53 protein-coding genes and 1 pseudogene (1 of these 54 only partly in view) are annotated in these 56,304 nt (G+C 73.7%); 32 read left to right on the top strand and 22 right to left on the bottom strand.

Annotated elements, in window-relative coordinates; all coding sequences use genetic code 11:
• Window positions 1-1,178 carry the 5' portion of a helix-turn-helix domain-containing protein gene (locus JWP64_RS17195; protein ID WP_297498037.1) on the bottom strand. Its footprint begins 589 nt before the window's first position, so the window shows 1,178 of its 1,767 coding nt (coding positions 1-1,178); its start codon is at window positions 1,176-1,178; the stop codon falls past the left edge of the window.
• A gap of 156 nt (window positions 1,179-1,334) precedes the next feature.
• On the opposite strand from JWP64_RS17195, the gene JWP64_RS17190 reads away from it, so the two are divergent.
• The 8 genes from JWP64_RS17190 to JWP64_RS17155 all read left to right on the top strand — a co-directional run bounded on the left by JWP64_RS17190 (window position 1,335) and on the right by JWP64_RS17155 (window position 11,866).
• Complete coding sequence (locus JWP64_RS17190; RefSeq protein WP_297498034.1) at window positions 1,335-2,246, top strand: alpha/beta hydrolase; 912 nt, start codon at window positions 1,335-1,337, stop codon at window positions 2,244-2,246.
• A gap of 26 nt (window positions 2,247-2,272) precedes the next feature.
• Window positions 2,273-3,886, top strand: coding sequence for an NAD(P)/FAD-dependent oxidoreductase (locus tag JWP64_RS17185; RefSeq protein WP_297498032.1), 1,614 nt, complete (start codon window positions 2,273-2,275; stop codon window positions 3,884-3,886).
• A 140-nt stretch (window positions 3,887-4,026) separates the two neighbouring features.
• Window positions 4,027-4,719 carry a TetR/AcrR family transcriptional regulator gene (locus JWP64_RS17180; protein WP_297498029.1) on the top strand — a complete coding sequence of 231 codons (693 nt, stop codon included), beginning with the start codon at window positions 4,027-4,029 and terminating at the stop codon, window positions 4,717-4,719.
• Complete coding sequence (locus JWP64_RS17175) at window positions 4,713-6,461, top strand: ABC transporter ATP-binding protein (protein ID WP_297498025.1); 1,749 nt, start codon at window positions 4,713-4,715, stop codon at window positions 6,459-6,461. Before JWP64_RS17180 ends, JWP64_RS17175 begins: the two co-directional genes overlap by 7 nt.
• A 56-nt stretch (window positions 6,462-6,517) precedes the next feature.
• Complete coding sequence (locus JWP64_RS17170; protein WP_297498149.1) at window positions 6,518-8,455, top strand: ABC transporter ATP-binding protein; 1,938 nt, start codon at window positions 6,518-6,520, stop codon at window positions 8,453-8,455.
• A gap of 5 nt (window positions 8,456-8,460) precedes the next feature.
• Window positions 8,461-9,156 (top strand): HAD-IA family hydrolase, encoded by a 696-nt coding sequence (locus JWP64_RS17165; RefSeq protein WP_297498022.1) that lies wholly within the window; start codon window positions 8,461-8,463, stop codon window positions 9,154-9,156.
• Window positions 9,157-9,247: 91 nt separating this feature from the next.
• Window positions 9,248-10,654: a GABA permease gene (gene gabP, locus JWP64_RS17160; RefSeq protein WP_297498019.1), complete on the top strand. Its 1,407-nt coding sequence runs from the start codon at window positions 9,248-9,250 to the stop codon at window positions 10,652-10,654.
• 99 nt (window positions 10,655-10,753) lie between these two features.
• A complete protein-coding gene (locus JWP64_RS17155; RefSeq protein WP_297498016.1) occupies window positions 10,754-11,866 on the top strand; it encodes an NDMA-dependent alcohol dehydrogenase in 1,113 nt (370 codons plus the stop codon).
• Between the two features lie 82 nt (window positions 11,867-11,948).
• Here JWP64_RS17155 and JWP64_RS17150 read toward each other — a convergent pair whose 3' ends face one another.
• Window positions 11,949-13,142: a cytochrome P450 gene (locus JWP64_RS17150; protein WP_297498014.1), complete on the bottom strand. Its 1,194-nt coding sequence runs from the start codon at window positions 13,140-13,142 to the stop codon at window positions 11,949-11,951.
• A 106-nt stretch (window positions 13,143-13,248) separates the two neighbouring features.
• Window positions 13,249-13,728 carry an SRPBCC family protein gene (locus tag JWP64_RS17145; RefSeq protein ID WP_297498011.1) on the bottom strand — a complete coding sequence of 160 codons (480 nt, stop codon included), beginning with the start codon at window positions 13,726-13,728 and terminating at the stop codon, window positions 13,249-13,251.
• A gap of 196 nt (window positions 13,729-13,924) precedes the next feature.
• Between JWP64_RS17145 and JWP64_RS17140 the strand changes: the two genes are divergently transcribed.
• From JWP64_RS17140 to JWP64_RS17115, 6 genes are all read left to right on the top strand, one after another.
• Window positions 13,925-14,929 carry a histidine kinase gene (locus tag JWP64_RS17140; protein WP_297498146.1) on the top strand — a complete coding sequence of 335 codons (1,005 nt, stop codon included), beginning with the start codon at window positions 13,925-13,927 and terminating at the stop codon, window positions 14,927-14,929.
• 70 nt (window positions 14,930-14,999) lie between these two features.
• Window positions 15,000-15,788, top strand: a complete 789-nt coding sequence (locus tag JWP64_RS17135) for a LytTR family DNA-binding domain-containing protein (protein ID WP_297498009.1) — start codon at window positions 15,000-15,002, stop codon at window positions 15,786-15,788.
• Complete coding sequence (locus JWP64_RS17130) at window positions 15,785-16,129, top strand: hypothetical protein (RefSeq protein WP_297498007.1); 345 nt, start codon at window positions 15,785-15,787, stop codon at window positions 16,127-16,129. Before JWP64_RS17135 ends, JWP64_RS17130 begins: the two co-directional genes overlap by 4 nt.
• A complete protein-coding gene (locus JWP64_RS17125) occupies window positions 16,126-17,790 on the top strand; it encodes a cation acetate symporter (protein ID WP_297498005.1) in 1,665 nt (554 codons plus the stop codon). Before JWP64_RS17130 ends, JWP64_RS17125 begins: the two co-directional genes overlap by 4 nt.
• A 156-nt stretch (window positions 17,791-17,946) precedes the next feature.
• Window positions 17,947-18,312, top strand: coding sequence for a DUF485 domain-containing protein (locus JWP64_RS17120; RefSeq protein WP_297498002.1), 366 nt, complete (start codon window positions 17,947-17,949; stop codon window positions 18,310-18,312).
• Complete coding sequence (locus JWP64_RS17115) at window positions 18,309-19,955, top strand: cation acetate symporter (protein ID WP_297498000.1); 1,647 nt, start codon at window positions 18,309-18,311, stop codon at window positions 19,953-19,955. Before JWP64_RS17120 ends, JWP64_RS17115 begins: the two co-directional genes overlap by 4 nt.
• Before the next feature lie 109 nt (window positions 19,956-20,064).
• Here the strand turns inward: JWP64_RS17115 and JWP64_RS17110 are convergent, their stop codons facing one another.
• From JWP64_RS17110 to JWP64_RS17090, 5 genes are all read right to left on the bottom strand, one after another.
• Window positions 20,065-20,895 carry a SigB/SigF/SigG family RNA polymerase sigma factor gene (locus JWP64_RS17110; protein ID WP_297497996.1) on the bottom strand — a complete coding sequence of 277 codons (831 nt, stop codon included), beginning with the start codon at window positions 20,893-20,895 and terminating at the stop codon, window positions 20,065-20,067.
• A gap of 126 nt (window positions 20,896-21,021) precedes the next feature.
• Window positions 21,022-22,230, bottom strand: a complete 1,209-nt coding sequence (locus JWP64_RS17105; RefSeq protein WP_297497993.1) for an NAD(P)/FAD-dependent oxidoreductase — start codon at window positions 22,228-22,230, stop codon at window positions 21,022-21,024.
• Window positions 22,231-22,307: 77 nt separating this feature from the next.
• Window positions 22,308-23,261, bottom strand: coding sequence for an LLM class F420-dependent oxidoreductase (locus JWP64_RS17100; protein ID WP_297497990.1), 954 nt, complete (start codon window positions 23,259-23,261; stop codon window positions 22,308-22,310).
• A 37-nt stretch (window positions 23,262-23,298) separates the two neighbouring features.
• Complete coding sequence (locus JWP64_RS17095; RefSeq protein ID WP_297497987.1) at window positions 23,299-23,772, bottom strand: hypothetical protein; 474 nt, start codon at window positions 23,770-23,772, stop codon at window positions 23,299-23,301.
• A 48-nt stretch (window positions 23,773-23,820) separates the two neighbouring features.
• Window positions 23,821-24,801: a methylenetetrahydrofolate reductase gene (locus JWP64_RS17090; protein WP_297497984.1), complete on the bottom strand. Its 981-nt coding sequence runs from the start codon at window positions 24,799-24,801 to the stop codon at window positions 23,821-23,823.
• A gap of 205 nt (window positions 24,802-25,006) precedes the next feature.
• On the opposite strand from JWP64_RS17090, the gene JWP64_RS17085 reads away from it, so the two are divergent.
• On the top strand, window positions 25,007-26,737 hold the full coding sequence (locus JWP64_RS17085; protein ID WP_297497981.1) for a thiamine pyrophosphate-dependent enzyme: 1,731 nt from the start codon (window positions 25,007-25,009) through the stop codon (window positions 26,735-26,737).
• Window positions 26,737-27,396, top strand: a complete 660-nt coding sequence (locus tag JWP64_RS17080) for an HAD family hydrolase (RefSeq protein ID WP_297497978.1) — start codon at window positions 26,737-26,739, stop codon at window positions 27,394-27,396. The genes JWP64_RS17085 and JWP64_RS17080 overlap by 1 nt, the downstream gene beginning before the upstream one ends.
• A 9-nt stretch (window positions 27,397-27,405) precedes the next feature.
• Here JWP64_RS17080 and JWP64_RS17075 read toward each other — a convergent pair whose 3' ends face one another.
• Window positions 27,406-28,302 carry a WcbI family polysaccharide biosynthesis putative acetyltransferase gene (locus tag JWP64_RS17075; RefSeq protein WP_297497975.1) on the bottom strand — a complete coding sequence of 299 codons (897 nt, stop codon included), beginning with the start codon at window positions 28,300-28,302 and terminating at the stop codon, window positions 27,406-27,408.
• Between the two features lie 501 nt (window positions 28,303-28,803).
• On the opposite strand from JWP64_RS17075, the gene JWP64_RS17070 reads away from it, so the two are divergent.
• The gene (locus tag JWP64_RS17070) at window positions 28,804-29,787 is read left to right on the top strand and encodes a Ku protein (RefSeq protein ID WP_297497973.1); all 984 of its coding nucleotides are present in this window, start codon (window positions 28,804-28,806) and stop codon (window positions 29,785-29,787) included.
• 1 nt (window position 29,788) lies between these two features.
• Here JWP64_RS17070 and JWP64_RS17065 read toward each other — a convergent pair whose 3' ends face one another.
• Together JWP64_RS17065 and JWP64_RS17060 are read right to left on the bottom strand one after the other, a co-directional pair.
• Window positions 29,789-30,751 carry an SDR family NAD(P)-dependent oxidoreductase gene (locus JWP64_RS17065; RefSeq protein WP_297497969.1) on the bottom strand — a complete coding sequence of 321 codons (963 nt, stop codon included), beginning with the start codon at window positions 30,749-30,751 and terminating at the stop codon, window positions 29,789-29,791.
• Window positions 30,752-31,106: 355 nt separating this feature from the next.
• On the bottom strand, window positions 31,107-32,069 hold the full coding sequence (locus JWP64_RS17060; protein ID WP_297497966.1) for a DUF2071 domain-containing protein: 963 nt from the start codon (window positions 32,067-32,069) through the stop codon (window positions 31,107-31,109).
• 78 nt (window positions 32,070-32,147) lie between these two features.
• Here JWP64_RS17060 and JWP64_RS17055 point away from each other — a divergent pair, with 78 nt between their 5' ends.
• Window positions 32,148-32,351, top strand: coding sequence for a hypothetical protein (locus JWP64_RS17055; RefSeq protein ID WP_297497964.1), 204 nt, complete (start codon window positions 32,148-32,150; stop codon window positions 32,349-32,351).
• Between the two features lie 57 nt (window positions 32,352-32,408).
• Here JWP64_RS17055 and JWP64_RS17050 read toward each other — a convergent pair whose 3' ends face one another.
• The 3 genes from JWP64_RS17050 to JWP64_RS17040 form a co-directional block, all read right to left on the bottom strand.
• The gene (locus JWP64_RS17050; RefSeq protein ID WP_297497961.1) at window positions 32,409-33,083 is read right to left on the bottom strand and encodes a cytochrome P450; all 675 of its coding nucleotides are present in this window, start codon (window positions 33,081-33,083) and stop codon (window positions 32,409-32,411) included.
• Between the two features lie 478 nt (window positions 33,084-33,561).
• Window positions 33,562-33,747, bottom strand: a complete 186-nt coding sequence (locus JWP64_RS17045; RefSeq protein ID WP_297497958.1) for a hypothetical protein — start codon at window positions 33,745-33,747, stop codon at window positions 33,562-33,564.
• Between the two features lie 39 nt (window positions 33,748-33,786).
• Entirely contained in the window at window positions 33,787-34,971 is a 1,185-nt protein-coding gene (locus JWP64_RS17040; RefSeq protein ID WP_297497955.1) for a zinc-dependent alcohol dehydrogenase, read from the bottom strand.
• A gap of 321 nt (window positions 34,972-35,292) precedes the next feature.
• Here JWP64_RS17040 and JWP64_RS17035 point away from each other — a divergent pair, with 321 nt between their 5' ends.
• Both JWP64_RS17035 and JWP64_RS17030 read left to right on the top strand, forming a co-directional pair.
• A complete protein-coding gene (locus JWP64_RS17035; protein ID WP_297497952.1) occupies window positions 35,293-36,942 on the top strand; it encodes a catalase in 1,650 nt (549 codons plus the stop codon).
• A gap of 353 nt (window positions 36,943-37,295) precedes the next feature.
• Window positions 37,296-37,826, top strand: coding sequence for a ferritin-like domain-containing protein (locus JWP64_RS17030; RefSeq protein WP_297497949.1), 531 nt, complete (start codon window positions 37,296-37,298; stop codon window positions 37,824-37,826).
• 37 nt (window positions 37,827-37,863) lie between these two features.
• On the opposite strand, the gene JWP64_RS17025 is transcribed toward JWP64_RS17030, so the two are convergent.
• Window positions 37,864-38,154, bottom strand: a complete 291-nt coding sequence (locus JWP64_RS17025; RefSeq protein ID WP_366890108.1) for an ankyrin repeat domain-containing protein — start codon at window positions 38,152-38,154, stop codon at window positions 37,864-37,866.
• A gap of 302 nt (window positions 38,155-38,456) precedes the next feature.
• Between JWP64_RS17025 and JWP64_RS17020 the strand changes: the two genes are divergently transcribed.
• Window positions 38,457-38,666 (top strand): hypothetical protein, encoded by a 210-nt coding sequence (locus JWP64_RS17020; RefSeq protein ID WP_297497947.1) that lies wholly within the window; start codon window positions 38,457-38,459, stop codon window positions 38,664-38,666.
• A gap of 21 nt (window positions 38,667-38,687) precedes the next feature.
• Here JWP64_RS17020 and JWP64_RS17015 read toward each other — a convergent pair whose 3' ends face one another.
• On the bottom strand, window positions 38,688-39,254 hold the full coding sequence (locus JWP64_RS17015) for a hypothetical protein (protein ID WP_297497944.1): 567 nt from the start codon (window positions 39,252-39,254) through the stop codon (window positions 38,688-38,690).
• Between the two features lie 147 nt (window positions 39,255-39,401).
• Between JWP64_RS17015 and JWP64_RS17010 the strand changes: the two genes are divergently transcribed.
• Complete coding sequence (locus JWP64_RS17010) at window positions 39,402-40,985, top strand: phospholipase D family protein (RefSeq protein ID WP_297497941.1); 1,584 nt, start codon at window positions 39,402-39,404, stop codon at window positions 40,983-40,985.
• 94 nt (window positions 40,986-41,079) lie between these two features.
• Window positions 41,080-41,418, top strand: a complete 339-nt coding sequence (locus JWP64_RS17005) for a DUF3618 domain-containing protein (protein WP_297497938.1) — start codon at window positions 41,080-41,082, stop codon at window positions 41,416-41,418.
• Window positions 41,419-41,422: 4 nt separating this feature from the next.
• Here JWP64_RS17005 and JWP64_RS17000 read toward each other — a convergent pair whose 3' ends face one another.
• Entirely contained in the window at window positions 41,423-42,244 is an 822-nt protein-coding gene (locus tag JWP64_RS17000; protein WP_297497936.1) for a carotenoid biosynthesis protein, read from the bottom strand.
• Between the two features lie 157 nt (window positions 42,245-42,401).
• Here JWP64_RS17000 and JWP64_RS16995 point away from each other — a divergent pair, with 157 nt between their 5' ends.
• Together JWP64_RS16995 and crtI are read left to right on the top strand one after the other, a co-directional pair.
• Window positions 42,402-43,523: a glycosyltransferase family A protein gene (locus JWP64_RS16995; RefSeq protein WP_297497934.1), complete on the top strand. Its 1,122-nt coding sequence runs from the start codon at window positions 42,402-42,404 to the stop codon at window positions 43,521-43,523.
• A 30-nt stretch (window positions 43,524-43,553) separates the two neighbouring features.
• Complete coding sequence (crtI, locus tag JWP64_RS16990; RefSeq protein ID WP_297497931.1) at window positions 43,554-45,134, top strand: NAD(P)/FAD-dependent oxidoreductase; 1,581 nt, start codon at window positions 43,554-43,556, stop codon at window positions 45,132-45,134.
• 121 nt (window positions 45,135-45,255) lie between these two features.
• On the opposite strand, the pseudogene JWP64_RS31565 reads toward crtI, so the two are convergent.
• Together JWP64_RS31565 and JWP64_RS16980 are read right to left on the bottom strand one after the other, a co-directional pair.
• Window positions 45,256-45,627 (bottom strand): annotated as a pseudogene (locus JWP64_RS31565) (CDP-alcohol phosphatidyltransferase family protein); the annotation flags it as partial.
• A gap of 135 nt (window positions 45,628-45,762) precedes the next feature.
• Window positions 45,763-46,170 (bottom strand): hypothetical protein, encoded by a 408-nt coding sequence (locus tag JWP64_RS16980; RefSeq protein ID WP_297497929.1) that lies wholly within the window; start codon window positions 46,168-46,170, stop codon window positions 45,763-45,765.
• Window positions 46,171-46,334: 164 nt separating this feature from the next.
• On the opposite strand from JWP64_RS16980, the gene JWP64_RS16975 reads away from it, so the two are divergent.
• The 3 genes from JWP64_RS16975 to JWP64_RS16965 all read left to right on the top strand — a co-directional run bounded on the left by JWP64_RS16975 (window position 46,335) and on the right by JWP64_RS16965 (window position 48,282).
• Window positions 46,335-46,781, top strand: a complete 447-nt coding sequence (locus JWP64_RS16975; RefSeq protein WP_297497926.1) for an STAS domain-containing protein — start codon at window positions 46,335-46,337, stop codon at window positions 46,779-46,781.
• A 61-nt stretch (window positions 46,782-46,842) separates the two neighbouring features.
• A complete protein-coding gene (locus tag JWP64_RS16970) occupies window positions 46,843-47,412 on the top strand; it encodes a hypothetical protein (RefSeq protein ID WP_297497923.1) in 570 nt (189 codons plus the stop codon).
• Window positions 47,413-47,427: 15 nt separating this feature from the next.
• Window positions 47,428-48,282: a YhjD/YihY/BrkB family envelope integrity protein gene (locus tag JWP64_RS16965; RefSeq protein ID WP_297497920.1), complete on the top strand. Its 855-nt coding sequence runs from the start codon at window positions 47,428-47,430 to the stop codon at window positions 48,280-48,282.
• Here JWP64_RS16965 and JWP64_RS16960 read toward each other — a convergent pair.
• Window positions 48,227-49,810 carry an FAD-dependent oxidoreductase gene (locus JWP64_RS16960; RefSeq protein WP_297497917.1) on the bottom strand — a complete coding sequence of 528 codons (1,584 nt, stop codon included), beginning with the start codon at window positions 49,808-49,810 and terminating at the stop codon, window positions 48,227-48,229. The two genes, JWP64_RS16965 and JWP64_RS16960, sit on opposite strands and share 56 nt — an antisense overlap.
• 65 nt (window positions 49,811-49,875) lie before the next feature.
• A complete protein-coding gene (locus JWP64_RS16955) occupies window positions 49,876-51,132 on the bottom strand; it encodes a cation:proton antiporter (protein WP_297497913.1) in 1,257 nt (418 codons plus the stop codon).
• 123 nt (window positions 51,133-51,255) lie between these two features.
• Here JWP64_RS16955 and JWP64_RS16950 point away from each other — a divergent pair, with 123 nt between their 5' ends.
• From JWP64_RS16950 to ligD, 4 genes are all read left to right on the top strand, one after another.
• Window positions 51,256-52,221 (top strand): TIGR03885 family FMN-dependent LLM class oxidoreductase, encoded by a 966-nt coding sequence (locus JWP64_RS16950; protein WP_297497910.1) that lies wholly within the window; start codon window positions 51,256-51,258, stop codon window positions 52,219-52,221.
• Window positions 52,218-52,538 carry a hypothetical protein gene (locus JWP64_RS16945; RefSeq protein WP_297497907.1) on the top strand — a complete coding sequence of 107 codons (321 nt, stop codon included), beginning with the start codon at window positions 52,218-52,220 and terminating at the stop codon, window positions 52,536-52,538. Before JWP64_RS16950 ends, JWP64_RS16945 begins: the two co-directional genes overlap by 4 nt.
• Window positions 52,490-53,311, top strand: a complete 822-nt coding sequence (locus JWP64_RS16940) for a hypothetical protein (RefSeq protein ID WP_297497904.1) — start codon at window positions 52,490-52,492, stop codon at window positions 53,309-53,311. Before JWP64_RS16945 ends, JWP64_RS16940 begins: the two co-directional genes overlap by 49 nt.
• A 113-nt stretch (window positions 53,312-53,424) precedes the next feature.
• Window positions 53,425-55,446 (top strand): DNA ligase D, encoded by a 2,022-nt coding sequence (gene ligD / locus JWP64_RS16935; RefSeq protein WP_297497900.1) that lies wholly within the window; start codon window positions 53,425-53,427, stop codon window positions 55,444-55,446.
• Here the strand turns inward: ligD and JWP64_RS16930 are convergent.
• The gene (locus JWP64_RS16930; protein WP_297497897.1) at window positions 55,432-56,136 is read right to left on the bottom strand and encodes an alpha/beta fold hydrolase; all 705 of its coding nucleotides are present in this window, start codon (window positions 56,134-56,136) and stop codon (window positions 55,432-55,434) included. The two genes, ligD and JWP64_RS16930, sit on opposite strands and share 15 nt — an antisense overlap.
• Window positions 56,137-56,304 lie beyond the last annotated feature (168 nt).

Genomic DNA, 56,304 nt, shown 5'->3' with positions numbered 1-56,304 from the left:
GGCAGGCCCAGCCGCCGCCCGGCCCGGTCCAGCCAGCCCGGATCGGCGAGTGCGGCGTCCATGACCGTCGTCGCGTCGGGGTCTCCGACGTGCCGGGCGGCGTGCATCTTGCCGGTGCCCGGCTCGCCGGTGACCAGGACGTCGAGGCCGGACCGGTCTGCGACGGCGAGGTCCTGACAGGCTCGTTGCCACACGGCGCTCCGCCCGGGCAGCAGATCGTGCGACGACGACGTGGGCCGCGCCGGACGCCGGTGCGGCGATCCCGCGGACTGCCGGCGCATCTCGATCAGCACCCCCGCGGCCGAGGCCCCGTTCTCCCCGACCGTCCGGCCCCGCGCGTGGACCACGACGTCGCGGCCCAGCCGGACCTCGCCGGCGCAGTCCCCGCGGCCGGTCATCACCGTCGACGCCCAGTCCCAGAGCAGTGCGTGGTCCTCCGGGTCCAGCAGCTTCGCCGCCGAGGTGTTGGTGATGATGAAGTCCTGGTTCAGCGACACCACCGCGGCCGACGACCGCCGCGAGACCTGCAGGAACTCCTCCAGCAGCATCCGCTCGCGCAGCGACGACTCGGCGTACATCCGGGACTCGATCTCCCGGGACGCGGCGAGCATCAGCGGCTTCATCAGCGCGCTCGTGTCGTCGTAGCGGCAGCAGACGTCCAACACCCCGACCACCCGCCGGTTCACCGGGTGCCGCAGCGGCGCGCCCACGCAGGTGAAGTCCTGCAGGTTGTCCCGGTAGTGCTCGGCCCCGGCGATCATCACCGGCCCGGCGGACTCGAGGACGCTGCCGATCCCGTTCGTCCCGATGTGCTCCTCGCCGAAGCAGGACCCGGGGACGGCGAGCACCTTGTCCAGGTGCCGCGCGACCGTCCGGCCGTCCGTGCGCCGATCCAGGATGCGGGCGTCCGCGTCCGCGAGGATGACGGCGGTGCCGCCGCTGAGGTGGTCCGCGAGCCAGTCCAGAACGGGGTTCGCCGCGGCGGTGAGCAGCTTGTTCGCGCCCCCGAGCACCGGTTCGTAGGGCACGTCCGCGCCGCTCGGCGCCACGCCCAGCATGCGGGAGCGCCGCCAGGACGAGACGATCTCGGGCCGCAGCGCCGGGTCGGTGCGGCCCTCCTCGGACAGGAAGGTCTCGCGTGCGTTCCGCAGCGCGCCCTCGCGTTCGCCGACCACCATCAGGCACCACCCCCGCGTCCTTGCGAGCCCTGAGAACCGAGTGAAACACCGTGACCGGCGTCTCACTGCCCCAGAACGCTACACACCTCACGTCCGTTCGTGTGGTGTTGCGTTGTCGGACAGTTTTCGCAGGTCCCCACACCCATCCTTCCGCTCATGGCGAGCACCGGGTCCGACGAGCTGCGGACGATCTATCAGAGCTGGGCCGACCGGATGGCGGCCGCGCCCGACATGGACGTGGCCACCCTCCGAGATCTCTTCGAGGAGTGGCACCGGCCGACGGCCGAGCCGACCGGGGTGACGTACGAGGAGGTCGACGCCGGCGGCGTCCCCGCCCTCTGGTGCATCCCCCTGGAGGCGGCGGCCGACCGGGTGCTGCTGTTCACCCACGGCGGCGGCTTCGTCGTCGGGTCGATCGCGACGCACCGCAAGCTGGCCGGGCACCTGGCGAAGGCCGTCGGCGCCCGAGCCCTGGTCCTCGACTACCGGCTGGCCCCGGAGCACCCCTTCCCGGCCCAGCTGGAGGACGCCGTCACGGCCTACCGCTGGCTGCTGGGCCAGGGCATCGAGCCCGGCCACATCGTGACGACCGGCGACTCCGCCGGCGGGAACCTCGCGATCAGCACCGTCCTCAAGCTCCGCGACGACGGCGACCCGCTCCCGGCCGCGATCCTGCCGATGTCCCCGTGGCTGGACATGGAGCACCTCGGCAAGACCCTGGAGAGCAACGCCGACACCGACGCCCTGGTCGGCCGGTCGATCCTCGAGGGCATGTCGGGCATGTTCCTGGGCGAGAGCGGCGACCCGACCCATCCGCACGCCAACCCGCTCTACGCGGACCCGGCCGGGCTGCCGCCGATGTACAGCTGCGCGGGCGGCCACGAGACCCTGCAGGACAACGCCGAGCGCTTCCACGAGAAGGCCCGCGCCGCCGGGGTGGATGCGACGCTCGAGATCGTCCCCGAGATGCAGCACGTCTACACGTTCTCCGCGGGCCGCGCGCCCGAGGCCGACGCGACGATCGCCGCGATGGCGACCTGGGTCCGCCCGCGTCTCGGCCTTTCCTGACCCCGTCACGTCCAGAGAGGACACCGATGTCCACAGCTGTGCAGACCGACCTCGACGTCGTCGTGATCGGCGCCGGGTTCGCCGGCCTGGCCATGCTCCACCGCGTCCGCGAGTCCGGGTTCGAGGCGCGCGTCTACGAGGCCGGTGACGGCGTCGGCGGCACCTGGTACTGGAACCGCTACCCCGGCGCCCGCACGGACAGCGAGTGCTACTACTACTGCCTCTCCTTCAGCAAGGAGCTGGTCGAGGAGTGGAGCTGGTCCGAGCGCTACCCCGGGCAACCGGAGATGCTGCGCTACCTGGACTTCGTCGCGGACAAGTTCGACCTCCGCAAGGACATCCGCTTCGGCACCCGGGTCACCTCCGCGACGTTCGACGAGTCCTCGAACACCTGGGAGGTCGCCACCGACACCGGCGAGCTCGTCCGCTCGAGGTACGTGATCACCGGCCTGGGCCTGCTCACCGCCCCGCACATCCCGGACTTCCCGGGGCTGAGCTCGTTCGCCGGCGACACCTACCTGACGTGCCGGTGGCCGGCCGAGGGCGTCGACCTGGCGGGCAAGCGGGTCGGGATCATCGGGACCGGCGCCACCGGCGTCCAGGCCATCCCGATCATCGCGGAGCAGGCCGCGCAGCTCACGGTCTTCCAGCGCACCCCGAACTACGTGGTCCCGGCGCAGAACCGGCCGATGGAGCCGGACGAGATCGCGGACCTCAAGGCCCGGCACTACGAGATCCTGGCCAAGGCCCGCAACCACTCCTTCGCCATGCCCTTCGACCCCGGCCACGGCCCGACGGCGGAGTTCAGCGCGGAGGAGCGGCAGCGGATCTACGAGGAGGGCTGGGCCTCGGGCGGCTTCCGGTTCCTCTTCGAGACCTTCGACGACATCATCCTCGACGAGGCGGCCAACGAGTCCGCCGCGGAGTTCATCCGCTCCAAGATCCGGGGGATCGTGCACGACCCGGAGACCGCCGAGCTGCTCTCGCCGCGGGGCTACCCGTACGCGGGCAAGCGCCCCCCGGCCGGGCACGACTACTACGAGGCCTACAACCGCGACACGGTGTCGCTCGTCGACATCAGCAAGGCGCCGATCCAGGAAATCACCCCGACCGGGCTGCGCACCGCGGACGCCACCTACGAGTTCGACGTGCTCATCCTGGCCACCGGCTTCGACGCGGTCACCGGGGCGCTGACCAGCATCGACATCCGCGGCCGGGACGGGCTCGCGCTCAAGGAGAAGTGGGCGGACGGCCCGTCGACCTACCTCGGGCTCACGGTCCACGACTTCCCGAACCTGTTCACGATCAGCGGCCCGGGCAGCCCGTTCGCCAACATCCCGGTCTGCATCGAGAAGAACGTCGAGTGGATCGGCAACGCCCTCGACCACGCCCGCGAGAACGAGGTCGAGGCCGTCGAGGCGACCGCGGACGCCGAGGCGGACTGGGGCCGGCAGGTGCAGGACGTCGTCAGCGGGACCTTGCTGACCCAGGGGGCGAAGGTCCACTCCTGGTTCACCGGTGCGAACATCCCGGGGAAGAAGGCTGTGGTGAACGTGTGGTTCGGCGGGGCGAACAACTACTTCGCCGCCTGCGACACGGTCGCCGAGCGGGGGTACGAGGGCCTCACGCTCACGCGCTGACCGGAGAAGCCGCACAGGGGCCGTTCCACCGTGGACACGACACGGGAGCGGCCCCTGCGCCGTCCGGTACGTCCGGTGTGGATTCAGTCTGCGCGAAAATCGTTTGATAGTGAGCCCGCGCTCATCTAGCGTCCGGTCGCGTGACGGCGGGAACGAACAGGCGGCGCGCGAGCCGGATGGCGCCGGACGTGCGGCGCGCCGCGATCGTCACCGCCACGCTGCCCCTCGTCCTCGAGCACGGCGCCGGGATCAGCACACGGCAGATCGCCGAGGCCGCAGACGTCGCCGAGGGCACCCTCTTCCGGGTCTTCCCGGACAAGGACGCGCTGATGAACGCGGTGCTGAAGCGGGGGCTGGACCCCGAGAGCACCCTTCGTGCGATCGACGGGATCGATCGCTCCCTGCCGCTTCGGGACCGGCTCGAGGCCGCGGTGGAGATCCTCGCGGCCCGGCTGCGCGGCGTGATGGGGCTGCTGCACGCGATGGGCATCCACGGCCCACCCCCGCAGGACGAGCCGGGCCCCGGGTGCGAGCGCCCGTCGCCGGCCGCGCTCAACGACCGGTTCCGCGCCGCCGTCGTCGACCTCGTCGGGCCGGACCGGGAGCAGCTGCGCGTCCCCGCCGACGAGCTCGCCCACGCGACCCGGCTGCTCGTCTTCTCCTCGTCCCACCCGATGGTCAACGACGGGCGGGCGTTCTCCGCCCGGTCGATCGTGACGATCCTGCTCGACGGCCTGCTGGCCCGCCCCGAGACCTCGCCGAGCGCCCCCGAACCACGCCCCGAACCCTGTCACCGCCCCGACGACACCGCGACCGAGGTCCACCCATGTTGATCCGCCTGCTGCGGGAGTACCTGCAGCCCTACAGCCGGCCGTTGCTGATGGTCGTCGCCCTGCAGCTGGTGGGGACGATGGCCGCGCTCTACCTGCCCAGCCTCAACGCCGACATCATCGACCAGGGCATCGCGAAGGGGGACACCGGTTACATCCTGAGCACCGGGGGCTGGATGCTGCTGGTGACGCTCGTGCAGATCCTCTGCTCGATCGTCGCGGTCTACTTCGGCTCGCGGACGGGTATGGGCTTCGGCCGGGACGTCCGGGCCGCGGTGTTCCACCGGGTCGGCGAGTTCTCCGCGCGCGAGGTCAACCGGTTCGGCGCGCCGTCGCTGATCACCCGCACCACGAACGACGTGCAGCAGGTCCAGATGCTCGTGCTGATGTCCTGCACGATGCTCGTCGCCGCGCCGATCATGTGCGTCGGCGGCGTGATCATGGCGCTGCAGGAGGACCTCGGGCTGTCCTGGCTGGTGGCAGTGAGCGTGCCGGTGCTGGCGATCGCGATCGGCCTGGTGATCGCGCGGATGGTCCCGAAGTTCCGGCTCATGCAGGTCCGGATCGACGCGGTCAACCGGATCCTGCGCGAGCAGATCACGGGGATCCGGGTGGTCCGCGCCTTCGTCCGGGAGCCCGTCGAGACCGCGCGCTTCGACGTCGCGAACACCGAGGTCACCGAGGTCGCCACGGCCGCCGGGCGGCTGCAGGCGCTGATCTTCCCGATCGTCATGCTGGTGCTCAACGCGTCCAGCGTGGCCGTGCTCTGGTTCGGCGCGGCCCGCATCGAGGCGGGCCAGATGCAGATCGGGGCCCTCACCGCCTTCCTGGCCTACCTGCTGCAGATCCTGATGGCGGTCATGATGGCGACCTTCATGGCGATCATGATCCCGCGCGCCGCGGTCTGCGCGGAGCGGATCACCGAGGTCCTGGACACCGGGTCGTCCGTGTCGCCGCCGTCGAGCCCCGTCATGCCGGGCAGCCGGGAGGGCCGGCTCGTCTTCGACCACACGACCTTCCGGTACCCCGGTGCGGCCGCACCCGTCCTGCGGGACGTCAGCCTCACGGCGCTGCCGGGGCGGACCACGGCGATCATCGGCAGCACCGGGGCGGGCAAGACCACGCTGGTCTCGATGGTGCCCCGGCTGTTCGACGCCACCGGCGGCTCCGTCTCCGTCGACGGCGTCGACGTCCGCGAGCTCGACCCCGAGGAGCTCTGGCGGCGGATCGGCCTCGTCCCGCAGCGGCCGTACCTGTTCTCGGGGACCGTCGCCAGCAACCTCCGCTACGGCAACCCGGACGCGACCGACGACGAGCTGTGGGCCGCGCTGCGCATCGCCCAGGGCGAGGAGTTCGTCCGGGCGATGGCTCGCGACGACAACAACGGCGGCCTGGACTCGCCGATCTCCCAGGGCGGCACGAACGTCTCCGGCGGCCAGCGGCAGCGCCTGGCGATCGCTCGGGCCCTGGTCCGCGACCCCGAGATCTACCTGTTCGACGACTCGTTCTCCGCGCTCGACCTGACCACGGACGCCCGGCTGCGGGCGGCGCTGCGGCCGGTCACCGCGGACGCGACCGTGGTGATCGTCGCGCAGCGGGTGTCGACCATCCGGGACGCGGACCAGATCGTCGTGCTCGACGACGGGGCGGTCGTCGGCATCGGGCGGCACGAGCAGCTGCTCGAGACCTGCCCGACCTACGTCGAGATCGTCGAGTCCCAGCTCAGCGCGGAGGCCGTGGCGTGAGTACCACCACCGGAAAGCCCCGGCAGGACGCGGACACCGTCCAGGCCGCCCGCGGCATGGCGAACGCCCGCCGTGGCGGGGGACCGCCGTGGGCCGGTGCCGGGCAGCCGGCGGAGAAGGCGTCGACCTTCGGTCCCTCGGCGAAGCGGCTCGCCGGCCTGCTCGCGCCGGAGCGGCTCGGCGTGCTCGCCGTGATCGTCCTCGGCGTCGTCAGCGTGGCGCTCAACGTGGTCGGCCCGAAGATCCTCGGCCAGGCCACGGACCTGATCTTCGCCGGCATCATCGGCCGGCAGCTCCCGGCCGGGCTCACCGCGGAGCAGGCCGCCGCCGGGGCGCGGGCGTCGGGCAACGAGACGGTCGCCAACGTGATCGAGGCGCAGCACGTGGTCCCGGGCGTGGGGATCGACTTCCGCGCCCTCGGCCTGGTGCTGCTCGGCGTCATGGCGATCTACCTCGGCGCCGCGGTGTTCGGCTACCTTCAGGGCTACCTGCTCAACGGCATCGTGCAGCGGACGATCTTCACGATGCGCCGGGACGTCGAGGACAAGATCAACCGGCTGCCGCTGCGCTACTTCGACGGCCAGCAGCGCGGCGAGGTGCTCAGCCGCGTCACCAACGACATCGACAACGTCTCGCAGAGCCTGCAGCAGACCATGAGTCAGCTGCTCACGTCCGTGCTCACGGTCTTCGGCGTGCTGGCGATGATGTTCGTGGTCTCGCCGCTGCTGTCGCTGATCGCGCTGATCACGATCCCGGTGTCGCTGTGGCTGACCCAGGCCATCGCGAAGCGCTCGCAGAAGCAGTTCGTGGCGCAGTGGCGCAACACCGGCGCGCTGAACGGGCACATCGAGGAGGCGTTCACCGGGCACGAGCTGGTGCGGGTGTTCGGCCGGCGCTCGGAGGTGGAGCAGAGCTTCACGGAGAAGAACGAGAAGCTGTTCGACGCGAGCTTCCGCGCCCAGTTCATCTCCGGGATCATCATGCCGTCGATGATGTTCATCGGGAACCTGAACTACGTGCTGGTCGCGGTGATCGGCGGGCTGCGCGTGGCGTCGGGCTCGATGAGCCTCGGCGACGTCCAGGCGTTCATCCAGTACTCGCGCCAGTTCACCCAGCCGCTGACCCAGGCTGCGTCGATGGCGAACCTGCTGCAGTCCGGCGTCGCGTCCGCGGAGCGGGTGTTCGAGCTGCTGGACGCCGACGAGCAGCGCCCGGACCCGGCTGCGCCGCAGGTGCGGACCGAGCGCCGCGGGCGGGTGGCGTTCGAGCACGTCGCGTTCCGGTACCTGCCGGACACCCCGCTGATCGACGACCTGTCGCTCGTCGCGGAGCCGGGCCAGACCGTCGCCATCGTCGGCCCGACGGGGGCCGGCAAGACGACCCTGGTCAACCTGATCCTGCGGTTCTACGAGCTGGACGCCGGCCGGATCACCCTCGACGGCGTGGACATCGCCGCCATGACCCGGCGGGACCTGCGCTCCGGCATCGGGATGGTCCTGCAGGACACCTGGCTCTTCGGCGGCACCATCCGGGACAACATCGCCTATGGCAACCCGGACGCCACCGAGGAGCAGCTCCTCGCCGCCGCGCGGGCGACGTACGTGGACCGGTTCGTCCGCAGCCTCCCGGACGGCTACGACACCGTGATCGACGAGGAGGGCAGCAACGTCAGCGCGGGGGAGAAGCAGCTGATCACGATCGCGCGGGCGTTCCTCGCCGATCCGTCGCTGCTGATCCTCGACGAGGCCACCAGCTCCGTCGACACCCGCACCGAGGTGCTGGTCCAGCGGGCGATGGCCGCCCTGCGCACGGACCGCACCAGCTTCGTGATCGCCCACCGGCTCTCCACGATCCGGGACGCGAACCTGATCCTGGTCATGGAGTCCGGGCGGATCGTGGAGCAGGGCACGCACGAGGAGCTGCTGGCCGCACGCGGCGCGTACTACGCCCTCTACAACGCCCAGTTCGCGGGAGCGGTGGCGGACCCGGAGTAAGGGCCGTGGACGTCCTGCCGGGCCGGGCGCGGCGCGGCGGACTGGCCCCGGTGAAGATCGAGTGTGCGGCGCTGCTGGTCGACGTCGACGGGACCCTGGTCCACTCCGGGGCCGCGGTGGAACGCAGCTGGCGGCGCTGGTCCGCGGAGTACGGGGCCGACCCGGAGCGCGTGCTGGAGATGTGCCACGGCCGCCGCAGCGAGGACACGATCGCGGAGCTCGTCGGGCCCGCGGAGCGGCCGGCCGCGGTGGCGCTGCTGAAACGGCTGGAGCTCACCGACCTCGACGGCGTGGTCGCCTGCCCCGGGGCGGCGGAGCTGCTCGCCGCCCTCGACGGCCGGGACGCGCTGCCGTGGGCCCTGGTGACGTCCTGCGGCGTCGAGCTCGTCACCGCCCGGATGGCGGCCGCCGGCCTGCCCCTGCCCACGGTGATGATCACGGCCGAGCGGGTGCGGCACGGGAAGCCCGATCCCGAGTGCTACCGGCTCGGGGCGGAGGCGCTCGGGGTGCCGGCGGCGGACTGCGCCGTGCTGGAGGACGCGCCCGCCGGCGTCGCCTCCGGGCGGGCGGCAGGCGCCGCCGTCGTCGCGGTGACCACCACGTTCCCGGCCGGCGATCTCGGCGACGCGCACGCCGTGCTCGAGTCGCTGACGCAGGTGCGCCCGGAGCCCGACGGCCTCGTGCTCGCCGCGAGGCCCTGAGCCCTACCCCCGGCTGCGACCGTGACCCGACGGTGTGACGATGCGTCACACCCGCGACCCGGGTGGAACGCAGAAGGTGGAGGGACCACAGATGGCAGAGGCGGGAACCGCGCTCAGCTCCGGACTGAAGAACCGGCACGTCACCATGATCAGTATCGCGGGGGTGATCGGGGCCGGGCTGTTCGTCGGCTCCGGCACCGCGATCGCCTCGGCGGGGCCGGGCGTGATCATCGCCTACGCGTTCGCGGGGCTGCTCGTGATCCTGGTGATGCGGATGCTGGGGGAGATGGCGGCGGCGACACCGGACTCCGGGTCGTTCTCCACCTACGCGGACCGGGCCATCGGCCCGTGGGCAGGGTTCAGCGTCGGCTGGTTGTACTGGTGGTTCTGGGTGCTGGTGATCCCCGTCGAGGCGACGGCGGCCGCAACGATCCTGAACTCCTGGGTCACCTCGGTCCCGCAGTGGACCTGGGCGTTGATCATCACGGTCCTGCTCACGGTGACCAACCTGTTCAGCGTCGCGAACTACGGCGAGTTCGAGTTCTGGTTCGCGCTGCTCAAGGTGGTCGCGATCGTCGCGTTCATCGTGATCGGTGTGCTGGCGGTGCTCGGCGTCCTGCCCGGCAGCGACGTCAGCGGGGTCTCGCGGCTCTACGACCAGGGCGGCTTCCTGCCCCACGGCTTCGGCGCCGTGGTCGCCGCCGTGCTCGTCACGATGTTCAGCTTCATGGGCACCGAGATCGTGACGATCGCGGCGGCCGAGTCCGAGAACCCCGCGGAGAAGATCGGCAAGGCGACCCGCTCGGTGATCTGGCGGATCTCGGTGTTCTACCTGGCGTCGATCCTGCTCGTCGTCGCGCTGGTGCCGTGGAACAGCCCGGGGCTCGCCGAGAACGGCTCCTACCAGTCCGCGCTCGACGCCATCGGCATCCCCGGGGCGAAGGCGATCGTGGACATCGTGGTGCTCGTCGCGGTCGCGAGCTGCCTCAACTCGGCGCTCTACACGGCGTCGCGGATGATCTACTCGCTCGGCCGCCGCGGCCAGGCGCCGGCCGCCGTCATGCACACGACCCGGGAAGGGGTGCCGCGGATCGCCGTGCTCGCGTCGACGATCGTCGGGTTCCTCGCGGTGATCGCGAACTACGTCTTCCCGGAGGCGGTGTTCACGACGCTGCTCGCGACGTCCGGCGCGATCGCCCTGCTCGTCTACCTGGTGATCGCGGTGTCGCAGCTGCGGCTGCGGCGCAAGCTCGACGAGGACGGCAGCGCGATGCCGGTCCGGATGTGGGCCTACCCCGTCCTGACCTGGGCGGTGATCGTCGTGATCCCGTTGATGCTGGTCTACATGGCGCTGCGGGCCGGCTCGCGGTTCGACCTGATCATGACCGCGGTGATCGCCTTGGCGGTGGTGGCCGTGGGCGTCGTGGTCACCCGGCGCCAATCCTCGCGGGAAGTGTCCACATATGCAACAGTCACTACGCGACGCGACGCGCCATAGTCAAGTGATCCGTCGGCCCGTGGGGGTGCCCCCGCCCCGCGCCGGTCCGGCGTCCACCCGGACAGCGTGTCCACTCCACAACGACGAGGAGTCACATTCGTGAAGACCAAGGCCGCAGTCGTCTACGAGACCGGCAAGCCGATCGAGATCGAGGAGCTGGAGCTCGACGGCCCCAAGGCCGGCGAGGTGCTCATCCGCTACACCTACGCGGGTCTCTGCCACTCCGACGTGCACATCTCGCACGGCGACATGGAGGCCCGGCTCCCGATGGTGCTGGGCCACGAGGGCGCGGGGATCATCGAGGAGGTCGGCGAGGGGGTCACCCGCGTCGCCCCTGGTGACCACGTCGTCTGTTCCTTCATCCCGAACTGCGGCGTCTGCCGGTGGTGCGCCACCGGCCAGCAGGCCATCTGCGACATGGGCGCGACCATCCTCGAGGGCTACCTGCCCGGGGACCGCTGGCCGCTGAGCGGGCCCAAGGGCAAGTACGGCTCGATGTGCATGCTGGGCACCTTCAGCCAGTACAACACCATCCACCAGAACTCCGTGGTCAAGGTCGACGACGACCTGCCGCTGGACAAGGCCGTGCTGGTCGGCTGCGGTGTCCCGACCGGGTGGGGTTCCGCGGTCAACGCCGCGGACGTCCAGCCGGGCGAGACGGTCATCGTCTCCGGCATCGGCGGCATCGGCATCAACGCCGTACAGGGCGCCCGCTACGCCGGCGCGAAGAACCTCATCGCGATCGACCCGCTGCAGAACAAGCGGGAGAAGGCGATGGAGCTCGGCGCCACGCACGCCGTCGCCACCGCCGAGGAGGCCGGTGACCTGGCCCGCGCCATGACCAACGGCAACGGCGCGGACAAGACGATCGTCACCGCCGGCCTGGTGGTCGAGGAGATCGTCACCGGCGCGTTCAACGCCACCGGCAAGGGCGGCACCGTCGTCCTGACGGGTCTGAACCGGCTGGACATCAACAACGTCCAGCTCCCGGGCTCGATCATGACGCTGTTCAAGAAGACGGTGAAGGGCGCCCTGTTCGGCGACTGCAACCCGACCGTCGACATCCCGAAGATCCTCGGGCTCTACCAGTCCGGTGACCTCAAGCTCGACGAGCTGATCACCCGGACCTACACCCTCGAGCAGGTCAACGAGGGCTACGACGACCTGCTCAACGGGAAGAACATCCGCGGCGTGATGGTGCACGAGCACTAGCCACCACTCACCCCCGCACCGCCTCGGCCGGGCCGGACGCACCCGCGTCCGGTCCGGCCGTGTGCGTGTCGGGGAGCGGCGGTCACCAGGTCACGGGCAGGGTCTCCATGCCGTAGACGACGTGGAACGAGCGGAACCGCGCCTCGTCGGACGCCGGGGCGAGATCCGGGAACCGGCGCAGCAGCGCGGGGAAGGCGATCTGCATCTCCATCCGCGCCAGCGGCGCGCCGAGGCAGTGGTGCACGCCGTGCCCGAACGCGACGTGACCGATCGCGCCGCGGCGGACGTCGAGCCGGTCCGGGTCCTCGACGAGCCCGGGGTCCCGGTTGCCCGCGGGCAGGGCGCACAGGATCGTCTCGCCCTCCGGGATGACCTGCCCGGCGATCTCGACCTCGGTGGTCGTGGTCTTCGTCGTCCCGGAGTGGACGATGCTCAGCCAGCGCAGGAGCTCCTCCACCGCGGGCCCGACCGCCGCCGCGTCGTCCCGGACCAGCGCGAGCTGATCCGGATGGCGCAGCAGCGCGAGCGTGCCGAGACCCAGCATGTTCGACGTCGTCTCGTGCCCGGCGATCAGCAGCAGGCCGGCGATCCCGATCAGCTCGTCGGTGCTGACCTGGTCGCCGTGCTTGCGCACGAGCATCCCGAGCAGCTCCTCGCCCGGATCGGCCTGCGTGCGGGCGACGAGCTCGGCCATGTAGTCCCGGCTCTCCCGCTGGACCTCCATGCGCTCGTCCATCGGGAGGGACAGGTCGAGCAGCCGGCCCGTCCGCGCCTGGAAGCCCTCGCGATCCGAGTACGGCACGCCGAGCAGCTCGCAGATCACCAGCGACGGCACCGGCAGCGCGAAGTCCGCGACCAGGTCCGCGGGCGGTCCCGTGCGTTCCATCGCGTCGAGGTGCTCGTCCACGATCTCGCGGATACGCGGTTCGAGCCTGCGCATGCGGCGCAGGGTGAACTCCGGGGTGAGCATCTTCCGCAGCCGGGTGTGCTCGGGCGGGTCGAAGGCGAGCAGGTTGCCCGCGCGCAGCTCCGCGATCTCCTCCGCGCTCAGCTCCGGGGCGCCGGCCGGGCGGAAGACGAGCCGCCGGGCCGTGCTGAACCGGGCGGCGTCGCCGAGCACCTCCCGGATGTCGGCGAAGCGGGTGACCATCCAGGCGGGCCCGAATGTGGTGTCGACGCGCCGGACCCCTTCGGTCTCCCGCAGCGCGGCCACCTCCGGTACGGGGTCGAACTCGTCGCGCTGCATGTGGATCGGTGGTGCTGTCGTCCCGGTCATGGGACCTCCCGACGTCGGATGCGCTTCCGATAGCCGACTCTCACACAAGGTCGACGGGTGTGGCGGCGCCGGGCCTGAGAAGGCGCTGAAGGCCGGGGCGCCGGAGTCAGCCGACGACCTCCTCGGCCCCGAGGTGCCGCAGCAGGTTGGCGGTGAACCGGTCCCCGGTGCGCTGCAGCGTCGCGTTCATGACGGCGAGCACCGCCGGGGTGAGGAGCCGGGACAGCGGCAGCTCGACGTGCAGGGTCAGGCTGATCCCGAGGCGCGTCCCGCCCGGGGCGTCGGCGAGGGCGTACCAGCCCTCGGCGCCGGTGAACTCGGAGACGCCGGGGGGCGGCTCGTGCGTGTAGTCGATCCGCCGTCCCTCGTCGAACCGCATCCGCTCGGTGAACGTCGGCGTGATGCCGACGCCGAGCACGGCGAGGCGCATCATGTGCCAGCGCCAGATGTCGCCGTCGGCGTCGATGCTCCGCAGCAGCGGGGTCAGCTTAGGTAGGAGCACCGGATCGGTGAGGACCGCCCAGATCTTGCTGCGGTCGGCCGCGACGACGGCCTCGGACTCGTTGGTCGTCGAGAATCGGGTCACCGGGACCATGTTCCCGGTTTCGGCGGATCGCGCACATCCCTAGGGTTGTCCCGTGATCGCCGACGCCGCCGGATCCCCCACCGCCGGCTCATCCGTCGTCGCCGCGGAGGACCCCACCCGGTGCGAGGTGGCCGCAGCGCCGCGTCGTCGCGGCTGGTTCGGTGCATGGCGCGGCCGCAGCGGGGCGGATGAGGCGATGGCCGTCCTCGCCGTCGGCGGCACGATCGCCGAGGACCTGCGCGACGGGCTCCGCGGGGACCGCGCGGTGTCCGCGGCGCGGCGGCTGCGCGGCCTGCTGGAGGCGGACGCCGTGGGCCTCGCCGATCTCCGGGACCCGCCGGTCTGGTCCGGACGCCCGACCGGGGACTCCGCCGAGCTCGTCGCACACGTCCGGCGGGACGGGCACCGGGCAGGCCGGGCAGGGCACGTCCTCGCGCTCCCGCTGCAGGTCAGGGGCGAGCTGGCCGGCGTGCTCGTCGTCGTCGGGGACGTCCGGGCGGCGGCCGCGCGGCAGGCCGCGAGGTGGGTGGGGGAGGCGCTGGTCCGCGGGCGGCTCGAGTCGTCCGCCGGGGCGGCCGAGGCCGCGGAGCTGCGCGCCCTGCGCGCCGAGATCTCCCCGCACTTCGTCTACAACGCGCTGACGACGATCGGTGCGTTCGTCGGCTCGGACCCCGAGCGGGCGCGGGACCTCATCGGGGACTTCGCGGAGTACACCCGGCACAATCTCGCGCGGCGCGGTGAGTACACGACCGTCGCCGGGGAGTTCCTCGCGATCGAGGCCTATCTCGCGCTGGCCCGGGCCGTGCTCGGGGACCGGCTGCGAGTGCAGGTGCGGATCGCGCCGGAGGTGTTGCCGGTGGCCGTGCCGTTCCTGGCGCTGCAGCCGCTGGTGGAGAACGCGGTGCAACACGGCGTCGAACGGGTCGAGGGCGGAGGATCGGTGCAGGTGAGCGGCGAGGCCCAGGGCACGGACTGCGTGATCGCCGTCGAGGACGACGGGCCGGGGATGGATCCCGAGCTCGCCCGCGCGGTGCTGGCCGGGGCCGGGTCGGGCTCGGGCCTGGCGCTGGCGAACGTGGACCGGCGGCTGCGCGCGGTCTACGGGCCGCAGTACGGCCTGGTCATCGAGACGGCCGAGGGTGCCGGGACCCGGATCGTCGTGCGGGTGCCGCGGTTCCAGCCGGGGGTCGTGGCGTCATGAGCGCCGACGTGCTCCGTCCCGCGGAGGCGCCGTCGAACACCGCCGACGTGCTCCGTCCCGCGGAGGCGCCGTGAACCCTGCTGCCGTGAGGTTGCGCGTGCTGGCCGTCGACGACGTCGCTCCCGCCCTCGACGAGCTGTGCCGGCTGCTGTCCGCGGCCCCGTGCGTCCGCGAGGTGCACCGGGCGGGGGACGCGATGTCCGCGCTGCGGATCCTGCAGGGTGCGGAGCGGCTGGACGCGGTCTTCCTGGACATCTCGATGCCGGGCATGGACGGTCTCGAGCTGGCCTCGCTGCTGGCGCGGATGACGGACCCGCCCGAGATCGTCTTCGTCACGGCGTTCGAGGAGCACGCCGTGTCCGCGTACGGCGTCGGCGCGCTGGACTACCTGCTCAAACCCGTCTCGGCCGAGCGCCTGGACGCGGCGCTGGGCCGGGTGCGCCGGGTTGCGGCCCCGCCCGCCGGGGGCGCGGAGCCCGAGACGCGCGCCCTCGACGAGCTGGCGGCCGTGCCCGTCGAGCTCGCCGGGCGGACCCGCTGGGTGCGCCGGGACGACGTCCGGTTCGCCGAGGCCAACGGGGACTACGTGCGCCTGCACACCCGGGACGACGCGCATCTCGTCCGCATCCCGATCTCCCGGCTCGAGGAGCACTGGGGCGGGGTCGGGTACGTGCGGGTGCACCGCGGGTTCCTGCTCGCCGTCCGGGCGGTGCAGGAGCTGCGCAGCGACTCCGGTGGCGGCCTGCTCGCGCACACCGACGCCGGGGACGTCCCGGTGAGCCGCCGGCACGCCCGTCAGCTGCGGGACCTGCTCCTGGAGGCGGCCACCCGCGGCGAGCTGGGCGGGGCGGCCCGGTGAGTCGCCTGCGCCGGGTCACCGTGACGAGCCCGCAGACCGCCGTCGTCCTGACCGCCCGCCGGGGCGGCATCGCCGTGCCGCCGCCGCGGCTCACCGAGTCCGAGCGCGAGCGGGCCGAGCGGATCCGGCGCACGCAGCTGCGCTGGGCCGCGGTCTCCCTGTCCGGCGGCGCGGCGCTGCTGGTGGGGCTGCCCGGGCTGCTGCACGTCGCGCCGGTGCTGCTCGCGGTCCGGGTCGCGGACGTGCCGGTGGCGTGGCTCGCGGTCGCGGTGCTGCCGTACCCGTTCCTCGCCCTCCTGGCGTGGTGGCAGCTGCGGCGGGCAGAGCAGACCGAACGGTGATCGCGCTCGCCGCCCTGCCCGTCATCCTGGCGACGCTGCTGATCGGGGCCCGTGGGGTCGCGACCCTGCGCTCGACCTCGGACTTCCTCGTCGCCTCCCGGCGCATCTCGCCCACCCTCAACGCCGCGGCGGTCTCGGGGGAGTACCTCTCCGCGGCGTCGTTCCTCGGGGTCGCGGGCCTCGTCGTCAAGAACGGGGTGGGCGCGCTCTGGTACCCGGTCGGGTTCACCGCGGGCTACCTGCTCATGCTCGTGCTGGTGGCCGCGCCGATGCGCCGGACGGGCGCGCTGACCGTCCCGGACTTCGCCGAGGCCCGGCTGGGCTCGCCGCGGCTGCGCCGGTTCAGCGCGCTGGTGGTGCTGGTGATCGCCGGGCTCTACCTGGTCCCGCAGTTCACGGCGGCGGGGCAGGTGCTGACCGTCGTGGGCGGCACGCCGTACTGGGTCGGCGTCGTCGTGGCCGGGGCGTCCGTCGCCATCACCCTGGCGCTCGGCGGGATGCGCGCGGCGACGTACGTCCAGGCCTTCCAGTTCGTGCTCAAGCTCGTCCTGTTCATCGTCCCGGCGGTCTGGCTGCTGCTCGCCGTGGGCGCGGACACCCGCCGGGAGGCGCTGCACCCCGCCGAGTACAGCCGGTTCCCGGCGGCCACCGAGGTCCAGTTCCGGCTGGACACCCGGCTCGAGGTCGGCGAGCCGATCACGGTCCTGGCGGACGGCGTCCCCCGAACGCTGGGCCCGGGCGAGCACGTCGCGCCGGAGGACGGGCGCTGGGTCTTCCCGGCGGGCGGGCGGGTGCCGGAGATCCGCGGGGTGGCGCTGCCGGGCAGCGAACTGTGGCAGCGCCCGCTGCTCGACAACGGGTCCGGCCACCCGCTGCTCGCCACCTGGTCCGTGCTGGTGGCGACGGCGCTGGGCACCATGGGCCTGCCCCACGTCATCGTCCGCTTCCACACCAACCCGGACGGCCGCGCCGCCCGCCGCACGGCCGCGATCACCGTCGGCCTGCTCGGCACGTTCTACCTGTTCCCGGCGGTGTACGGGCTGCTCGGCGGGATCCTGCTGCCGGAGCTGTACCTCTCCGGCGCGACGGACACCGCGGTCGTCGCGCTGCCGAGCCGGGTCGACGGCGGCGTGGCCGGGACCGTCTTCACCGCGCTGCTCACCGCGGGGGCATTCGCGGCGTTCCTCGCGACGTCGCTGGGTCTGGTCCTCGCGCTGGCCGGCGCGGTGGCGCACGACCTGCTGCCCGGCGGGCTGCGCAGGCTGCGGGTGAGCGCGATCGTCGCGGCCGCCGTGGTCGTGCCGCTCGCGCTGCTCGCCGTCCGGATCGACGTGGGCGCGGTCGTGACGTCCGCGTTCGCCGTCGCGGCGTCGACGTTCTGCCCGCTGCTGGTGCTCGGGATCTGGTGGCGGCGGCTGACGCCCCGCGGGGCGTTCGTCGGGATGACCGTCGGGCTGCTCTCCTCCGCCGGGGTGATGGGGACGAGCCTGGTGCTGCGGCCGGAGCCGGGGCTGACCGCCCTGCTGCTGGGCCAGCCCGCGCTGTGGTCCGTGCCGCTGGCGTTCCTGACGATGGTCCTGGTGTCCCTGGCGGACGACCCGCCGCCGGGCGCGGAGTCCACCATGCTGCGCCTGCACCTCGACGAGACCCGCACGCCCTGACCGGAGCGTGATCCGGGCGACCGTCCGTCGTGGATCACGACCGTTCGTCGGCCGTTCGTCGTGCCGCCCTGCGGTGTGTCGTGCCTTACTTCCGCTCCGGAAGCGGGCGCCCTTTCCTGTGCTGTGCGAGTGATCCGACACGTGCAAGGAGGCAACGTGAGCACCACCGAGTCCCCGCCACCGTCCGGCCCGCCGTCAGGCGAGCGGACGGAGGCCCCTGATTGGGCAACGGTCCAGGCGAGCCCGGAGTTCCAGCAGCTGCGCAGCCGGCTCCGGAAGTTCGTCTTCCCGCTCACCGGCGCGTTCCTGGCCTGGTACCTGCTCTACGTCCTGCTGGCGAGCTACGCACCGTCGTTCATGGCGATCAAGCTGGTCGGCAACATCAACGTGGGCCTGGTCTTCGGATTGCTGCAGTTCGTCTCGACGTTCGCGATCACGACCTGGTACGTGAAGTGGGCCGACAAGCACTTCGACCCCGCGGCCACCGCGATCCGTGAGCAGATCGAGGGGACGAAGCGATGATCCTCGCGCAGACCCCGGGGGTCGAGGGCAGCAGCCCGATCCTGAACATCAGCATCTTCGGCGCGTTCGTCGTCATCACGCTCGGCATCGTCATCGCGGTCAGCAAGAAGGCCGGCAGCGGCGCGTCGGACTTCTACACCGCGGGCGGCGGGTTCACCGGCCCCCAGAACGGCATCGCGATCTCCGGCGACTACCTGTCCGCCGCCTCCTTCCTCGGCATCGCCGGGGCGATCGCGCTCTACGGCTACGACGGCTTCCTGTACTCGATCGGCTTCCTCGTCGCCTGGCTCGTGGCGCTCCTGCTGGTCGCGGAACTGCTGCGCAACACCGGCAAGTACACGATGGGCGACGTCCTGGCCTTCCGGATGCGGCAGCGTCCGGTCCGCGCCGCGGCCGCCACGTCGACGCTGGCCGTGTCGTTCTTCTACCTGCTCGCGCAGATGGCCGGCGCCGGTGGCCTCGTGGCGCTGCTGCTGGACATCAAGAGCAAGACCGGCCAGTCGATCGTCATCGCGATCGTCGGCGCGCTGATGATCGCCTACGTGCTGATCGGCGGCATGCGCGGCACGACCTGGGTGCAGATCATCAAGGCGGTGCTGCTGATCATCGGCGCCGCCGTCATGACGGTCTGGGTGCTCACCCTGTTCAAGTTCAACCTCTCCTCGGTGATGGGCAGCGCGGTCGAGCGCGCGGGCGCGACGGGGGAGAAGCTGCTCAGCCCCGGCGCCCAGTACGGCAAGTCCGGGCTGACGAAGCTGGACTTCGTCTCGCTCGGCCTCGCCCTCGTGCTCGGCACGGCTGGCCTACCGCACATCCTGATGCGCTTCTACACCGTGCCCACGGCCAAGGAGGCCCGCCGCTCGGTGGTCTGGGCGATCTGGCTGATTGGCCTGTTCTACCTGTTCACGCTGGTGCTGGGCTATGGCGCGGGGGCGCTGGTGGGTCCGGACGCGATCAAGAAGGCACCCGGCGCGGCCAACTCCGCCGCCCCGCTGCTGGCCTACGAGCTGGGTGGCACGGTGCTGCTGGGCCTGATCGCGGCCGTCGCGTTCGCGACGATCCTCGCGGTCGTCGCCGGCCTGACGATCACGGCGTCGGCGTCGTTCGCGCACGACATCTACATCAACGTGATCAAGCACGGCAACGTCCAGGACGAGCAGCAGACCGAGGTCAAGGTGGCCCGGCGGACCGCGGTGGTCATCGGGATCGTCGCCATCCTCGGCGGCATCCTGGCCAACGGGCAGAACATCGCGTTCCTCGTGGCGCTGGCGTTCGCGGTCGCGGCCTCGGCGAACCTGCCGACGATCCTCTACTCGCTGTTCTGGAAGCGCTTCAACACCCAGGGCGCGCTGTGGAGCATCTACGGCGGTCTCGGGATCACCCTGATCCTGATCATCTTCTCGCCGGTGGTGTCGGGCAAGCCGGTGGACCCGGCGACGGGCCGGAGCCCGTCGATGCTGCAGGGCGTGGACTTCCACTGGTTCCCGCTGGACAACCCCGGCCTGGTCTCGATCCCGCTGTCGTTTCTGCTCGGCTACCTCGGCACGGTGCTGTCGAAGGAGCGCGCGGACGAGGGAAAGTACGCGGAGATGGAGGTGCGCTCGCTGACCGGGGCGGGCGTGGAGGGGGTGTCCCACCACTGACCCGCTGAACCCCGGCGCGCGCCGGTCCCGGATCCCCGGGGCCGGCGCACTGCCGTTCAGGGGCGTGTGGCACCGGACCACGCGGGGCGGTCCCGCGCGGCGCGCCGGATCAGGACTCGGATTCGACGAGGCCCTGGCGGAGCTGCTCGAGGGTCCGGCTGAGCAGCCGGGAGACGTGCATCTGGGAGATCCCGATGCGGTCCGCGATCTGGGTCTGCGTCATCTCGCCGAAGAACCGCAGCAGCAGGATCGTCCGCTCGCGGTCGGGCAGCTGGGCCAGCAACGGCCGCAGCGCGTGCCGGTACTCGACGGTCTCCAGCTCCCCGTCGAGCTCGCCGAGGCGGTCCGCCAGCGAGGTGTCCGTCTCGGGGTCGCTGGCGTCCAGCGGGCCGGCGTGGTGGCTGTTCTTGGCGCCGAGCGCGTCGATGATCTCGCTGACGTCCGCCTTGAGGTGCTCGGCCAGCTCACTGGGCCGCGGCGCGCGGCCGAGGGACTGGGAGAGCGGGCCGGTGGCGCGGGTGATCGCGACGCTGAGCTCCTTGAGCCGCCGCGGGACCCGCGTGGACCAGGTGCGGTCCCGGAAGTAGCGCAGGATCTCGCCCCGGACGCACGGGATGAGATAGCCGAGGAAGTCGCCCTGGGCGCGGTCCGGGTCCCAGCGGTCGACGGCGTTGATCAGGCCGATCGTGCCGACCTGCACGAGGTCCTCGTTCGACGCCGGGTAGCCCGCGCCGTGCCGTTTGGCCAGGTTCTCCACGACCGGCAGGAAGGCGAGGATCAGCTCCTCGCGCAACTCCGCCCGTCGCGGGTCCCCCTCGTGGAGCGCCGCGTACCTGCGCAGGCGCGGCATCTGGTCCGCGTACTCGCTGTCCGGCCGTGTGACGGAGGTCGGTCCGGTGGACGTGGCGGCATCGCTGGGGACCAGCTGTGGTGCGGACATGACCCTCCCAGGAGACGTACAGGGAAGGGCGACTGGCTGCACCCACGGCGACCCGGGAACCCGGGGCTGTGGACGACGCTACCGCTGCGCGCCGCAGCGCGCAGGTCGGCGAGGCACGCCCGTCGCTCAACGGGTGGGCGCACCCTCCTCGACAAGCTTCGATCCGCGCTCGTAGTCGTCGTCCGCCTCGTGCGTCAGGACGCCGACGAGCACCCCTTCGGCGGAGTACCAGGCGGCGAACGCGCCGTTCCCGTGGTCGACGAACTCGACGTCGTCGAAACCGTCGCCCCAGGCCGCGTACTTCAGCGTGTGATCGCCCACGACGGACCAGAAGCCCGGGGCCTGCGCCCACGACGCGTCGGCCCCGGCGGCGGTCGCCCCTGCGATGCCACCCATCGTGTCCGCCTCGCCCCAGTGCTCGACGACGAGGTGCCGGTTCGCGAGCCCGTTGCGGGCGTACGCCACGTCACCCGCGGCGTACAGGCCCGGAACGCTGCTGCGCATGTGCTCGTCGACGACGACACGATCGTTCTCGATCTCCGCCTCGGTCGCGGCGGCGAGGGTGGACTGCGGGTCGATCCCGGCCGCCACGAGCACGAGGTCCCCGCGGACCGGTTCACGGCCGGAGATCCGGACCAGCTGCGCGTCCTCGATCGCCTCGACCTCGGCGCCGCCGACGAGGGTCACCCCCTCGTCCCTGAGCCAGCCGGCGATCCGCTCGCCGACGTCCGGGCCGAGCCGGGACTGCTGCGGGAGCTCCTGGGTGCTGACGACCGTGACGTCCAGGCCGCGCCGGGCCAGGGATGCCGCGGCCTCGCACCCGATGAACCCCGAGCCGGCGACGACCGCCGAGCGCACCGCCTCCGCCGCCGTCCGCAGCGTGCGGGCGCTGTCCAGGGTCCGCAGGTAGGCGACCCGGGGATCGTCGGCCCCCGGGACCGGCAGCGGTTTCGGTGCGGCACCGGTCGCCAGCACGCAGTGCTCGTAGGTGAGCTGGGCGCCGTCGGACAGCATGGCCGTCCGCTCGCCTGCGTCGAGCGCGGTGACCATGACGTTCAGCCGGGCCTCGATGTCCGCGTCCTCGTAGGCCGACTCCGGCTCGATCAAGAGGTCGGCCTCCTCCGTCTCGCCGCGCAGGTAGTCCTTCGACAGCGGCGGCCGGAAGTAGGGCAGGGTGTCGTCGTCCGAGACGAGGACGACCGTGCCCTCGCCCCCATGGTCGCGGTAGCCGGTCGCGGCGGCGAGCGCGGCGGGCCCGCCGCCGACGACCAGCAGGTCCGCGTGCTCCGGGACGCGGCCGGTGAGATCGGCCTGCTGCTCGTCGGAAGTCGTCATGTCGGTCGGGTACCCAGGATGCGCGCGGCCCAGTGCAGGGTGGGTCCGGTGCGGCTTCGGCCCGGTGCGGGTTCGGCTCAGCGCAGCTTCGGGAGGACCTGCTCCGACCAGCCCCGGAAGAAGCCCTCGTGGTCCTCGCCGACCTGCTGCACGTAGACCTCGTCCACGCCCGCGTCCACGTAGGCCTGCACCCGGGCGAGGTGCGCCTCCGGGTCGTCACCGCAGACGATGGCCTCCGCGACCTGCTCGCGGGGCACCAGGGTCATGGCGGCCGCGAAGTCCTGCGGGCGGGGGAGGGTCTGTGCGAGCTGGCCGGGCAGCACGTCGTTGGCCCACAGGCGGTGGGCGCGGTCCAGCGCGGCCTCGCGGTCGGCGTCCCAGCAGACCTTCATGCCCGCCTGGACCGGCTTGTCCCCGCCGCCGGACTCGCGGAAGGCCCGGACGAGGTCGGCGTCCGGCATGACGGTGCAGTAGCCGTCGCCGATCCGGCCGGCGAGCTTCGTCGCCTGCGGACCGAATCCGGAGACGTAGATCGGGACGGGCTGCTCGGGGCGCGTGTAGATCCGCGCCTCCTGCACCTCGTAGTACTCGCCGTGGTGGCTGACCTGCTCGCCGCGGTGCAGCAGCCGGATGACCTCCACGGCCTCCTCCAGCATCGCCAGCCGCACGCCCGGCGACGGCCACGGATCGCCCAGGATGTGCTCGTTGAGCGCCTCGCCGCTGCCGACGCCGAGGACGAACCTCCCGTCCAGCTGGACGGCGGCCGTCGCCGCGGCCTGGGCGATCACCGCGGGATGGATGCGGACGGTCGGGCAGGTCACGGCGGTCGTGACGGGCAGGGACACCGCCTCGGACAGCGCGCCGATCACCGACCAGACGAACGGGCTCTGGCCCTGCTCGTCGTTCCACGGGTGGAAGTGGTCGGAGATCCACAATCGCTCGAACCCGGCCCGCTCGGCCGCGCGCGCCTGCTCGACCAGCTCCTTGGGGCCGTACTGCTCGCAGGACAGGAAGTAACCGATGCTCGCCATGGGGAGGCCGTACCCGCTGCCCCGCCCGGAAATCCGGTCAGCGGGCGACGGCGTGCAGCAGCTCCGCGGAGATCGCCCCGTCGCCGAGCAGCCGGGTCAACCGCCGTTCCTGCTCCTGCGCCTGGGTGAAGCGGGGGCTGTCGCCGCGGGCGGCCTCGATCGCCGCCTCGACGCGGTCCGCCCGGTCCTTCCAGTCCCGGTCCGGGGCGGGGAGGTCACGCAGGCCGATCCGGTCGGCGACGGCGAACCCGGCCGCGTCCAGGAGCTCGTCCAGCTCGGCGTCGGTGGGGAAGTGGTTGCCGGACGGGGGATCGGGCGGGTCCGGGACCTGCGCGACGAGCACGAAGATCCCGAGCGACGCCCCGGCGGGCAGGAGGCGGCGCAGCTCCGCCAGCACCGCCGCCTTCGCGTCGACGGTGCAGAGCACGCCCAGGCACCACGCGACCTCGGCCCAGTCCGGGCGGACCGGCACCCGGTCCCCGGACCCGACGACGGCGGCGCGGCCCAGCATCGCCGTCGCGGCGCTCCATCGCCGAGTCCTCCTGCTGCGACCCGAGCGTCATGCCGACCCGCCGATCAGCTCCCGGCCCACCGCCGCCTTGATCTCCGCGCCCGCCGCCGGACCGTGCGAGCTGCCGAGCCCGGACAGGTTCACGCCGACGACGCCGTCGAGCGCCAGGAGCCCGCGGGCCTCCGCGACCGCCTCCGCGATCCCGGCCGCCACGGGGTCCGGCGCGCCGAGGACGGCCGCGACCCGGTCCTCGTCGAGATGCAGGCCGGGGAAGTTCTGCAGCACGGCCGCGGAGTGCGGGTCGGTGTAGACCGCGACCCCCGCCACCAGCGGGATCGTCACCCCCGCCGCGCGGGCGGCGGACACGAACTGCGCCATGCGGGTGGCGGAGTCCACGTGGTTGAGGATGGCGAACTGTGCTCCCGCCCGTTGCTTCTCCCGCAGCCGGCCGGGGCGCAGTCGTTGCGGGGGAGCCTCCGGCGCCTCCGGGACGGCGACCGGCAGGCCCGCCGCGGCGGCCATCGCGGCGAGCTGGGTGCCGTCGACGTCGAACACCTGGGTGACCTCCGGCCGCACCCCGGGCGCCCGGCCGTCGCCGGTCGCACAGAGCACCCCGGCCGCTCGGGCGGTGACGAGCCCGGCGAGCTCCTGCTCCAGGACGACCCGGTTGCGGTCCCGGCAGGTCAGCGTGATCCACGGTGCGCCGCCCGACTCCCGGACCAGCGCCGTCATCAGGGCCGGGGGGAAGTCCGGCCGGCCCTGGTGCTCGCCGACCAGCAGCCCGTCGCAGGAGCCCACGAGGGTCCCGACGACCGAGGTGAGGCCCCTCTCGTCGAAGGGCGGGATCGTCAGGTCCGTGAGGACGACCGGGCGGGTCGCGGCGAGGGTGAGCAGCGGGGGCTCGGGACGGTCGCGGGGATCGGGGCCGGACCAGGGCACCGGCTCGTCCCGCACGGTGAACGGGCACCGGGCCGGCACGATCTCGCAGGCCAGGTCGTCCCGGACTCCGCCGCACGGTCCGTAATGCATTCGTTTGGGGCACAACACTTCCCGCGTGGCGAGCGCCACCGGCCACCTCCGATCGGGTTCGCTCGGGGTTCCCCCACGGCCTTCGGGGTAACCCCCCACGGGGCGCGGACCGGGAGCGGCGTGCCTCCCGGTACCGGTGCATAGCGAGAAGGGCTGCCGGGTAGGCGGTGGCGACCGCAGACCCCGTCGCAGCTGGAGGAGTCCCATGGCGACAGTCGCCTCGACGCTCGTGACCGCCCTCGCCGAGCACGGTGTCCGCACCGTGTGGGGCGTGGTCGGCGACGCGCTGAACCCCGTCACGAACGCGATCCGCACCGAGGACCGCATGGAGTGGGTGGGCGTGCGGCACGAGGAGGCGGGCGCGTTCGCCGCGGGGGCGCAGGCGCAGCTCACCGGCACCCTCGGCGTCTGCATGGGCACCGTCGGCCCCGGCTCGGTTCACCTCCTCAACGGCCTCTACGACGCGAAGAAGTCGCACGCGCCCGTCCTGGCGATCTGCGGGCAGGTCCCGCTCGCCGAGGTGGGCAGCAACTATTTCCAGGAGGTCGACAACGACCGCCTGTTCAGCGACGTGGCGGTCTTCTCGCGCACGATCACCAGCCCTGAGCAGCTGCCCTACCTGCTGGAGATGGCCGTGAACTCGGCCAACCAGCAGCGCGGCGTCGCGGTGCTGACGCTGCCCGGGGACCTCGGCGAGCAGGAGGTGCCGGACGGACGGGTGCCGCGCTTCGTCGACCACCATCCGGCGACCGCGCCGGCGCCGGACCTCCTGCGCCGGGCGGCCGACCTGATCGACGCCGCGGACCGGGTGACCCTGCTCGTCGGCCAGGGGGCCCGGGAGGCGCGGGACGAGGTTCTCGCGATGGCCGACGGCCTCGCCGCCCCGATGGTGCTCACCCTGAAGGCGAAGGAGGGCCTGGAGCGGGACAACCCCTACCAGGTCGGGCAGTCCGGGCTGATCGGCAACCCGGCCGCCCAGCAGGCGTTCGACGACTGCGACCTGCTCCTCATGGTCGGCACGGACTTCCCCTACCGCGAGTGGTACCCGGAGGGGAAGACGGTTGTGCAGATCGACGCGCACGGCGAGCACATCGGCCGCCGCACGCACGTCGACCTGGGGCTGGTCGGGGACGCGGGCGCGACGCTCACCGCGCTGAAGCCGATGCTGGCCACGCGGGACCGCAGTCGCAGGCACCTGGAATCCTGCCGTGGCCACTGGGAGCGGTGGACCGAGCGGCAGTCGCACCTCGCGGACCCGCGGTACGACCACGAGAAGCTGGGCCGGATCCGGCGCGTCTTCGACAACCCGGACCACGCCATCCGCCCCGAGCAGCTGGCCGCGAGCCTGGACCGGCACATGGCGGCCGACGCCGTGATCACCTCGGACACCGGTATGGCGACGGTCTGGCTGTCCCGGTTCGTGACGATGTCCGGCACGCGACGCCTGTTGGGCTCCTACAACCTGGGCTCGATGGCAAACGCGATGCCGCAGGCCCTCGGCGCGGCCGCGCTGGATCGCAACCGGCAGGTCGTCGCGTTCTGCGGGGACGGCGGGCTGACGATGCTGCTGGGGGACATCCTCACCGCCGTGGCCTACGCGCTGCCGGTCAAATTGGTGGTGTTCGACAACTCCCGACTCGGGATGGTCAAGCTCGAGCAGGAGCAGGCCGGGCTGCCGGAGCACGGCACCGTGCTGGAGAACCCGGACCTGGGCGCCGTCGGCCGGGCGTGCGGGCTGCACGGGGTACGCGTGGAGAAGGCGGACGAGCTCGACGCCGCCGTGCAGGAGGCCCTCGCGCACGACGGCCCTGTGCTGCTGGACGTCGTCACCAACCCGGAGGAGATCGCGGTACCGCCCAAGACGTCCGTGTCCCAGGCGTGGGGTTTCGCCGTCGCGAAGCTCACCGAGACCGTGAAGTCGGCGGGAGACTCCTGATGGCCGCGGACACGGCGATCTTCGACGTCGACGGCACCCTCGTCGACACGAACTACCACCACGCGCTGGCCTGGTTCCGCGCCTTCCGCCGCTACGACGTGACGCTGCCCGTCTGGCGGCTGCACCGGGCGATCGGGATGGGCGGGGACCAGCTCGTCGCGGCCGTCGCGGGGAAGCGGCTGGAGGAGGAGCACGGCGATGGTCTCCGCGCGGCGTGGGCCGAGGAGTTCCAGCCGCTGCTGAAGGAGGTCCAGCCGTTCGAGGGCGTGCGGGAGCTGCTGACGGAAGTCCGGGAGCGCGGCTTCACGGTGGTGCTGGCGAGCTCCGGGAAACCGGACCATGTGGACGCCTACCTGGACCTCTTCGGTGGCCGAGAGCTGTGCGAGGCCTGGACGACGAGCGAGGACGTCGAGCGGACGAAGCCGGCGCCGGACCTGCTCGTCGTCGCGTTGGAGAAGGTCGGCGGGCGGTCCGCCGTCGTCGTCGGGGACTCGGTGTGGGACTTCGAGGCCGCGGGGCGCGCCGGGTACCCCGGGTACGCGATCCGGACCGGCGGGTTCTCGGTGGAGGAGCTGAAGGAGTCCGGCGCGAAGGAGGTCTTCGACTCCCTCCCGCAGCTCCGCGAGCAGCTGGACCGCACGGAGCTGGCCGGGACCTGACCGGGTGGGTCAGAGGCCCAGGACGCGCAGGGCGTCCGCGTGCCGGGCCAGGCCCGCGGCGATCCAGGCGGGGTGCTCGCGGTACCAGGCGAGCTGCGCCTCGCGGACGGCCTCCTCGACGACGGTACGGCCGTCGACCGTCCAGTGCGGACGTTCCGGGGCGTCCAGGTCGAGCGCGGCGAGGACCGGCGCCGTCAGGGGCGACCGGATCCCGCCGAGCAGGGTCCGGCCGGGATCCGGGGCGTCGGCCGGCCAGCCCGCGGCCTCCTGGAGCCGCCGGGCGAGCGCGACGAGTACCGGGTTCCCGGGATGGTCGAGCGTGTGCGCCGCCGCGGCTCCGAGCCCGACGAGCAGGTCGGACACCCCGACGTCGGCGTCGCAGCGCTCGCGGTGCGCCAGCTGCGAGACCGACAGCGCGGTCGCCTCGCGCAGCGCCGCCCCGTCCGCCGGTTCCTTCGGGGCGGGCCGCCCCGCGGCCATCGCCAGGGTGCGCAGGTCGTGGTACGGCACGGCGGGCGGGACGAGCGAGCGGTCCGCCGTGTGCCGCACGATCGCGGACCACGGGTGCAGTCCCGCGTAGCGGATCACCGGCCAGCGCAGTACCTGCGCGTCCGCCGGTAGCAGGGCGGCGAGCTGGCGCGTGCCCAGCGGCAGGTCGCGGTGGTCGTCGCGCACCGGCTGGCTCAGCAGCAGCCGCGTCCGGGCGAGCAGGGCGTGCAGGGCCGGCAGGTCGGCCGCCGTGAGCTCGTGCACCGGCGGCATCCGGACGGTGCGGTGGGGGAACGTCGGTGACCCGGCGAGCACGACCCGCAGGGACTCGGCCTGGCAGTCTCCGTGCACCAGCGCGACCGGCCCGTCGGCGGGGTCGTAGAAGTCCGCGTAGTCAGCTCGACGCCCCGGATCCATCCGGACATGGTGTCCGGATCCGCGGCCCTGCGCTCGCCGACCCGCGGGGGTCGCACCGGGACGGAACGGGGGAGCCCGTACCGAGATCACCTCCGAACCGGGAGAGCCGGGGAGGCCGCGCCGGTCGGAAGGGGGGCTTTCACCGACCGGCGCGACCTGATCGTGTGCGGCATTCACCGCGGACGTCGATTCGGGCACGCGAATCGCGCATTCCCGTCCGACATGATCGGCGACCTTCGGCGATATCGCGGCCGCCTTTCCACCCCGCTCCGTGCCGGGCACCGGTTGCGGCACGGCGACCGGGGTGTCTATGGAGAAAAGGCTACACGCGTCGAATAGGGGGCCGCGAATGTCCGGAATTCTCATCGCCACGGAGATCACCGATGAGCGCCGGCGCGGCGGGGCTCACCCCTGTAACGGAGTGAGGCGACCGGTCCCGGGTGCAGGGGCGCGCCGATGTGGGTAGCCCTGGTCAGGACGGCGTCGGTGGAGGCGAGGACGATGGCCAGGGCGATCTGGACGGGCTCGATCAGCTTCGGGCTGGTGTCGATCCCCGTGGGCGTGTACAGCGCGACCGAGGACCACACGGTCCATTTCCACCAGTTCGAGCGCGGCACCGCGGACCGGGTGCGCAACCAGCGCGTCAACGAACGGACCGGCGACGAGGTCGAGTACGGCGACATCGTCAAGGGCGCGGACGTCGGGGACGGCAAGCACGTCGTCGTCGAACCGGACGAGCTCGAGGCCATCGCCCCCGGACGGTCCCGGAACCTGGAGATCTCGGAGTTCGTCGACCTCGACGAGATCGACCCGATCTACTACCAGCGCACCTACTGGCTCGCGCCGACCGGCGAGGAGTACCACCGGCCCTACGCGCTGCTGCTGCAGGCCCTGTCGGACAGCAACCGGGCCGCGGTCGGCACGTTCGTGATGCGCGGCAAGGAGTACCTCGCCGCGATCCGGCCGGACCGGGACGTCCTCGCGCTGGAGACGCTCTACTTCGCGGACGAGATCCGCGACCCGCACGAGGAGCTGGATCTGCCGTCCCCGCGCGAGGTGCGGAAGGACGACAAGGAGCTCGCGATGGCGATGCGGCTGATCGACGCGATGAGCGGGCCGTGGAAGCCGGAGCAGTACCACGACTCCTACCGCGAGCGCGTCGAGAAGCTGATCGAGGACAAGCGCGAGGGCCGGGAGATCGTCAGCGAGGCGGAGCCGCCGGACCCGACGGACATGACGGACCTGCTCGCCGCGCTTCAGCGCAGCGTGGAGGCGGCCCGCGGGAAGGGCGGTTCCGGCTCGGAGCAGGCCGGCGCCGAGGAGAAGTCCGGCTCGAAGAAGGCGGGGAAGGAGAAGAAGGGGGAGAAGGACCTCGGGTCCGCGACGAAGTCCGAGCTCCTCGAGCGGGCCCGCGAGCTCGACGTCAGCGGCCGCTCGTCGATGTCGAAGGAGCAGCTCGCGGACGCCGTCCGGAAGGCCTCCTAGGCTAGGAAGCGGGGGCCTGGTCGTCCAGCTCCTGCCAGCGCTCGGCGGCGCGCCGGTCCCGGCCGGTCAGCCGGTCGAACCAGCCGGGCTGGCGGCCGATGGCATGCCCCGGCACCGGCTTCCCGGACCCGGAGGCGCCCGGGAGCAGCCGGGCGACCAGGGAGACCACCCGGAGCGAGGTCGACGGCGCGAGCGCGTGGAAGCGGACGCCGAGCTTCGCCAGGGGGGTCAGGATGATCTCCGGCCGACCGCGCAGCGCCGCCTCGACCAGCCGGCGAGCCGCGCGTTCGGCGTCCATGGACAGAACGGGCACGCTCGCCGCGGTCGTGAACCACTGCCGCTCGCGCTCGCGGTCACCGGCGAGCAGCGCGTTGCGGGTGGAACCGGTGCGCATCAGCCCGGGGACGCCGACGGTCACCGACACGCCCTGCCCGGCGGCCTCCACGCGGAGCCCCTCGGCGAACCCGACCTGCGCGTGCTTCGCCGCGGTGTACGGCAGCAGGTGCGGTGCGGGCAGCTTCCCGCCGACCGAGGTGATCGCGAGGACGCGTCCCCGGGACTGGCGCAGCAGCGGCATCGCGGCGAGCGTCGGGTGCAGGGCGCCCCAGAAGACGGCGTCCATGATCTGGGCGTAGTCCCGGGTCCCGAACTCCTCGGCGGGGCCCACCTGGATGATCCCGGCGTTGGTGACCAGGACGTCCAGCCGCCCGAACCGCTCCCGCGCGGCGGCCACGACGCGTTCGGCCTGCTCCTTCACCCCGACGTCCGCCGCGACGGTCTCGACGGCGCCGCCGTGCCCGCGCAGGTCTGCCGCCGCGTCGGCGAGGCCCTCCGCGGAGCGGGCACAGATCACGAGGTCGTGGCCGCGGTCGGCGAGCTCGCGGGCGATCAGGAAGCCCAGTCCGCGGCTGGCGCCGGTGACCAGCGCGACCGGTCGGGGGGAACGGTGGTTCGGATCGGTCATGGTGCGGGGTGCCCGTTGCGGCCCGGTTCATGCCCCACGCGGGCCGGGCGGGGCACCGACCGGCCCACCTGCACTCCCTACCGGCAGGAGGGCCGATCGGTTCGCGTTCCGCACCCGGGCGGTCCCGCAACCCCACGGAAGGACATCACGGACGCCCGGAATCGCGGCGGCGTCACCGTCGCGGCTCCTGTTCCTTTCAACGGCCGAGAGGAGCGGAAGAAACGCCCAGGGAATTGTCGGGTGCGGCGAACGGCGCAATGTCGGGCCCCTATCGCCTGCTCTGAACGGTCCTGCCGACACCGCAATTCGCGAATACCGGGGTGGCCGGGTCCGTCCGGCCCCGAGCCACCGGCGATCACCGGTCGTCGTCCTCGGGGACGTGGCCCTGCGCCGCGGGGACGTCGACCTGCGGGCCCCCCGGCACCTCGGCCATCGGCTCGTCGCCGCCGGCCTCGTCCTCGGTGACCTCGGAACCCTTCGGGGAGGCGATCTGCTCGTCGGTCCGGACGGAGCTCTGGTTGCTGTCTCGGTTGCCCATGACGGTCCCGTACCCGTTTCGCCGCCGGCTGATCCGGTCTCCGCCGCGTGGCGTCGCGGCCGGTACCGGCAGTCCGAAGCGGACCGCGACCCCGTCGCTGAACGCGACGTGGTCGGGTGGGCGGCGGGCGAGGTCGCCCAGCCCCGCGGCGGCGACCAGGCCGTCGTCCAGGTCGAGGAGCTCGGCTGTGCGCAGCGGCCACGGCGGGTGCGCGTTCGGGATGTACCGGGTCCGGTGGCCTCGGGCTACGTGCAGGCCCCAGCGTGCGGTGAGGAAGTGCTCGAGCGGGCCGCCGGCGGTCGGGGCGCCGACCCGGACCGCGACCCGGCTGTGCACCCCGACCCGGCGCAGCCGGGTCGTGTAGGCCCGCTCGTCGCCGTCGGCGCGAAAGCCCATCCGGGCCCAGCGGTACGGCAGCCCGAACACCGCGCGGGCCCCCGCCACCACCACGGCGCGGTCCGCGTCCAGGCTGAGGAAGACGATCCCGCGGCGCCCGGTGTCGTCGACCGAGTACAGCCGGACGTTGGTCTCGAGGAACGTGCCCGCCCACGGGACCGCCGGCCCGTGCGCGAACCCGGCCCCGACCATCCGGAACGGGATCAGCCCGACGTAGGTCCGGCCGTCGAGGACATCCGGCCGTACCCCGGGCGGGAACAACCGGGCCACCGAGCCGGGCTCGACCGCCCAGTGCAGGAACGCGACGTCGCGCCAGCTCTGCCGCATCAGGCGGGGAAGCGCGAGGGCGGGCGGTTCGGCGGTCACCGGCTCGGGGAGGGCCATCACCCCAGGATGCCCCGGTGACGGCCGCTCGGCGCCCCGGCGGGTGTCGGCCCGCGGAAGGCCGGGTAGCCCCGCCGCATGAAGCGATCAGAGGACGACGTGGCGGACGACGAGGGTATGGCGGCGGCCCGGGAAACCGGCGGCGAGCCGGGGGACCAGGAGGACGCCGACGGCGCCAGCACCACCGGCACGGCGCCGAACGAGGAGTACGTCGGGCGGGTCGCCGGGGACGACGAGGGCTACGCGGGGGAGACCGGCGCCGAGGCGCGCGCCGGGAACTGACCCCCGGCGCCGGTTCCGCCCAGGGTCCGTCCTAGCGCATCGTCTGGACCGGGAACCTCAGGGCGAACGGGTCCAGCCCCTTCGGCAGCGGCTCACCGCCCGACAGCTCGGCGGGGCCGGGTCCAGCTCCCTGAGCAGCACCGCGAGGAACGTGCTCGCGGTGAACAGGACGAGCTCCCGTCCCGGGCAGGCCGCCGGCCCGGCGCTGAACGGCACCAGGGACCAGTCCTCGTGCGCGCCGCCGTCCAGCCACTGCTCGGGGTGGAAGCGGTCGGCGTCGTCCCGGGTGCAATCGTCGCGGTGCAGGAACCAGGTCGGGATGATCATCGCCGTGCCCGCGGGCAGGGTGCTCTCGCCCCATGTGGTCGGCGCCGTCGTGTCCCGGAGCAACAGCGGCGTGGTGGGCCAGAGCCGGACGGACTCCAGGATCGCGGCCCGCAGCCGGGGCAGGTCCTGCGGCTCGGTCAGGTCCCGTTCGGCGATCTCGGCGCGGACCCGCGCGAGCTCGTCCGGGTACGCGGTGAGCAGGGCCAGCGCGCGGTACGCGACCGCGCCGGCCGGGTCGTAGGCGAAGAGCCACTGCGGGACCTGGTCGACGGGATCGGTCCGGCCGTCCGCCGGGATCCGGGCCATCATGGCTGCGAGGCTGCCGGGCTCGGCCCGGTCGAGGTGGGTGCGGACGGCGTTGCGGAAGCGGTCGCGCGGCCTGTTCGTGCAGCGGCTCCCCGGCATCGAGCACGGCCTCGTTGAACACCCGCCGCTCGGCCCGCAGGGAGCCGTGCGAGATCAGCACGCCGTGCGGCTGGAGGTGCCGCAGAGCGCCGCGCTTCTCCCGGTTGTCCGGGGCGAACGGGTCGGGCGATTCGGTGAGGATCCGCCGCACGTGCCCGGGATCCAGGACGAGCGCCGCGGGGCGGCCGGGGATGCGCAACCCGACCGGCCCGGGGCCGTAACGGTCCCGGACGTCCTGCAGCACCTCGACCCCGCGCCCGTCGGTGTCCAGCTTCCCGGCCAGGGCGACCACGCGGCGTCGTCGTGCGATGACGCCCTGCGCGACGATCGGGGCCAGCGCGAGGGTGAGCACGCGGGCGGTGTCGGTGGCGGTGGCGCGGGCCGGCTCGGTCGGTACGGGTCGGGTGCTCGTGTTCGGGGTCGCCATGCGGGGCACGTACCCGGACCGGTGATCGGCTACCGGCCCGGGTACGCGATCTCAGTCGCGCTCCCTCTTCCGCTCGTCGTCGCGTCCCTCGGGGCCGGCCCCGGGGAACGCCGTCGCCTGCGGCTCCGGCGGGGTCTCGTCGTTCGTCTCCCCCGGCGCGCCGGTGACGGTGGACTCCCGCAGCGCCTCCGCGACCAGGCCCTCGTCGTCGTCGCGCTTCCCGGTGTTCTCGCTCATGCAGGCTTATTGCCCCCGGGGCGGGCGTTCAATCCCCGCTCACGGCTGCAGCAGCACCTTGACCATCCCGTCCTCCTTCTTCTGGAACGTCGCGTAGGCCTGCGGGGCCGCGGCGAGCGGCAGCCGGTGCGTCGCGAAGTCCTGCGTGCCCAGGACGTCGGCGTCGTCGAGCAGCGGCAGGATGTCCGGCACCCAGCGGAGCACGTTCGCCTGGCCCATCCGCAGCTGGATCTGCTTGTCGAACATCGTGAGCATCGGCAGCGGGTCCGCGGTGCCGCCGTAGACGCCGGACAGCGAGATCGTGCCGCCGCGCCGGACCAGGTCGATCGCCGAGTACAGCGCCGCCAGACGGTCCGTCCCGGCGGTCTTCATCAGCGGCGCCGCGACGGCGTCGGGCAGGTAGCCGACGAGCTGGTGCGCGATCTTCCCCATCGGCGAGCCGTGCGCCTCCATCCCGACGGCGTCGATCACCGCGTCCGCGCCGCGCCCGCCGGTCAGCTCCCGCACGACCTCGCCGAGGTCCTTGCCGTGCTCGCGCAGGTCGACGACCTGCACGCCGTGCTTGCGGGCCCGGTCCAGCCGGGCCGGGACGAGGTCCACCCCGATGACCTGCTCGACGCCGCGGTGCTGCGCGATCCGGGTGGCCATGTCCCCGATCGGCCCCAGTCCCAGGACGACGAGGCTGCAGCCGGGCGCGACGTCGGCGTAGGCCACCGCCTGCCAGGCCGTGGGCAGGACGTCCGAGAGGTAGACGAAGCGGTCGTCCGGCGGGCCGTCCGGCACCTTGATCGGCAGCGTGTTGCCGAACGGGACCCGCAGGTACTCGGCCTGTCCACCCGGGACCTGGCCGTAGAGCTTGGTGTAGCCGAACAGCGCGGCGCCCATGCCCTGCTCGCGGACCTGACTGGTCTCGCACTGGGAGTGCAGGCCGGCCGAGCACATGAAGCAGGTGCCGCAGGAGACGTTGAACGGGATCACCACGCGGTCGCCCGCGCGGAGCTCGGTCACCCCGGCGCCGACCTCCTCGACGACGCCCATCGGCTCGTGGCCGAGGATGTCGCCCTCGTCGAGGAAGGGCCCGAGGACCTCGTAGAGGTGCAGGTCGGAGCCGCAGATCCCGGTCGAGGTGATCCGGACGATCACGTCCGTCGGGTCCTGGATGGTCGGGTCGGGGACGGTGTCCACGCGGACGTCGCGTTTGCCGTGCCAGGTCACTGCGCGCATCGAAAGCACTCCTCGTCAGGGATCCGGGTCGGTCGTGACGTTCCTCGATCACCCGTCCGGCAAACCGTCCGGCGGCCCCCGGCGTCGACGGACGGAAACCCGGGGCGCCGGTACCATCCCTGCGCGTCGGGGGCGTGGCGAGCGGAGGAATGGATGCCGCGCGCGACCGGTTCCTGGCCGGGCTCGAGCGTCGGCTGCAGCTGCTCGAGGACCCGGCCGAGATCATGGAGACCGTCGTCCGGCTCGGTGGGTTTGATCGACGCCGCCTCGGCTACCCGTCTCGCGGAAAGGTATGCACGTCGCACGACAGGGAGACCACGGATGACCGAACCGAACGGCGCGCCCAACCGGGCCGGGCTCACCAACCGGCAGGGCCACCCGGTCCACGACAACCAGAACCAGCGCACCGTCGGGCCGCGGGGCCCGGCGACCCTGGAGAACTACCAGTTCCTGGAGAAGATCAGCCACTTCGACCGGGAGCGGATCCCGGAGCGCGTGGTGCACGCGCGCGGCTTCCTCTCCTACGGCACGTTCACCGCCACCGGGAAGTGGGGGGACGAGCCGATCGCGAACTACACGCGCGCGAAGCTGTTCGCCGAGGAGGGCAAGCAGACCGACGTCGCGTTGCGCTTCTCGACCGTGATCGGGGGCCGGGACTCCTCCGAGGCGGCCCGGGACCCGCGCGGCTTCGCGGTCAAGTTCTACACCGAGGACGGCAACTGGGACCTCGTCGGCAACAACCTCGGGGTCTTCTTCATCCGGGACGCGATCAAGTTCCCGGACGTCATCCACTCGCTCAAGCCGGACCCCGTGACGTTCCGGCAGGAGCCGGCCCGGATCTTCGACTTCATGTCGCAGACCCCCGAGTCGATGCACATGCTGGTGAACCTCTTCAGCCCGCGCGGCATCCCCGCGGACTACCGCCACCAGCAGGGGTTCGGCGTGAACACCTACAGGTGGGTCAGCGCCCAGGGCGAGACGAAGCTCGTCAAGTACCACTTCATGCCGACGTGCGGCGTCGCCTCGATGACCGAGGAGGACGCGGCGGCGGTCCAGGCCGACGACCTGGGGCACGCGTCGAAGGACCTGTTCGACGCCATCGAGCGCGGCGACTACCCGGAGTGGGAGCTGCTCGTGCAGATGATGGACGACCACGACCACCCCGAGCTGGACTTCGACCCGCTCGACGACACCAAGGTCTGGCCGGAGGAGGTCTTCCCGCCGAAGAAGGTCGGGACGCTGCAGCTCAACCGCAACGTCGAGAACTTCTTCGCCGAGAACGAGCAGATCAGCTTCGGCACGGGCGTGCTCGTCGACGGGCTGGACTTCTCCGACGACAAGATGCTGGTCGGCCGGACCTTCTCCTACAGCGACACCCAGCGCTACCGCGTCGGCCCGAACTACCTGCAGCTGCCGGTGAACTCGCCGAAGAACGCGACGGTCGCGACCAACCAGCGCGACGGCCAGATGACGTACTTCGTGGACACCGGCGGGGAGAACCCGCACGTCAACTACGAACCGTCGACGATGGGCGGGCTCGCCGAGGCTCCGTACCCGCACGCCGACGAGCTGGGGCCGGTGCTCGAGGGCCGGCTGACCCGGGCGCGCATCCCGCGCACCAACGACTACGCCCAGCCCGGCGAGCGGTTCATGCTGATGCAGGACTGGGAGCGCGACGACCTGGTGGCGAACTTCGTCGCGAACATCGGCGAGGCCACGCCGGAGGTGCAGCGCCGGATGGTCTGGCACCTCTTCATGTGCGAGGACGAGCTGGGCCGCCGCGTCGGGGAGGGGCTCGGCATCACCGCCGACGACGTCCGCGACCTGCCGCCGCTGCCGAAGCAGACGCTCAACGAAGAGGAGCAGCACCGCCTCGAGAACCTCGGCAAGAACGGTTCCCGGGACGTCACCGGGCACACGATGACCCACTGCGTGCCGAACGAGCACCGCGCGGTCGCCACCGCGAGCTGACTCCGGCACCACACACGACGCGGCCGGCGGGACGATGTCCCGCCGGCCGCGTCGTGGGGCGGGGCCGGAATGGTCCGGCTTGCGAGTGGGGGGCATGGCCTACCTCGTTCGTGGACGTACGCCACGCTTCCGGCGGATGTGTTTCGATCTCCAGTGCTGCGCACGCAGTGTGCGGGCGGTCACCACTACCGCACCGCGGGATGAGCTCCAGGCCGGTCGCCCCGGTCCGGGGGGCCGAGAACTACCCGGCGTGTTCGTCACGGTGGGTCGGCGCCACGACCCCGTCGAACCCACGAGGGTCGTCGTCGGTGTCGGTTGACCCCAGCACCGTCAGCGGGGCATGGAGGAGTGTCATGGCCGACTTTCTGACCGACGTGCAGGTTCTCCGCGACCGGGCCCGGGCCGAGATCGACAAGGGCCCGGTGACGAGCGAGTACGGCGCCGACCTGGACCGGGTGCTCAGGGTGTTGCAGGAGGCCCTGGCCACCGAGATCGTGTGCGTCCTGCGCTACAAGCAGCACCAGTACGCGGCGAAGGGACTCGACGCCGAGCCGGTGGCGAAGGAGTTCGCCGAGCACGCGGGCGAGGAGCAGGAGCACGCCGACCGGCTGGCGGCCCGGATCGCCCAGCTGGGCGGCGTCCCGGACATGAATCCGGAGACGCTGACCGGGCGCTCGCACTCGCAGTACACGACCGCCGAACGCCTGATCGACATGATCAAGGAGAACCTCGTGGCGGAGCGCGTCGCGATCGCGTCCTACACCGAGATCATCAAGTGGATCGGTGACGGCGACGTCACCACCCGGCGGATCTTCGAGGAGATCCTCGAGGTCGAGGAGGAGCACGCCGACGACATGATCAATTTCTTGGAGCAGATGACCTAGGGAGCCGGGCACGGCGGCCGGGGCCGTGGCGAACCGGTCAGGCCGGCCGGCCCCCGCGCAGCAGCTCCGCCATCTCCGGCAGGTCGAAGAACTGCGCAACGGCCAGCGCGGACTGCCCGCCCGCCGTCGGGTCCGCACCGACCGCGAGCAATGCGACGACGGACTCGCGGGTGCGGCGGAACGTCGCCGCCCCCAGCGCGGTCTGCCCGCGGTCGTTGACCCGGCCCGGGTCGGCGCCGCGGGCCAGCAACGCCGCGACGGTCTCCGGGTGGCCGTGGTAGGCCGCGAGGATCAGCAGGGTGTCGCCCTTGTCGTTGGTCAGGTTCACCGGGCAGCCCCGCGTCGACGTTCGCGGCGAGCTCCTCGGTGCCGCCGTCGCGGGCGAGCTCGAACATCCGGTGCGAACGCCAGGGTCTCCTCGTCGGGCTCCATGTCCGGAACCCTACGAACGGGCGGGCCACCGCACATCTCGGACGGACCCGTCCGCGGCCGTCGTCCGAATTTCACCCGATCGGCCCGATTCGCCGTGCCGACGGCGGGCACCCCCGGTGGGACAGGCTCGTCCCGGCTCGAGGACGACGACCGCAGAACGATCGTCGGGCCGGGCGGTCCGGCGCGGGAGAGTGCGGCATGAGGCAGCAGGAACACCGGTACCCGTCAGGGCTCGTCGCGGTGGAGTGGGCGGCGGAGTGCGAGACGTGCGGGGCAGGCGTGACCGTCTTCCACCCCGGCCTGGCCCGCGGCTGGGAACGGACCCACGCCCGCTTCGGCTGCGACCGGCCGCTGCACATGGAGGAGACGGGCCGCGGCTGGGAGCCTGCGCCGCCGGTGCTCTACTGAGCTCTCTCCAACCCGGCCGGGTCAGGAGTCGCGTCGCTGCACGGTGACCACCGCAGCCCTGTGGTCACCGATCGCGAGTGCGCGGATCTCCGGGTCGCGCCCGGTGAGCCCGCCCAGCGCCAACAGGTGGTCGACCTGCAGCCGGGGCCGGTGGGCGGGGAAGGTCGGCCCGCGGACCAGCTCCTCCGCGCGCGGGTTCGGAACCGGCAACCTCGCCCGGCCCGGCGGGAGCCCGAGCACGTGCCGGCGCCGGACGGGGCGCCGGCAGAAGAGCCCGATCCCGTAGCGCGGGCCCGAGCGGTCGTCGTCCGGGCCGCGGAGCGCCGGGGGTTCGAGCGGCCGCCAGGACGCGGACGGGTCGGGCGTCCCGGCGACCGTCGCCGCGTCCCGCCAGGCGAGCGCCCCGAACGCTTCGGCCACCACTGCGGGCCGATCGACGTGGTGCGACCGGGGCTGCCCGGTGTCCAGCTCCTGGACGGACAGCACGTCCGCGTCGAGACCCGCGACGGCCGCGGCGAGCGATGGGGCGCCGACCGACCGGCCGAGGCGGTCTCGCCCGGCGGCGATGTTCACGGTCCCGACGCGCACGCCGTGAGCAGATCGCGGCCCGGCGAGCCGGCGGCCGTGTGCGTCCCGTGACGGAGGCATCGAGCGAATTGCCGCTTCCGTCGGTAGCGTCCGCCTCCGCGGCTCGTGATCGGACAGTGCCGCACCGCCCGGCCCCGAGAGGTGAGTGTGGACCTCGACCAGTGGTTCCTGACGACGCGGGAACGGGACAACGCTGCCTGCAGGCTGCCGGCCTGGTGCGCCGGTAACGACGTACGGCCGCTCGTCGACGGTGCGACGTACTTCGCGCGGCTCGCGGAGGAGGTCCCGGAGCTGGGGCGCGGGGACCAGCTCTTCTTCACGGACTGGCGCGGCGACGCCGACGAGCTGCTGACCCCCGACGGCCCCACGGTGGCCCAGCTGTTCGGCGATGCGGCGCGCCGCGGGGTCGTCGTCAAGGGACTCATGTGGCGCTCGCACTCCGACGAGCTGTCCTACAGCGAGGAGGAGAACCGCCGGCTCGGCGACGAGGTCCGCGAGGCCGGCGGCGAGGTGCTGCTGGACCAGCGCGTGCGCCGGGCGGGCTCGCACCACCAGAAGCTGGTCGTGCTGCGCCGGCCCGGCGACCCCGACCGCGACGTGGTGTTCGTCGGTGGCATCGACCTGTGCCACTCACGCCGGGACGACGCGAGGCACCTCGGGGACCCGCAGCCCGTGCCGATGGCGAAGGTGTACGGCGAGCACCCGCCGTGGCACGACGCCCAGCTCGAGGTGCGGGGTCCCGCCGTCGGGATGTTCGACGCGGTGTTCCGGGAGCGGTGGAACGACCCGCGCCCGCTCGACCTGCACTCGCCGATCGCCCGGATCCGCGACGCGCTCGACCGGGCGGACACGGTGGCTGAACCGCTCCCGGAGCAGGGGCCGGACCCGGAGCCCGCGGGCGAGATGTCCGTGCAGGCGCTGCGCACGTACCCGTCGACCCGGCCCGGCTACCCGTTCGCGCCGAAGGGGGAGCGGTCCGTGGCCCGCGGGTACGCGAAGGCCCTGCGGCGGGCCCGGCGGCTGGTCTACCTGCAGGACCAGTACATGTGGTCCCCGCACATCGCCCGCCTGCTCGCCGCCGCGTTGGAGCGGAGCCGGGACCTGCACGTCGTGGTGGTCGTCCCGCGGCATCCGGACGTCGACGGCCGGCTGGCGCTGCCGCCGAACCAGGTCGGCCGGCTCGAGGCGCTCGAGGTCTGCCGCCGGGCGGCGGCGGACCGGGTACACGTCTTCGACCTGGAGAGCCACTGCGGCACGCCCGTCTACGTGCACGCGAAGGTCGCCGTGATGGACGACGTGTGGGCGGCCGTCGGCAGCGCCAACCTCAACCGCCGCTCGTGGAGCCACGACAGCGAGCTGACCGCCGCGGTGCTGGACGAGCGGCCCGACGGGCGCGAGCCGGCCGATCCCGGCGGCCTCGGCGACGGGGCCCGCCGGTTCGCCCGGGACCTGCGCCTCGAGCTGATGCGCCACCACCTCGACCGCGGCCCCGGCGACGACGCCGACCTGGTGAGCCCGGAGGGCGCCGTCGCGGTCATGGAGTCCGCGGCCCGCGCGCTCGACGCCTGGCACGACGGCGGCCGGGCCGGGCCGCGGCCCCCGGGGCAGCTGCGCCCGCACCGGCCGGAGCACCTGCCGCTGCACACGAAGCTGTGGGCCGCACCCGTCTACCGCCTCGTCTACGACCCGGACGGGCGGCCGTGGCGGGACCGGCGCCGCAACCGCTGGTGAGGCGGGGGCGGTCGGGCCCGGAGGGTTGACCGGCACCGAAAACGGTGATCCCCCGGCACACGGCCGGTCCGGCCCGTCGAGAGGAACACCAGCCATGAGCACGCACGCGGAGAACGAGGAGCCGGGCGGCCTGTCCCCGGACCGTCCGGTCGTCGACGGGACGGAGACTTCGTCGAAGGAGCTCCGGGCCGAGGTGGAGCGCGAGGTCGAGGCCATGCAGGACGACCGGGTGCAGGAGATCGAGCAGGTCCGCGAGGAGCTCGGCGAGACCCTGGACGAGCTCACCTCGCGGCTCGACGTCCCGGCCCGGCTCCGCACCGCCGCACGGAAGGCCGGGGGCGCGGGCGCCGTGCGCGCCGCGGTCGCGGCGGCCGTCGTCGCGATCGTCGTGGCGGTGGTGGTCCGGCGGCGCCGCGCGGCGGAGCCCCGGTAGCGCGTCAGCGCGCCCGCCGGTCGTCGGAGCCGCGGACGGCCGGGAGACCGGCACGCCGCACGACGCGGGCGAACGGCACGGCCACGAGCCCCATCAGGACGCCTCCCACCAGCGCGGATCCGGGCAGCCCGAAGAACGCGAGGTGCGCGAGGACGGACGAGCCGTACACCCACAGGTACAGCGCGGCCGCCGGACCGGACGGGGGCGCACCGCCCGGGCGCCGCCCGAGCAGCCGGTCCAGCGCGGTGATCATCAGGACGGACACCACCAGCCAGCCGGCGTAGTTGCTCAGCGGGATGCCCGGGACGAGGGGCAGCGAGGGCGACGGGTGCGTCCACCGCCAGTGCCCGGCGTCGACCATCTGCGGGTCGAGGAAGACGTCCCAGGCCGCGAGCGCGATCCCGCCGACCGCGGCGATCGATGCCGGTGACGCCACCAGCGTCCGGCCCACGACGAGCGCCGGCCAGGCCATCATGATCCACGCCAGCGGCACGATCACCGGGACGTCGAACAGCTCCGCGCCGAGGGTGCCGGTGTAGGCGTAGGCGCCGAACGGGAGGCCGGTGGCCACGCCCACGGCCTCCGCCGCGAGGCCGCCGCCCCCGGCCACGACGAGCAGGACCACGGTGCCGCGGGCCCCGTGCAGGCGGGTGGCGTCGATGAGCGACGCCGCCGCGAAGATCACCACGGACACCACGGTCGGCACGACGAGCAGCGCCCCCGGGGTCAGCGGGTACAGGATCTGGGTCAGCACCGCCGCGCCGACCAGCGTCCACGCCGTCCGGTCGAGCCGGCCGCGGCGCAGGGCGGGGGAGCGACGGAGCATGGCGGAACCCTTCGGCGCGGCGTACCCGGTGACCCGGCACACCGCAAGGTCCCCGTCCGGGGCGCGCCGAAACCCCCTCGTTTCCCCGTGTGGCCCGGGTTCGGCGCGATCGTCGTCGCCGCGCCGCCGGAGCCGTTCCCGTCTAGTATCTGCCGCGATGATCGAGTCGTGGACGGCCCGGATCGTGCGCCGCGCGGTGCGGGCCGGGGCCGGCCTCGCCGTGGCCGGGACCCTCCACGAGCTGCTCAACCTCCGCCGCCTCCGGGTCCCGCCGGCCGCTCCGCCGCCCGTCCGGGAGCGCGTGTCCGTGCTCGTCCCCGCCCGCGACGAGGCGCACCGGATCGCGCCGACCGTCCGCTCGCTCCTCGCCCAGACGGGCGTGCCGAACCTGGAGGTGCTCGTCCTCGACGACGGCTCCACGGACGGCACGGCCGCGCTGGTCGAGCACGTCGCCGGGGCCGATCCCCGCCTGCGGGTCCTGCGGGGCGCACCACCGCCCGTGGGCGTCCTGGGCAAACCGCACGCGTGCGCGCAGCTCGCCGCCGCCGCGACCGGCCGGATACTGGTGTTCGTCGACGCGGACGTCGTGCTCGCGCCGCGGGCCGTCGCCGCCGCGGTGGCCGTCCTGCGCGACGGTGGGTTCGCGCTGCTCTGCCCGTGGCCCCGCCAGCTCGCCGACGGCCCGGCCACCCGCCTGGTGCAGCCGCTCCTGGCCTGGTCGTGGCTGGTGAGCCTGCCGCTGGGGGTGGCCGAGCGGTCCCGGCGGCCCTCGCTGGTCGCGGCCAACGGCCAGTTCCTCCTGGTCGACTCCGGCGCGCTCGCCGCCGCCGGCGGGTTCGGGGCCGTGGCCGGGGAGGTCCTGGACGACCTCGCGCTCGCCCGGGCCGTCCGCCGGGCGGGCGGGCGGACCGGCGTCGCGGACGGCTCCCGCATCGCCACCTGCCGGATGTACGACGGCTGGGCTGAACTCGCCGCCGGGTACCGGAAGTCCCTGTGGAGGGCGTTCGGCGGCCCCGGCGCGTCGGCCGCCGTGGCGGCGCTGCTGGCGCTGGTCTACGTCGTCCCGGCGCTGGCCGCGCTGCGCGGGTCCCGGGCCGGGCTGCTCGGGTACGGCGCCGGCGTCGTCGGCCGGGTGCTCGCGGCGCGCCGCACCGGGGGACGGGTGTGGCCGGACGCGGCCGCGCACCCGGTCTCGGTCCTGACGCTGCTGGGCCTGCTCGCATCGTCCTGGGCCGGGCGGCGCGCGGGCACGCTGACTTGGAAGGGGCGCGCCCTGTGAGGACGGTGGACCGGTGAGGACGGTGGACCGGTGAGCCGGGTGATCGTGATCGGCGCCGGGGTCGGCGGCCTCGCCGCGGCGGCCCGGCTGGCGGCGCAGGGCCACGCCGTCGCGGTGCACGAACGTGCCGCGACGCACGGCGGCAAGCTCGGCACCTACGAGCGGGACGGCTTCGCCTTCGACACCGGCCCGTCCCTGCTCACCCTCCCGCGGGTGCTCGACGAGCTCTTCGCGGACACCGGCGGACCGGCCGGGCTGGAGGTCGTGCCCGTCGACCCGGTCTGCGTGTACCGGTTCGCCGACGGGACGCGGCTGGACATGCCGCACGACCCCGCGGAGGTCCCGGCCGCCCTCGACGCGGCGCTGGGGCCCGGTTCCGGGGCGGCGTGGGAGGCGCTGTACCGGCGCTCCGGCCGGCTCTGGGACCTCGTCGGCGACGCCGTGCTGCGCCGGCCGTTCGACGGGCCGCGGGACCTGCTCCGGCTGTCCCGACGGCTCCGTGACCTGCGGGTGGTCGCCCCGTGGCGCTCGCTCGCCGGGCTGGGCCGGGCCGCCCTGCCGGACCCGCGGCTGCGCACCTGGTTCAACCGGTACGCGACCTACTCGGGCTCCGATCCGCGGCGCACCCCGTCCGTCCTGTCCGTGACGCCGTACGTGGAGCAGCGGTTCGGCGCCTGGTACGTCCGGGGCGGGCTCCGCACGGTGGGCGACGCGCTGCTCGCCCGCTGCCGGGACCTCGGCGTCGAGGTGCACCTCGGCTCCGAGGTCGCCGAGGTCCGCACCGAGCGCGGGCGCGCGACAGGGGTGCGGCTCGCCGACGGCACCGCGCTGGGCGCGGACCTCGTGGTCTGCAACGCGGACGCCTCGGTCCTCTACGGCCGCCTGCTGACCGGGCCGGAGGCCGCACGGCCGCGGCGGGCCCTGCGCCGGGCGTCGCGCTCGCTCGCGGGGTTCGTGCTCCTGCTCGCCCTCGACGGCCGCGTCCCCGGGCCCGCGCACCGCGTCTGGTTCCCGGCGGACCACGACGCCGAGTTCGACGCGACCCTGGGCCGGCGGCCCGCGCCCGTCGCCGACCCGACGATCTACGTGCACGCCCCGGACGACCCCGCGCTCCGCCCCGACGACGCGTCGGAGGGCTGGTTCGTGCTGGTCAACGCCCCGCCGCACGATCCCGGCAGGGGCGTGGACTGGGACGCGCCCGGGCTCCGCGAGCGGTACGCGGACCACGTCCTCGCGACGCTGGCCGTGCGGGGAGAGGACGTCCGGGACCGGCTGCGGTGGCGGGAGATCCGCACCCCCGCCGACCTCGAGCGGGACACCGGCGCGCCGGGCGGCGCGATCTACGGGACGGCCTCGCACGGCGCGCGGGCGGCGATGCTCCGCCCCGCCAACCGCTCGCCGGTCGACGGCCTCTACCTGGTCGGCGGCTCAGCGCATCCCGGGGGCGGGCTCCCGCTGGTGCTGCTCTCGGCGGGGATCGTGGCCGGCCTCATCGGCCCGGCCCGTCACCACCCGGACCACCGTGACCCGGACCACCGTGACCCGGACCACCGCGACCACTACCGAAGTGGGGCGGCACGGTCCGTGCCACCGCCACGACCAGCTGCGTGAGCCCCACCGCGGCCAGCGCGGCCCACAGGAGCGCGCACACCGCTGCCCAGCCCCAGCCGGTCCACGGCGCCCCCGCGGGGAACGTGCCCGCGCCGAGCGCCGCGACCGCCACGACGATCACCCGCGTCGGCCGCTCGGCCACCGTGACCGCGCCGACACCGGGCATGCCGACGGACTGGGCCCGGGCCCGCACGTACTCGTGCAGCATCACCAGGGCGGCGATCCCGGCGCACAGCGGCAGCGGGGCCCCGAGCGCGCCGAGGACCCCGACGAGCAGCAGGTCCCCGACCCGGTCCGCGGCCGCGTCGACCACCGCGCCGAGCGGGCGCGCGGTACCGGTGCGCAGCGCGACCGCGCCGTCGAGCCCGTCGAGGATCCCGGCCAGCACCACGAGCGCGGCCGCGAGCAGCGGACACCTGCCCCCGGCCGCCGCGACGGGCCACGCCCCCGCGGCGACGAGGACCCCGGCCAACGACAGGACGTCCGGCGGCACCCGGGAGACCGGCCCGGTGGACGCGAGCCCCTGGACGAGACGGATCCAGCCGCGCGCGGGGCCGCCCGGGGTCAGGTCCCCGTGCAGCTCGGCCCAGCCCCGCAGCCCGTCGCCCCGGCCCGTCCCCGGCACGGCTCAGCGCCGGGCGAGCAGGAGCGCCACGTTGACCGCGGACCACAGTGCCGCGACCCCGACGGCCTTCTTCCTGGCCGCCGACGGCAGCGACGAGAGCCCGAAGACGACGGCGTCGCCGGCGTCCGAGGCGGCCCGCACCGGGAGTGCCAGCCGCTGCGCCGGGCCCCGGGGTGTGAGCGCGAGGGCCAGCCCGGACGTGGTGTCGCGGTCCCCGACGGTCCGCACGAGCACGGCGACGCCCGTGGACGAGCCGAGTGCCGTGGGATCGGACAACACCCGTGGGCGGACGAGCGTCGTGATCGCGTAGGCGGCCGTGGCGACGCCGACGCCGCGGGTGGCGCGGTCGAGCACGACGTCCCTCGTCGATCTGGGGTCCGGTCGGCGGGCGGTGGTCTGCAGCAGTCCCACCTGGGCATCCTCTCGTGGCGGCCGACGGCCTACGCCCCGGCTCTCTCCGGGACCTGGTTCCCATTGGCCGCTCCTTCGACACCCGGGGGTGTAGAGCGCCCCGTCAGTGGGTCTCCTCCCGACGGCGCGGGCGGTGCGGCCCGCCGCGAGTCCAGGAGGTCCTCATGCGTACTCCCGACCGGGTCCAGCTCGCCGTCGAGACGCCGTCGGCGGGGTTCCGCCTGATCAGGGTGGCCGGCGCGCTCGGGGTCGAGGCGGCCGCGCGGCTGGTCCGGCTGGCGGACATGCAGCTGCAGGTGCTGGGGGTCGTCGGCGTCGCGCGGCACACCGTCTGCCACCTGCTGGTCGACCTGGCCGGGGTCGGGCACTTCGGGCCCGGGGCCGTCGAGACGCTCCGGCACGTCCGGCACACCGCGGCCCGGGCCGGGATCGGCGTCCACCTCACTGGCTGCGCGGGCCGGCTGACGCTGCTGCCCGTCCGGGTCCGGCAGGTGCTCACCGAGTTCAGCACCTTCCCGTCGGTCGAGGAGGCCGTCGCCGAGCTGGGGTCGGACGACGCCGCCGCCGACTGGGGAGCCCGTGTGGAAAAGGTTCGGCCGGATCGGGTGTGAACCGGCCCCCGCGCGGCTATCCCTCGGCGACCGAGCACCACCGCACGACGAGAGGAACCCCGTGTCGGGTCGAAACACCATCATCCGGAGCCTGAACGACCTGGGCCTCGCCGCCTGGTTCGGCGGTTCCCTGGCCGGGGCGGTCGGGATCAACGGCGCCGCGGCGGAGCTGCCCGAACGCACCCGCCGGCTGCACGTCGCCAACTCCGGGTGGGCGCGCTGGACGCCCGTCAACTTCGCCGCCATCGGCGCCCACCTGGCGGGGTCGGCCGGCCTGCTGCTGGCGAACAAGGGCCGGGTGGCGACACAGCGCGGGGTGGGCGTGACGAGCGTCCTCAAGACGGGACTGACCGCCGCCGCCCTCGGCGCCACCGCCTACACCGGCGTGCTGGGCAAGAAGCTCGACGGGGCCGGGGACGTGCCCGTCGAGGGCGCGACCGAGCCCGCCGTGGACACGACGCCGGAGGTCGCGGCGACCCAGCGGCAGCTCAAGGCGGCGCAGTGGGTGATCCCGGCCCTGACCGCGGCGCTGGTCGTCGTCAACGCCGTGCACGGCGAGCAGCAGCGGCCGAGCCAGGCGCTGCCGGGCATCCTCGCCAAGCCGGGCCGGCTGATCGGGGCCCTCACCTAGCCCGCCGGCCGGGACGTGACCGAACAGGACGGAGACGGCCCGGCTCGGTCGCCCCGCGGGGTGCTGCGTGACCTGGGGCCCTCCTTCCCGGTCAGCGACGTGGCGCTCTGGGCCGCCGGGGCGTCGTTCTTCGCGCTGCTCGGCGTCGTCCCGATCACGTTGATCGGGCTGCGGGTCGCCGCGGCGCTGATCGGTCCCGACGCCGTCGCCGCGGGGATGGCGACGGCGATCGGCGGGCTACCGGGCGGGCACGGCACGCCCTCGGCCCTCCGCACCCTGACGGCGACGGCGCTGAACCTGTCCTGGCTGCAGACCGTCGTGGCGCTGTTCCCCGCCAGCCTCTACGGGGAGGGGCTGCGGCGGGCGTTCCTGCAGCTCTCGCCGCGCCGCTCCGAGCGGCTGACCGGCTGGCGCGGGCGGGTCGGGGTGCTTCCCGTCGTCGCCCTCGCCCCGCTCCTCGTGCTCGCCGTGCTGGCGTCCGCGCCCGTCGCCGCTCCCCTCTACGCCGCGGGCGGGAGGAGCCTGCTGCTCGGCGTCCTGATCGCGTTCCACGTCGTGTGGATCGGGGTGTCGGTGGCGCTCGTGCTCGTGTACCGGCTCGTCGCGGCGGGCCGGGTCGGCCTGCGGGCGCTGCTGTGGGGCGGCTTCGGGACCGGGTCCTTCCTCGCCGGGTTCCTGCAGGGCTTCCTGCTGTTCCTCGCGATCCCGGTCGAGTGGTCACTGCCGTTCGGCGGGCTGCCCGTCTTCGGCGCGGTGGCCGCGCTCGCCCTGTGGCTCTACCTCGTGCACGTGCTGGTGCTCGTCGGCTACCGGCTCACCCTCGTGCTCGACGGGCGATCCGCAGGCCGGGACCGTCCGGCCGCGGCGTGACCGGCAGCCCGGCGAACAGCCCGCGCTGCGGCACGCCCAGGACCTCCTCGGGTCGGGCGCCCGCCTCGGCCAGGACGTCGTTGGCGGCGAGCACCCCGGACATCGACGCCCGCTCCATCAGCCCGGCCAGGTAGGGCAGCTCCACGAAGTCTCCGGCGATCCGCACGCCGCGCGCGTCCGTCCGCACCCCGGGCCGGCCGCCCGCTCCGCCGGGCGGGAAGGCCGGTGCCGTCGCCTCCTGGCGTTCCTGCAGGTGGACGACGCCGGCGTCGGCGGTCTCCGGCCAGAGCGCGGCGAGCTCGGCGCGCATCCGGGCGGTGGCCGACGCCGCGTCCGGCGCCCCGCACGAGTACGAGTGCAGCTCGACGACCGACCCGCCGGTCCGGGCCGCCCACTCGGCCGACGGGCGCTCCAGCCGGGAGTAGACCGTGATCGAGTCCAGCGTCTCCTCCCCGCTCACCGCGCTGAACCTCGCGCGCTCCGGCGCGACGTCGCGGTCCAGCCAGAGCCGGGTGACGGCGAACGGGGGCGCCACCCGCAGCGCTGCGCACTGCGCGGCCAGCCGGGGCGCCGTCGCCGCCGTCCGGGGGGACGCGGCCAGCAGCGCCGACAGCGCGCCCGGATCGAGGGCGAGGACCACGTTGCGAGTGGTCACGGTCTCGCCGCCGAGTGCGAGCCGCCAGCCGTGGCCGTCCGGTTCGAGGCGCTCCACCCGGACGCCCGTCCGGACCTCGGCGCCGTGCTTCTCGAGCACCCGGGTGAAGGGGTCCCAGAGGCAGGTCAGGTGGTCCGTGACCGGCGCGTCGAACCCGATGCCCTCCGGGTTGCCGAGGAAGTAGTAGTGGAACATCGCGACCAGCTCGGCTGCCGAGAGCTCGGCCTGGTTGCAGAAGAACGATCGCGCGAAGGCCTCGAACAGCATCTGCCGGGCCCGCTCGGACATACCCATCCGCGCGAGGAACTCCGCCGCGGTGACGTCGTCGAACTGGGCGGTGGTCGTGGCGCGGTCGTAGCTGAGCAGGCCGAGCCCGGCTGCCGAGTCCGCGCCCGAGAGGTCCCGCAGCCCGAGGCTGGGGGAGCGGGCCAGCAGGGCCAGCAGGTTGAGCGGGGGCGCCGCCGGCAGCCCGGTCAGGTCCTCGGCGGGCCACCGCCGGGAGACGACCGGGTAGCCGCCCACCGGGGCCAGGAAGCCCAGCTCGGGGTCGATCCGGCGGAGCACGGACCGCCACGTGTAGTAGTGCCGGAAGAACGCGTGGAACCCGTGCTCGACGACCTGTTCGGTGCCGTCGGGCAGGGTGTGCGGCCACGCCCCGAGGCGCCCGCCCAGCGTCGGCGCGGCCTCCAGCAGCGTGACCCGGACGCCGCGCTCGGCGAGCACGACGGCGGCGCTGACGCCCGCGACCCCCGCCCCGACGACGACGGCCTCGGTGCCCGCCGGCACGTCGCGGGGGAGCGCGGGATCCGCCGTCACCAGGCGTCTCGGCCGCATCCGGAGGGGAGCGGCCCGGCTGCGCAGTTCGTCGACCACCGGACGAGCCTAAGCACGCCCGGCATGATCCGCCCCTCGACGACTGTCCTCCTCCCGCCGGAGTCCTACGGATCCACCGCGAGGTCCGCCCGCCGGCGCCGGTCGAGCCGGTTCATGATCGGCCCGGCCGCGACGCCGTGCGCGACGACGGACACGATCACCACCAGCCCCGCGGCCGCCCACACCTCGTCGGCGCCGGGGAACGCGGCCTGGCTCGTGGCGTACGCGAGGTAGTAGAACGACCCGATCCCGCGGATGCCGAACGCGGAGATCGCCGCCCGTTCCCCGCGGGAACCCCGGCCGCCGAGGAGCGCGAGCCACGCGCACAGCGGCCGCACGACCAGGACGACGGCGATCGCGACGGCCACGGCCTGCCAGGTCAGCGCGTCCAGCAGCCCGCGCGCCACCGTCCCGCCGAAGAGCACGAGCAGCAGCACGGTGAGCAGCCGCTCGATCTGCTCGACGAAGTCGTGCAGGACCTGGTGGTACTCGTGGCCCCGCTCGGTGGCCCGGAGGCTGCGCGCGCAGAGGAAGACCGCCAGGAAGCCGTAGCCGCCGGCCACCTCGGTCAGCCCGTAGGCGAGGAACGTGGCCGCGAGCGCCACGAACCCCTCGGCCTGCGAGGCGAGGTGCCACTTCTCGGACCGGCTGCGGAAGAACAGCGCCCCGAGCGCGCGGCCGACCACGATCCCGCCGACGACCCCGACGGCGAGCTTGACCAGCACGTCCTGCAGGGCCCAGTCCCCGATCCAGCCGGCGAGGCCCGTGCCGGCCGCGGCCATGGCGATCGCGGCGTAGACGAACGGGAAGGCCAGGGCGTCGTTCAAGCCGGCCTCCGACGTCAGCGCGAAGCGGACCTCGTCCTCGCCCTCGGCGTGCCCGCCCGGATCGCCGACCTGGACGTCGGAGGCGAGCACCGGGTCCGTCGGGGCGAGGGACGAGCCGAGCAGCAGGGCCGCCGCCGGCACGAGGCCGGCCCACCACCAGCCGAGCAGCGCCGTCGCCGCGATGGTGAGCGGCATGGCGATCGCGAGCAGACGCCACGTCGAGGACCAGGAGCGCCGGCCGAGCGGCCGGTCGAGCTTCAGCCCGGCGCCCATCAGCGCGACGATCACGCCGATCTCGGTGAGGTGCTCCGCCGCGGCCGGATGGGCCAGCGGATCCGGGTCCGGCAGGTCCGGGAACACCGCGAAGACGGCGACGCCCAGGGCGAGGAACACGATCGGCATCGAGAGCGGCCGGTTCGCCAGCAGCCGCGGCAGCAGGGCCGCCATCAGTGCGCCGAGGCCGACGAGGGCGAAGGTCAGGTCGAGGACGTCCACTGATTCCGTTCGAAAGTGGGGTTCGGGGGTTCCTGTCCGGATCCGGTCGGACGTTCCCCGCCGCCGTCCCGCTCAATCCTCGATCGGGGTGTCGGCACACCCCCGCAGCGGGTACCGCCGGAAATGACCGCTTACGGCTGGCATGCCTCGCACGAGCAGATACCCCCGACCGCGCTGCTCGAGGCGGCCCGGCGGGCGGAGCAGGCCGGGTTCGAGGCCGCGATGTCGTCGGACCACTTCTCGCCGTGGAGCGCGCGGCAGGGGCAGTCCGCGTTCGCGTGGTCGTGGCTGGGCGCCGCCCTGCAGGCGACCTCGCTGCCGTTCGGTGTGGTCACCGCGCCCGGCCAGCGCTACCACCCGGCGATCCTCGCCCAGGCGATCGGCACGCTCGGCGCGATGTACCCGGGCCGGTTCTGGGCGGCCCTCGGGACGGGCGAGGCGAGCAACGAGCACATCACCGGGGACCGGTGGCCGCGCAAGGCCGTCCGGAACGCCCGGCTGCGCGAGTGCGTCGACGTGATCCGGGCCCTCCTGCGCGGCGAGGAGGTCAGCCACGACGGGCTCGTCCGGGTCGACCGGGCCCGGGTGTGGACCCGGCCGGAGGAGCCGCCGCCGCTGGTCGGGGCGGCAGTCAGCGTGCCGACCGCGCGCCGGTGTGCCGAGTGGGCGGACGGGCTGATCACCGTCAACGCCCCGCCCGCGCACCTGCGCGCGATGATCGACGCCTACCGCGACGCGGGCGGGCGCGGGCGGCTGCACCTGCAGGTGCACGTCAGCTGGGCGCGCGAGGAGGAGGCGGCCGAGACGATCGCGCTCGAGCAGTGGCGCAGCAACGTCTTCCCGCCCCCGGCCTGCTGGGACATCGACACCGCCGAGACCTTCGACGCGGTGTCGGAATACGTCCCGATCGAGCAGGTCCGCGGGTCCGTGCAGATCTCGAGCGACCTCGGCCGGCACACCGCGTGGCTCGCGCAGTTCGCCGGGCTGGGCTTCGACGAGATCGCGCTGCACCACGTGGGCCAGGAACAGGACGCGTTCATCGATGCCTTCGGTTCGAAGGTCCTGCCCCAGCTGAAGGCGGCGGCGTGAGGCCGACCCGGACCTCGGACCTGTGGTGGAAGAACGCCGTCGTCGTCCACCGCCTGGACGTCGAGACCTTCGCCGACGGGAACGGCGACGGCTGCGGGGACTTCCGCGGGGTCGACGCGGTGCCGTTCCTGCTCGAGACCGCGGGCCAGGACGACGCGGGCGCACTCCCGGACCCGCCCGACTACCTCGCCGGCCTGGCCGCGTTCCTGCGCCGGCGCAACGGCGAGGCGGTGCTGCTGGGGGAGGTCGACCTCCCGTACCGGACACGATGCCGTTCTTCGGCGCCCGGGACGGCGCGGGCTCCACCGACGAGCTGACCATGTGCTTCGACTTCGTGGGCATGCAGGAGACGTACCTGTCGCTGGCCCGGGCGGACGCGGAGCCGCTCGCGAACGCGCTGCGTTACCGGCCGGACCCGCCCGAGGACGGGCACCGGGCGACGTTCGTGCGCAACCACGACGAGCTCACGCTGGACAAGCTCACCGACGGCCAGCGCGCGGAGGTGTTCGCCGCGTTCGGCCCGGACGAGGACATGCAGCTCTACGGCCGCGGCCTGCGCCTGCGCCGGCGCCTGCCCTCGATGCTCGACGGGGACGAGCGCCGGATCCGCATGGTCTACAGCCTGCTCTTCGCCCTGCCGGGCACGCCGGTGCTGTTCTACGGCGAGGAGATCGGGATGGTCGAGGACCTGAGCCTGCCCGGCCGCTTCGCCGTGCGCTCCGACATGGACTGGGCGGCGGCGCGGGAGCAGACCCGCGAGCCGGGTGCGCTGCTGTCCTGGGTGCGGCTGCTCGTCGACAGCTACCGCGCCTGCCCCGAGCTCGCCTGGGGGAGCTACACCGTGCCGGATCCCGGGCCCGGTGCGCGCCCCGTGCTCGCCCACCGCTGCGACGCCGACGGGTCCACAGTGGTCGCCCTGCACAACCTGGCCGACGCCGAGGTCCGGGCTGCGCCGGTGCTGGCCGGCCCGCCCGGCGCCGAGCTCGTCGACGTGCTCGATCCCGCGGCGAAACCGGTGCGGCTCGACGAGGAGGGGCGGGCCGCGCTCGTCCTGGCGCCCTACGGGTGTCGCTGGCTACGGACGGCCTGAGAGTCCAGTCTGTACCCGAACGTGCGGATCGGACGGCGTGCGGTCGCGCGTGGACCGGGGTAGACCGGGCGGGGGACGACCGAGCCGGGTCGACCGAGCCGGGGAGGTGCGACATGGGGGAGCCGCTGCCCGAGCCCGTCCGCCCGATGCTGGCCGTCGCCGGCCCGCCGCCGGTGGGCGAGGGCTGGGCGTTCGAGTTCAAGTGGGACGGGGTACGCGCCGTGGTCGCCGTCTCCGGCGACGCGGTGCGGTTCACCAGCCGCAACGGCAACGACGTCACCGCGGGCTATCCGGAGCTCGTCGCGAGCCTGCGCAGCGACCGGCCGTTGCTGCTCGACGGGGAGATCGTCGCTGCGGACGCGGCGGGGCGTCCGGACTTCGGGCTGTTGCAGCAGCGCATGCACGTCCGCGCGCCGTCCGAGCGGCTGATCGCGGACGTCCCGGTCTCGCTGTACCTGTTCGACCTCCTGGCCGAGGGCGAGCGCTCGCTGCTGCACGAGCCGTACGACGCGCGTCGGGCCCGGCTCGCGGAGCTGGGGTTGGAGGACACGCCGCTGGTGTCCGTGCCGCCCGCGTCCACCGACCTGACCGGCACGCAGCTGCTGGAGATCGCCCGGGGCCACGGCCTGGAGGGGATCGTGGCGAAGCGCCGCAACGCCCCCTACGAGCCGGGGCGGCGCTCCCCGGTGTGGACCAAGACGGCGCTGCTGACCACCCAGGAGGTCGTCCTGGGCGGGTGGAGCCCCGGGGAGGGCCGGCGGACGTCGACGCTCGGGTCGCTGCTGATCGGGGCCCGGGACGACGAGGGCCTCCTGCGGTTCCTCGGCCACGTCGGCACCGGCTTCACCGAGGAGATGCTGCACGCGCTGCTGGAACGGCTGGAGCCGTTGCGCCGCAAGGACAGCCCGTTCGACGAGACCGTGCCGCGTGAACACGCCCGGCGCGCGCGGTGGGTCGAGCCGCGGCTGGTCGGCGAGGTCGAGTACCGGACGCTGACCCACGACGGCCGGCTGCGGCACGCCGTGTGGCGCGGGTTGCGCCCGGACAGGGACCCCGAGGAGATCCGGATCGCCTTCCCGCCGGGTGCCGCCCCGCCGCCCGTCACCCGGACCCGCGCCGGAGCCGCCGCGGAGGCCCGAGCCCGCACCCCGCCCTCCGCGGAGCCCGAGCGCTCCGGGCGGGCCGACCGCGCCGCCACCGACGACGAGCTGGCCGCCCTCGACGCCCTCGACGGCAAGGGCAGCTGGCGGATCGCCGGCCGGGACGTCGCGCTGACGAACCTGGACAAGGTCCTCTTCCCCGGCCGGGACGGCGAACCGCCGGTGACCAAGCGCGAGCTGATCCGCTATCAGGCGGTCGTCGCCCCGTACGCGCTGCCCTACCTCGCGGACCGGCCGGTGAACCTGCACCGCTTCCCGGACGGCGTCGATCGCCCGGGGTTCTGGCAGAAGGAGGTCCCGGACCACGCCCCGGAGTGGCTGCGGCGCTGGCGCAACCCGGACGCGAGGCCGGGGGAGTCGCAGGTCTACGCCGTCGTCGACAGCACGGCGGCGCTCGTGTGGACGGCGAACCACGGCGCCGTCGAGCTGCACCCGTGGACCTCGGCGCTGCCGGACGTGCGGCAGCCCACCTGGGCGTTGATCGACATCGATCCCGGGCCGCGGAACCGGTTCGACGACGTGCTGGTCCTCGCCCGGCTCTTCCGCACGGCGTTGGAGCACCTGGACGTCGACGCCGCGCCGAAGGTGACCGGGCAGCGGGGGATCCAGATCTGGGTGCCGGTGGAGCCCGGGTACACCTTCGCGGACACCCGCGGCTGGGTGGAGAAGCTGTCCCGCGCCGTCGGCCGGATCGTGCCGGAGCTGGTGTCGTGGGAGTGGTACACGGACCGCCGGCAGGGCCTGGCGCGGCTGGACTACACGCAGAACGCGATCAACAAGACCCTCGTCGCGCCGTTCAGCCCGCGACCGCGGCCCGGAGCGCCGGTGTCGATGCCGATCACCTGGGCCGAGCTGGACGACCCGGACCTGCGCCCGGACCGGTGGACCCTGCGGACGGCGCCCGCGCGGCTCCGCGACGCGGGCGACCCGCTCGCGCCGCTGCGAGGCAGGCCGCAGCGGCTACCGCCCCTCTGACACGCCCACCCGCCGGGCCAGGAAGGCCGAGACCTCGGCGGCGACCAGCCGGGGGTGCGTCGACAGGACCATGTGCCCGCCGGCCGCCACGGTGACCGCCGAACCGTCGCGAGGCAGGCGCGCCAGGGCGGCCACCCAGTCCGCCGGGGCGATGCGGTCGTGGAGCCCGCGCAGCACCAGCACGGGGCAGCGGACCGAGCCGAGCGAGTCCTCGATGCGGCACCGGCGGAAGGCGTCGAGCGTGCGCGCCATCGCCACCGGCCCGGTGTTCCGGTAGTCGTGCACGAGCCGCGGGATCTGCCCCGGCCGCTCGTGGGCGGCGGTCCGCACCCACCGGGTGGCGAGACCGGGCCAGGTCCACCCGCGCGGATCCGTGGTCGGGCCGACGAGCACGAGGCCGGCGACCCGTTCCGGCTCCCGAGCCGCGACCTCCGCGACGAGCTGGCAGCTCGCCGAATGTCCGACCAGGACCACCGGATCGCCGGGACCCCGTCCCCGCAGTGCGTCGAGCAGGCGGTCCACCTGGGCGGCCAACCCGATCGCCAGGCCGCGCGGCGCGGGCAACCCGAAGCCGGGCAGCTCGACGACCGTCGTCGGCCCGGCGGTGGGGAGTGCGCGGAACAGCCGCTGCGGGATCTCGGCGGACAGACCGAGCCCCGGCACGGCGACGACCGGCCGGGCCCCGGTCACCACGGTGGTCGGTGACGGGGCCCGGCCGGGGCCGTCATCCAGGCGAGTTCTCCCTGACCGTGCCGGCGGAGTCGGTGGCCTGGTTCTTGACCTGTTCGGCGGCGGAGCGGCTTTCCGCGGCGACGGTCTGTCCGGCGTCGGTGGTGGTGGACCTGACTTGGTCGACGG

The organism is Pseudonocardia sp., from assembly GCF_025465255.1.
Lineage (GTDB): Bacteria > Actinomycetota > Actinomycetes > Mycobacteriales > Pseudonocardiaceae > Pseudonocardia.
The sequence above is the reverse complement of the archived record's forward strand: the minus strand, read 5'-3'. Positions and strand labels throughout refer to the sequence as shown.

Bases quoted from the DNA above. Each gene is read 5' to 3' on its own strand.
- JWP64_RS17190 (WP_297498034.1), top strand. From the start codon at position 1,335: ATGGCGAGCACCGGGTCCGACGAGCTGCGGACGATCTATCAGAGCTGG.
- JWP64_RS17185 (WP_297498032.1), top strand. From the start codon at position 2,273: ATGTCCACAGCTGTGCAGACCGACCTCGACGTCGTCGTGATCGGCGCC.
- JWP64_RS17175 (WP_297498025.1), top strand. From the start codon at position 4,713: ATGTTGATCCGCCTGCTGCGGGAGTACCTGCAGCCCTACAGCCGGCCG.
- JWP64_RS17170 (WP_297498149.1), top strand. From the start codon at position 6,518: ATGGCGAACGCCCGCCGTGGCGGGGGACCGCCGTGGGCCGGTGCCGGG.
- gabP (WP_297498019.1), top strand. From the start codon at position 9,248: ATGGCAGAGGCGGGAACCGCGCTCAGCTCCGGACTGAAGAACCGGCAC.
- JWP64_RS17150 (WP_297498014.1), bottom strand. From the start codon at position 13,142: ATGACCGGGACGACAGCACCACCGATCCACATGCAGCGCGACGAGTTC.
- JWP64_RS17140 (WP_297498146.1), top strand. From the start codon at position 13,925: ATGGCCGTCCTCGCCGTCGGCGGCACGATCGCCGAGGACCTGCGCGAC.
- JWP64_RS17115 (WP_297498000.1), top strand. From the start codon at position 18,309: ATGATCCTCGCGCAGACCCCGGGGGTCGAGGGCAGCAGCCCGATCCTG.
- JWP64_RS17110 (WP_297497996.1), bottom strand. From the start codon at position 20,895: ATGTCCGCACCACAGCTGGTCCCCAGCGATGCCGCCACGTCCACCGGA.
- JWP64_RS17105 (WP_297497993.1), bottom strand. From the start codon at position 22,230: ATGACGACTTCCGACGAGCAGCAGGCCGATCTCACCGGCCGCGTCCCG.
- JWP64_RS17100 (WP_297497990.1), bottom strand. From the start codon at position 23,261: ATGGCGAGCATCGGTTACTTCCTGTCCTGCGAGCAGTACGGCCCCAAG.
- JWP64_RS17095 (WP_297497987.1), bottom strand. From the start codon at position 23,772: ATGCTGGGCCGCGCCGCCGTCGTCGGGTCCGGGGACCGGGTGCCGGTC.
- JWP64_RS17090 (WP_297497984.1), bottom strand. From the start codon at position 24,801: ATGCATTACGGACCGTGCGGCGGAGTCCGGGACGACCTGGCCTGCGAG.
- JWP64_RS17085 (WP_297497981.1), top strand. From the start codon at position 25,007: ATGGCGACAGTCGCCTCGACGCTCGTGACCGCCCTCGCCGAGCACGGT.
- JWP64_RS17080 (WP_297497978.1), top strand. From the start codon at position 26,737: ATGGCCGCGGACACGGCGATCTTCGACGTCGACGGCACCCTCGTCGAC.
- JWP64_RS17075 (WP_297497975.1), bottom strand. From the start codon at position 28,302: ATGGATCCGGGGCGTCGAGCTGACTACGCGGACTTCTACGACCCCGCC.
- JWP64_RS17070 (WP_297497973.1), top strand. From the start codon at position 28,804: ATGGCCAGGGCGATCTGGACGGGCTCGATCAGCTTCGGGCTGGTGTCG.
- JWP64_RS17065 (WP_297497969.1), bottom strand. From the start codon at position 30,751: ATGACCGATCCGAACCACCGTTCCCCCCGACCGGTCGCGCTGGTCACC.
- JWP64_RS17060 (WP_297497966.1), bottom strand. From the start codon at position 32,069: ATGGCCCTCCCCGAGCCGGTGACCGCCGAACCGCCCGCCCTCGCGCTT.
- JWP64_RS17055 (WP_297497964.1), top strand. From the start codon at position 32,148: ATGAAGCGATCAGAGGACGACGTGGCGGACGACGAGGGTATGGCGGCG.
- JWP64_RS17050 (WP_297497961.1), bottom strand. From the start codon at position 33,083: ATGCCGGGGAGCCGCTGCACGAACAGGCCGCGCGACCGCTTCCGCAAC.
- JWP64_RS17045 (WP_297497958.1), bottom strand. From the start codon at position 33,747: ATGAGCGAGAACACCGGGAAGCGCGACGACGACGAGGGCCTGGTCGCG.
- JWP64_RS17040 (WP_297497955.1), bottom strand. From the start codon at position 34,971: ATGCGCGCAGTGACCTGGCACGGCAAACGCGACGTCCGCGTGGACACC.
- JWP64_RS17035 (WP_297497952.1), top strand. From the start codon at position 35,293: ATGACCGAACCGAACGGCGCGCCCAACCGGGCCGGGCTCACCAACCGG.
- JWP64_RS17030 (WP_297497949.1), top strand. From the start codon at position 37,296: ATGGCCGACTTTCTGACCGACGTGCAGGTTCTCCGCGACCGGGCCCGG.
- JWP64_RS17020 (WP_297497947.1), top strand. From the start codon at position 38,457: ATGAGGCAGCAGGAACACCGGTACCCGTCAGGGCTCGTCGCGGTGGAG.
- JWP64_RS17005 (WP_297497938.1), top strand. From the start codon at position 41,080: ATGAGCACGCACGCGGAGAACGAGGAGCCGGGCGGCCTGTCCCCGGAC.
- JWP64_RS17000 (WP_297497936.1), bottom strand. From the start codon at position 42,244: ATGCTCCGTCGCTCCCCCGCCCTGCGCCGCGGCCGGCTCGACCGGACG.
- JWP64_RS16995 (WP_297497934.1), top strand. From the start codon at position 42,402: ATGATCGAGTCGTGGACGGCCCGGATCGTGCGCCGCGCGGTGCGGGCC.
- JWP64_RS16975 (WP_297497926.1), top strand. From the start codon at position 46,335: ATGCGTACTCCCGACCGGGTCCAGCTCGCCGTCGAGACGCCGTCGGCG.
- JWP64_RS16950 (WP_297497910.1), top strand. From the start codon at position 51,256: ATGACCGCTTACGGCTGGCATGCCTCGCACGAGCAGATACCCCCGACC.
- JWP64_RS16940 (WP_297497904.1), top strand. From the start codon at position 52,490: ATGCCGTTCTTCGGCGCCCGGGACGGCGCGGGCTCCACCGACGAGCTG.
- ligD (WP_297497900.1), top strand. From the start codon at position 53,425: ATGGGGGAGCCGCTGCCCGAGCCCGTCCGCCCGATGCTGGCCGTCGCC.